At 71.2% G+C, this 57,671-nt stretch carries 47 protein-coding genes and 3 pseudogenes (1 of these 50 running past the window's edge); 30 read left to right on the top strand and 20 right to left on the bottom strand.

Annotation, left to right across the window (positions count from 1 at the left end):
- Positions 1-384: 384 nt before the first annotated feature.
- Positions 385-615, top strand: coding sequence for a DUF6296 family protein (locus tag ABZ714_RS22800; protein WP_358827139.1), 231 nt, complete (start codon positions 385-387; stop codon positions 613-615).
- 162 nt (positions 616-777) lie between these two features.
- Positions 778-1,503, top strand: a complete 726-nt coding sequence (locus tag ABZ714_RS22805; RefSeq protein ID WP_358827200.1) for a DUF2470 domain-containing protein — start codon at positions 778-780, stop codon at positions 1,501-1,503.
- 233 nt (positions 1,504-1,736) lie between these two features.
- Here the strand turns inward: ABZ714_RS22805 and ABZ714_RS22810 are convergent, their stop codons facing one another.
- Positions 1,737-2,180, bottom strand: a complete 444-nt coding sequence (locus ABZ714_RS22810) for an SPW repeat protein (protein WP_358827140.1) — start codon at positions 2,178-2,180, stop codon at positions 1,737-1,739.
- Positions 2,181-2,522: 342 nt separating this feature from the next.
- Here ABZ714_RS22810 and ABZ714_RS22815 point away from each other — a divergent pair, with 342 nt between their 5' ends.
- Positions 2,523-3,005, top strand: a complete 483-nt coding sequence (locus ABZ714_RS22815; protein WP_358827141.1) for a hypothetical protein — start codon at positions 2,523-2,525, stop codon at positions 3,003-3,005.
- A 75-nt stretch (positions 3,006-3,080) separates the two neighbouring features.
- On the opposite strand, the gene ABZ714_RS22820 is transcribed toward ABZ714_RS22815, so the two are convergent.
- The gene (locus ABZ714_RS22820; RefSeq protein ID WP_358827142.1) at positions 3,081-4,316 is read right to left on the bottom strand and encodes an MFS transporter; all 1,236 of its coding nucleotides are present in this window, start codon (positions 4,314-4,316) and stop codon (positions 3,081-3,083) included.
- A gap of 230 nt (positions 4,317-4,546) precedes the next feature.
- On the opposite strand from ABZ714_RS22820, the gene ABZ714_RS22825 reads away from it, so the two are divergent.
- On the top strand, positions 4,547-6,658 hold the full coding sequence (locus tag ABZ714_RS22825) for an NB-ARC domain-containing protein (RefSeq protein WP_358827143.1): 2,112 nt from the start codon (positions 4,547-4,549) through the stop codon (positions 6,656-6,658).
- Positions 6,659-6,766: 108 nt separating this feature from the next.
- Here the strand turns inward: ABZ714_RS22825 and ABZ714_RS22830 are convergent, their stop codons facing one another.
- The 3 genes from ABZ714_RS22830 to tdh all read right to left on the bottom strand — a co-directional run bounded on the left by ABZ714_RS22830 (position 6,767) and on the right by tdh (position 10,031).
- Complete coding sequence (locus tag ABZ714_RS22830) at positions 6,767-7,681, bottom strand: LysR family transcriptional regulator (protein WP_358827144.1); 915 nt, start codon at positions 7,679-7,681, stop codon at positions 6,767-6,769.
- 19 nt (positions 7,682-7,700) lie between these two features.
- Complete coding sequence (locus ABZ714_RS22835) at positions 7,701-8,906, bottom strand: glycine C-acetyltransferase (protein ID WP_358827145.1); 1,206 nt, start codon at positions 8,904-8,906, stop codon at positions 7,701-7,703.
- Positions 8,907-9,002: 96 nt separating this feature from the next.
- A complete protein-coding gene (tdh, locus tag ABZ714_RS22840; RefSeq protein ID WP_358827146.1) occupies positions 9,003-10,031 on the bottom strand; it encodes an L-threonine 3-dehydrogenase in 1,029 nt (342 codons plus the stop codon).
- Positions 10,032-10,349: 318 nt separating this feature from the next.
- On the opposite strand from tdh, the gene ABZ714_RS22845 reads away from it, so the two are divergent.
- On the top strand, positions 10,350-10,655 hold the full coding sequence (locus ABZ714_RS22845; protein ID WP_358827147.1) for a hypothetical protein: 306 nt from the start codon (positions 10,350-10,352) through the stop codon (positions 10,653-10,655).
- Here the strand turns inward: ABZ714_RS22845 and ABZ714_RS22850 are convergent.
- The 4 genes from ABZ714_RS22850 to ABZ714_RS22865 all read right to left on the bottom strand — a co-directional run bounded on the left by ABZ714_RS22850 (position 10,646) and on the right by ABZ714_RS22865 (position 14,854).
- Entirely contained in the window at positions 10,646-11,941 is a 1,296-nt protein-coding gene (locus ABZ714_RS22850; RefSeq protein ID WP_358827148.1) for a DUF6397 family protein, read from the bottom strand. The two genes, ABZ714_RS22845 and ABZ714_RS22850, sit on opposite strands and share 10 nt — an antisense overlap.
- A gap of 159 nt (positions 11,942-12,100) precedes the next feature.
- A complete protein-coding gene (locus ABZ714_RS22855) occupies positions 12,101-12,514 on the bottom strand; it encodes a roadblock/LC7 domain-containing protein (protein WP_358827149.1) in 414 nt (137 codons plus the stop codon).
- A gap of 953 nt (positions 12,515-13,467) precedes the next feature.
- Positions 13,468-13,650: a hypothetical protein gene (locus ABZ714_RS22860; RefSeq protein ID WP_358827150.1), complete on the bottom strand. Its 183-nt coding sequence runs from the start codon at positions 13,648-13,650 to the stop codon at positions 13,468-13,470.
- 70 nt (positions 13,651-13,720) lie between these two features.
- Positions 13,721-14,854, bottom strand: coding sequence for an acyl-CoA desaturase (locus ABZ714_RS22865; RefSeq protein ID WP_358827151.1), 1,134 nt, complete (start codon positions 14,852-14,854; stop codon positions 13,721-13,723).
- Positions 14,855-15,484: 630 nt separating this feature from the next.
- On the opposite strand from ABZ714_RS22865, the gene ABZ714_RS22870 reads away from it, so the two are divergent.
- The 5 genes from ABZ714_RS22870 (at position 15,485) to ABZ714_RS22890 (ending at position 24,226) form a co-directional block, all read left to right on the top strand.
- Complete coding sequence (locus ABZ714_RS22870) at positions 15,485-18,454, top strand: DEAD/DEAH box helicase (protein ID WP_358827152.1); 2,970 nt, start codon at positions 15,485-15,487, stop codon at positions 18,452-18,454.
- Between the two features lie 59 nt (positions 18,455-18,513).
- Complete coding sequence (locus tag ABZ714_RS22875; protein ID WP_358827201.1) at positions 18,514-19,851, top strand: SWF or SNF family helicase; 1,338 nt, start codon at positions 18,514-18,516, stop codon at positions 19,849-19,851.
- A 639-nt stretch (positions 19,852-20,490) separates the two neighbouring features.
- Entirely contained in the window at positions 20,491-21,090 is a 600-nt protein-coding gene (locus ABZ714_RS22880; protein WP_358827153.1) for a peptidoglycan recognition family protein, read from the top strand.
- Positions 21,091-21,330: 240 nt separating this feature from the next.
- Positions 21,331-22,584 (top strand): GAF domain-containing protein, encoded by a 1,254-nt coding sequence (locus ABZ714_RS22885; RefSeq protein WP_358827154.1) that lies wholly within the window; start codon positions 21,331-21,333, stop codon positions 22,582-22,584.
- Positions 22,585-22,702: 118 nt separating this feature from the next.
- Positions 22,703-24,226 carry an aldehyde dehydrogenase family protein gene (locus tag ABZ714_RS22890; protein ID WP_358827155.1) on the top strand — a complete coding sequence of 508 codons (1,524 nt, stop codon included), beginning with the start codon at positions 22,703-22,705 and terminating at the stop codon, positions 24,224-24,226.
- Between the two features lie 159 nt (positions 24,227-24,385).
- On the opposite strand, the gene ABZ714_RS22895 is transcribed toward ABZ714_RS22890, so the two are convergent.
- The 3 genes from ABZ714_RS22895 to ABZ714_RS22905 form a co-directional block, all read right to left on the bottom strand.
- Positions 24,386-25,780 (bottom strand): integrase, encoded by a 1,395-nt coding sequence (locus ABZ714_RS22895; protein ID WP_358827156.1) that lies wholly within the window; start codon positions 25,778-25,780, stop codon positions 24,386-24,388.
- The gene (locus tag ABZ714_RS22900; RefSeq protein ID WP_358827157.1) at positions 25,771-25,968 is read right to left on the bottom strand and encodes a DNA-binding protein; all 198 of its coding nucleotides are present in this window, start codon (positions 25,966-25,968) and stop codon (positions 25,771-25,773) included. Before ABZ714_RS22900 ends, ABZ714_RS22895 begins: the two co-directional genes overlap by 10 nt.
- Positions 25,969-26,860: 892 nt before the next feature.
- A complete protein-coding gene (locus ABZ714_RS22905) occupies positions 26,861-27,037 on the bottom strand; it encodes a hypothetical protein (RefSeq protein ID WP_358827158.1) in 177 nt (58 codons plus the stop codon).
- A 19-nt stretch (positions 27,038-27,056) separates the two neighbouring features.
- Here ABZ714_RS22905 and ABZ714_RS22910 point away from each other — a divergent pair, with 19 nt between their 5' ends.
- The 6 genes from ABZ714_RS22910 to istB all read left to right on the top strand — a co-directional run bounded on the left by ABZ714_RS22910 (position 27,057) and on the right by istB (position 31,922).
- Positions 27,057-27,236: a hypothetical protein gene (locus tag ABZ714_RS22910; RefSeq protein ID WP_358827159.1), complete on the top strand. Its 180-nt coding sequence runs from the start codon at positions 27,057-27,059 to the stop codon at positions 27,234-27,236.
- A 261-nt stretch (positions 27,237-27,497) separates the two neighbouring features.
- The gene (locus ABZ714_RS22915; RefSeq protein WP_358827160.1) at positions 27,498-27,800 is read left to right on the top strand and encodes a hypothetical protein; all 303 of its coding nucleotides are present in this window, start codon (positions 27,498-27,500) and stop codon (positions 27,798-27,800) included.
- Positions 27,801-28,581: 781 nt separating this feature from the next.
- Complete coding sequence (locus ABZ714_RS22920) at positions 28,582-28,722, top strand: hypothetical protein (RefSeq protein WP_358827161.1); 141 nt, start codon at positions 28,582-28,584, stop codon at positions 28,720-28,722.
- Between the two features lie 14 nt (positions 28,723-28,736).
- Positions 28,737-28,916 carry a hypothetical protein gene (locus tag ABZ714_RS22925; protein WP_358827162.1) on the top strand — a complete coding sequence of 60 codons (180 nt, stop codon included), beginning with the start codon at positions 28,737-28,739 and terminating at the stop codon, positions 28,914-28,916.
- A 583-nt stretch (positions 28,917-29,499) separates the two neighbouring features.
- Positions 29,500-31,128: an IS21 family transposase gene (gene istA / locus ABZ714_RS22930; protein ID WP_358827202.1), complete on the top strand. Its 1,629-nt coding sequence runs from the start codon at positions 29,500-29,502 to the stop codon at positions 31,126-31,128.
- The gene (gene istB / locus ABZ714_RS22935) at positions 31,125-31,922 is read left to right on the top strand and encodes an IS21-like element helper ATPase IstB (protein ID WP_193469777.1); all 798 of its coding nucleotides are present in this window, start codon (positions 31,125-31,127) and stop codon (positions 31,920-31,922) included. Before istA ends, istB begins: the two co-directional genes overlap by 4 nt.
- A 98-nt stretch (positions 31,923-32,020) precedes the next feature.
- Here istB and ABZ714_RS22940 read toward each other — a convergent pair whose 3' ends face one another.
- Complete coding sequence (locus ABZ714_RS22940) at positions 32,021-32,272, bottom strand: hypothetical protein (protein WP_193469778.1); 252 nt, start codon at positions 32,270-32,272, stop codon at positions 32,021-32,023.
- Positions 32,273-32,745: 473 nt separating this feature from the next.
- On the opposite strand from ABZ714_RS22940, the gene ABZ714_RS22945 reads away from it, so the two are divergent.
- Positions 32,746-33,207 (top strand): J domain-containing protein, encoded by a 462-nt coding sequence (locus ABZ714_RS22945; RefSeq protein ID WP_358827163.1) that lies wholly within the window; start codon positions 32,746-32,748, stop codon positions 33,205-33,207.
- A gap of 256 nt (positions 33,208-33,463) precedes the next feature.
- Here the strand turns inward: ABZ714_RS22945 and ABZ714_RS22950 are convergent, their stop codons facing one another.
- Positions 33,464-33,727, bottom strand: a complete 264-nt coding sequence (locus ABZ714_RS22950) for a hypothetical protein (RefSeq protein ID WP_358827164.1) — start codon at positions 33,725-33,727, stop codon at positions 33,464-33,466.
- 278 nt (positions 33,728-34,005) lie between these two features.
- On the opposite strand from ABZ714_RS22950, the gene ABZ714_RS22955 reads away from it, so the two are divergent.
- The 5 genes from ABZ714_RS22955 to ABZ714_RS22975 all read left to right on the top strand — a co-directional run bounded on the left by ABZ714_RS22955 (position 34,006) and on the right by ABZ714_RS22975 (position 38,967).
- Positions 34,006-34,935, top strand: a complete 930-nt coding sequence (locus ABZ714_RS22955; protein WP_358827165.1) for a hypothetical protein — start codon at positions 34,006-34,008, stop codon at positions 34,933-34,935.
- A gap of 328 nt (positions 34,936-35,263) precedes the next feature.
- Positions 35,264-35,644, top strand: a complete 381-nt coding sequence (locus tag ABZ714_RS22960) for a hypothetical protein (RefSeq protein WP_358827166.1) — start codon at positions 35,264-35,266, stop codon at positions 35,642-35,644.
- A 663-nt stretch (positions 35,645-36,307) separates the two neighbouring features.
- Complete coding sequence (locus ABZ714_RS22965) at positions 36,308-37,078, top strand: radical SAM protein (RefSeq protein WP_358827167.1); 771 nt, start codon at positions 36,308-36,310, stop codon at positions 37,076-37,078.
- Positions 37,075-38,373 (top strand): methyltransferase domain-containing protein, encoded by a 1,299-nt coding sequence (locus tag ABZ714_RS22970; protein WP_358827168.1) that lies wholly within the window; start codon positions 37,075-37,077, stop codon positions 38,371-38,373. Before ABZ714_RS22965 ends, ABZ714_RS22970 begins: the two co-directional genes overlap by 4 nt.
- A 30-nt stretch (positions 38,374-38,403) precedes the next feature.
- Positions 38,404-38,967, top strand: a complete 564-nt coding sequence (locus tag ABZ714_RS22975) for a hypothetical protein (protein WP_358827169.1) — start codon at positions 38,404-38,406, stop codon at positions 38,965-38,967.
- On the opposite strand, the gene ABZ714_RS22980 is transcribed toward ABZ714_RS22975, so the two are convergent.
- The 4 genes from ABZ714_RS22980 to ABZ714_RS22995 form a co-directional block, all read right to left on the bottom strand.
- A complete protein-coding gene (locus tag ABZ714_RS22980; protein ID WP_358827170.1) occupies positions 38,901-39,284 on the bottom strand; it encodes a hypothetical protein in 384 nt (127 codons plus the stop codon). The two genes, ABZ714_RS22975 and ABZ714_RS22980, sit on opposite strands and share 67 nt — an antisense overlap.
- 125 nt (positions 39,285-39,409) lie before the next feature.
- On the bottom strand, positions 39,410-39,814 hold the full coding sequence (locus ABZ714_RS22985) for a hypothetical protein (protein ID WP_358827171.1): 405 nt from the start codon (positions 39,812-39,814) through the stop codon (positions 39,410-39,412).
- A 460-nt stretch (positions 39,815-40,274) separates the two neighbouring features.
- Positions 40,275-40,706: a hypothetical protein gene (locus tag ABZ714_RS22990; RefSeq protein WP_358827172.1), complete on the bottom strand. Its 432-nt coding sequence runs from the start codon at positions 40,704-40,706 to the stop codon at positions 40,275-40,277.
- Positions 40,707-40,843: 137 nt separating this feature from the next.
- Positions 40,844-44,431 (bottom strand): hypothetical protein, encoded by a 3,588-nt coding sequence (locus tag ABZ714_RS22995; protein ID WP_358827173.1) that lies wholly within the window; start codon positions 44,429-44,431, stop codon positions 40,844-40,846.
- Between the two features lie 753 nt (positions 44,432-45,184).
- Between ABZ714_RS22995 and ABZ714_RS23000 the strand changes: the two genes are divergently transcribed.
- Entirely contained in the window at positions 45,185-45,838 is a 654-nt protein-coding gene (locus tag ABZ714_RS23000; RefSeq protein WP_358827174.1) for a DUF6461 domain-containing protein, read from the top strand.
- 13 nt (positions 45,839-45,851) lie between these two features.
- Here ABZ714_RS23000 and ABZ714_RS23005 read toward each other — a convergent pair.
- A pseudogene (locus ABZ714_RS23005) lies at positions 45,852-46,367 on the bottom strand (RNA-guided endonuclease TnpB family protein); the annotation flags it as partial.
- A 411-nt stretch (positions 46,368-46,778) separates the two neighbouring features.
- Between ABZ714_RS23005 and ABZ714_RS23010 the strand changes: the two are divergent.
- From ABZ714_RS23010 to ABZ714_RS23020, 3 genes and pseudogenes are all read left to right on the top strand, one after another.
- Positions 46,779-47,036 (top strand): annotated as a pseudogene (locus ABZ714_RS23010) (alpha/beta hydrolase); the annotation flags it as partial.
- A 100-nt stretch (positions 47,037-47,136) separates the two neighbouring features.
- Positions 47,137-47,547 (top strand): alpha/beta fold hydrolase, encoded by a 411-nt coding sequence (locus tag ABZ714_RS23015; protein WP_358827203.1) that lies wholly within the window; start codon positions 47,137-47,139, stop codon positions 47,545-47,547.
- 687 nt (positions 47,548-48,234) lie between these two features.
- Positions 48,235-49,809 carry a gamma-glutamyltransferase gene (locus ABZ714_RS23020; protein WP_358827175.1) on the top strand — a complete coding sequence of 525 codons (1,575 nt, stop codon included), beginning with the start codon at positions 48,235-48,237 and terminating at the stop codon, positions 49,807-49,809.
- 189 nt (positions 49,810-49,998) lie between these two features.
- Here ABZ714_RS23020 and ABZ714_RS23025 read toward each other — a convergent pair.
- Positions 49,999-50,881 (bottom strand): annotated as a pseudogene (locus ABZ714_RS23025) (DUF5655 domain-containing protein).
- Positions 50,882-52,026: 1,145 nt separating this feature from the next.
- Here ABZ714_RS23025 and ABZ714_RS23030 point away from each other — a divergent pair.
- The 4 genes from ABZ714_RS23030 to cas7e form a co-directional block, all read left to right on the top strand.
- Positions 52,027-54,750: a CRISPR-associated endonuclease Cas3'' gene (locus ABZ714_RS23030; RefSeq protein WP_358827176.1), complete on the top strand. Its 2,724-nt coding sequence runs from the start codon at positions 52,027-52,029 to the stop codon at positions 54,748-54,750.
- A 64-nt stretch (positions 54,751-54,814) separates the two neighbouring features.
- The gene (gene casA, locus ABZ714_RS23035; RefSeq protein ID WP_358827177.1) at positions 54,815-56,425 is read left to right on the top strand and encodes a type I-E CRISPR-associated protein Cse1/CasA; all 1,611 of its coding nucleotides are present in this window, start codon (positions 54,815-54,817) and stop codon (positions 56,423-56,425) included.
- A gap of 28 nt (positions 56,426-56,453) precedes the next feature.
- A complete protein-coding gene (casB, locus tag ABZ714_RS23040; RefSeq protein WP_358827178.1) occupies positions 56,454-57,119 on the top strand; it encodes a type I-E CRISPR-associated protein Cse2/CasB in 666 nt (221 codons plus the stop codon).
- Between the two features lie 26 nt (positions 57,120-57,145).
- Positions 57,146-57,671, top strand: partial view of a type I-E CRISPR-associated protein Cas7/Cse4/CasC gene (gene cas7e, locus ABZ714_RS23045; protein ID WP_358827179.1) — the beginning only. The gene runs 650 nt beyond the window's last position; the window shows 526 of its 1,176 coding nt (coding positions 1-526); its start codon is at positions 57,146-57,148; the stop codon falls past the right edge of the window.

The following is a 57,671-nucleotide window of genomic DNA, read 5'->3' on the forward strand; positions in this document are numbered from 1 at the left end:
TTGGGGGGGCGGGGGGGGGTGGGGGGTTGGTGGGCTCCCGGCTCTGCCCCCCGCTGGGGGGGGGGCTGGGGGCGGGTCGCGGTACCGCCCGGGCGGTACCGCGGGGCGAGGGCTCGGAAACCTGGTGAGGGTCCCCGTGGCTTCCGGCCCCGGCCGGGCTGGGCCGGACTGGGCTGGGCACGGGTGCGGGCGTGGGCACGGGCGCGGGCGCGGCGTGGGCGCATCGGCACACGCCGATCGCGCGCCGGAGTGCGATCAGGGCGTACGGCGGTGGCTCGCTCCGCCCGCGCGCGCCGGGCGCTGGGTGCGCCGGGGGCCTCGCCGCGCGACCATGGAGGCGGGCGACCCTGTTCAGGAGTGCCGATGAAGCCCATGGAACAAGCAATGGAACAAGCAGAGGTCTACGAACTCGTCTTCCGCGCGTCCGCGGTCGAGGACGATGTCGTCGTGGTGCACCGGACGGAGCGCGCGGGAGCGGGCGGCCATCCGGTGTACGAGGACGAGAGCGGCATCGTCCGGGCCGAGATCAGCGCCAAAGGCGAGGTGAGGATGCTGGCCAGCGGGGGCCATCAAGCGCCCGGGATGCCGGTGACCATCCGCCCGCTCGCCGCCTGAGGTCGGCCGCGCGGGGCCCGCTCCGGGGTCTCGGCCGGACCGGTACCGGCGGTGGAGCGCACTCCCCCGGCGCACGGCGCGATGTCCCCGGGGTTGGCGACACACCCCCTCGGGGCTTAGGTTAGGCAAACCTAAGTTCCCCTGATGGTGTGGAGTATCCGCATGCGCTGGTTCAACGCCCCTCTCGCCGAGCCCACGAGTGCGGAGCGGATCAGAACGATCCTGACCGCCGCGGACTCGATGACGGTGGTGACGGACGAGGGGCGTACCGAGGTGTCCCGGCTGGGCGGCACCGGCGGTACGGAGCACATCCATCTCCACCCCGCGCCCGCCGACGGCGGTCCGGCGGGCCCCGGATCGGTACCGGCGACGCTGGAGTTCACCGATATCGCGCCGACTCCGGTGCGGGACCGGGTCAGGGCCCGGGTCCTGCTGGCCGGACGGCTGCTGCCGCCCGGGGAGCACCGGGGGTCGGACGGGAGCCGCTGTATGGAGTTCGGCCGGGCCGTGCTGGACCGGGCGGGCGAGCGGACCCCGGTGGGGCTGTGGGAGCTGATGGAGGCCGAGAGCGATCCGCTGGCGACCTGCGAGGCCGGGATGCTCACCCATATGACGGACGATCACGGCGATCTGGTCGAACTGCTGCTGCGCCTGGTGCGGCCGAGCCGTCCGGCCGCCGTGCGCCGGACCCTGCCACTGGCGATGGACCGGTACGGAATCACGCTCCGGCTGGAGTACGCCGAGGGGCACGAGGACGCCCGGCTGGCGTTTCCCACCCCGGTCAGGGATCCCGACCAGGCAGGGGAGCGCGTCCGGGCGCTGCTGGAGAGCGCGCGGGGCCGGTCGGCGCGCGGCCGGTCGCTCCGGGACTCCTTCCGCGACTCCTGACGGGGCCGCCGCGCGCTCCGCGGGGAGACCGGCGACGGCCCGGCGCGGGAGGCCGGACCGTCACGGGCCGGGTCCGCCACGGGGGCGGACCCGGCCAGGCCGGTGCGCGTCCGGTCCGTACCGCCGGGGTCCCGGCCCGCGGCTCCGGGGCGGACAGGGTGCTGTCGGGGACCTGTCGCCCGCTCCGGGCCCGCGCGGTATCGGGAACGGCGGCGGTACGGGGTCGTACGGGGTCAGCCGTGCCGCTCCCGGCCGCTTCTCATGGCGGCGGCCGTACAGGCCAGCCCGAGCAGGAAGGTCAGACCGCCGAGCACGGCATTGGTCCAGATGACCCCCTTGTCGGGGTTGCTGCCCACGATCCACGGCGCGATGATCATCCAGGCGCCCATCACGCACATGGCCCAGCTCAGGCCGTACATCCGCTGGGGCATGACGGTGAAGCCGAGGGCGAGCACCACGATCGCGATACCCATGATGAGGTTGTGGGTCGCGAGGGCGGGCTGACTGCCCGAGAAGTGGACTATCCACGGGGACACCGCGCACGCCAGGCCGACCAGGAACACCGGGCCGTCCACGAGCGCCACATCGCGCCCGCCGAGTACGCGGGCATAGCGGTCCCGCATCTCCGTGATGTCGGGATGACCCGCCAGATCTCCCCTGTGTGAGACGTCGGCCATACGACTCGCCTCCTTCGACGGTGCGTCCTGCGCGTCGGACCGAACTACGCGACACCGATGCCGCGCTCTTCCATTTTGCCCTTATATGTTCTTTATGGATAGCGGTCGGGCGGAACGATCCGAAACCGTGGACGCCGGGATTCCGCCGGGCCGGGGTGCCGGTGATTCACCCGGACGCCCTACCCGGGTGGCGCCGGAGCGCCGGGGTGAGTTCCCAGGTCAGGAGGTCGGGCCGGGCGCGAGGTCGCCCGGGTGGCGGAACCCGCACCGATTGCGGCGCGTCAACCGCCTTCACACGGTGAGTGCGAGAGTCCGTCTCACCCGCCTCCGGAAGGAATCCGTATGCGTCTCGCACCCTTGACGCGCGCGCTCGCGGCCCCCGCCCTGTGCGCCGCCCTCGTTCTCACGGCGGCCGGTGCCGCGTCGGCCGCCGACTCCCCGCCCCTCGCCCCGGCGCCCGTACCGGCGGCCGAGGCGGATCCGGCCACGACCGCGTTCGACGCGACGGTGGCGGAACTGCAGCAGTCCCTGACGGAGCTGGCGGCAGCGGCGGCCGGGGGCTCGGGCTCGACCGCCGCGGTGGAGCAGGCGGTGGCGGATCTCGTCGCGGCCCTGACCGCCGCGGGCTCGGGGACCACGCTCCCGGGAACGTCCCCGGCGACCGCACCCGCCACATCGACCCCGGCGACCACGCCGGCCGGGCCGGTGGTTCCCCAGGCGACCCTGCCGGACGTCGCCGTCCCCGACGTGGCCGTCCCGGCGGTACCGGTCCCGTCGGTGACCGTCCCGGCCGTCACGGTGCCGCCGGTGCCCGCGGCGCCCTGACCTGACCCCGGGCCCGCGACGGCGGAGGTACGGCGACACCCCCGGTGACGGGGCGTCGCCGTACCTCCGCCGTCGTCATATCCCGGGGCGGCCGTCCCCGGCGACGGCCGGGGCCTCGGCTCCGGCGGCGGCACCCCCGGCACCGGCCACGATCCGGCTCGGTGCGGCGGCGCGCGGTTCGAGACGGCGGGAGAGTACGGCGACGGCCAGCGCCGACGCGGCGAGCGCCGCGCCCACCCAGTTGGGCGCCGTGTAGCCGAACCCGGCCGCGATCACCAGACCGCCGAGCCAGGCCGCGATCGCGTTGCCCAGATTGAACGCCCCGATATTGACCGCCGAGGCGAGCGTGGGGGCGCCGGCCGCCTGGTCGAGGACCCGCTTCTGCAGCGGCGGTACGGTGGCGAAGCCGAACGCGCCGATCAGCGCCACGGCCACCGCCGCGACGGCCCGGTACTGGGCGGCCACCGCGAACAGGGCCAGCACCAGGGCGAGGCCGCCCAGCGACCCGTAGAGGACCGGCATCAGGGCCCGGTCGGCGAGGCGTCCGCCGACGAGGTTCCCGATCACCATGCCCGTCCCGAACAGCACCAGCAGCCAGGTCACCGAGGCGTCCCCGAATCCGGTGACCTCCGTGGCCATCGGCGCGATGTAGGTGATCGAGGCGAACACCCCGCCGAAGCCGAGCACCGTCATCGCCATGGCCAGCAGTACCTGGACGTTGCGGAAGGCGGCGAGTTCGTCGCGCAGCCGTACGCCCTCCGGCCGGGGGACGTCCGGCACCAGCCGCACCACGCCCAGCAGTCCGATCACCCCCACGGCGGCGACCAGCACGAAGGTGAGCCGCCAGCTCACGGCCTGGCCGACATAGGTCCCGAGCGGTACCCCGACGACATTGGCGGCCGTCAGTCCGGTGAACATCAGGGCGATCGCCCCGGCCTTGCGCCGGGGGTCCACGAGGTCGGCCGCGACGACCGCCCCGATCCCGAAGAAGGCCCCGTGGGCGAGGGATGCCACGACCCGGCCCGTGAGCATCACCCAGAAGGCGGGCGCGAGGGCGGAGAGCAGATTACCCGCGACGAACAGCCCCATCAGCACGGCGAGCACCGTACGGCGCGGGACGCGGGCGCCGAGGGCGGTCATCAGCGGCGCCCCGATGACCACTCCGAGGGCGTAGCCGGTGACGAGCCATCCGGCGAGCGGGATGGAGACCCCGTACGCCCCGGCGACCTCGGGCAGCAACCCCATGATCACGAACTCGGTGGTGCCGATGCCGAAGGCCCCGACGGCCAGGGCGAGAAGGGCGAGTGGCACAGCGGTCCTCCAGAGATTGCTTCCGCATCTTGTCCGCGTAAACAATAATTGCAGACGCGGCATACTTGCAAGCGCGTGCTGCTGGCGCCCTCCGGCTGACGCGGACGCGGCCGGAAGGCCGTCGGCCTCCGGCCGTCCGGCGGCGATTTCCCGCCGCATTCGGCCCGCCACGGCGATTCCCCGATTCGGTGGCTGGGCCACGAGGCCGGAAGGTGCGCAACAATGGGCGCGTGTTGGGCAACCTTCCCGAGGAATCGACCAGTTTCGTCGGACGGAACTGGGAACTGTTCCGGCTGGACCGGGCGTTGAGGAAGCACCGCATCGTCACCCTCGTCGGACCCGGCGGCGTCGGTAAATCACGGCTGGCGCTGCGCGCCGCCCATCAGGTCGCCGAGGGATTTCCCGACGGCGTCGCCTGGGCCGAACTCTCCCCGCTCTACGGCGACCGGCTGCTGCTCGCCACGGTCTCCGACGCCTGTGATCTGGCGGACCACACGCCCCGGATGCCGGTGGACGCCCTCTGCGAATGGCTCGCGCAGAAACGGCTGCTGCTGGTACTCGACTCCTGTGAGCATCTGGTCGACCCCTGCCGGGTCCTGGTCGGGGATCTGCTGACCGCGGTTCCCGGGCTGACGGTGCTCGCCACCAGCCGTCAGCCGCTGGGCCTGGACGACGAGCGGCTGATCGACGTCGAACCGCTGCCGCTGGAGGGCCCCGACGCGCTGGAGCTGTTCACCCAGCGCGTGCTGGCGGCGGGCGGCTTCATCCCTCCCCCGGGGGATCCCGGTGGCGCGGGGGGCCCGGGGCGTGCCGGTCACGATCCGGGCGGGTTCGCCGGGCTGGACGGGGCGACGGCCGCCCGGTGGATCTGCCGTCGGCTGGACGGTATCCCGCTCGCCCTGGAGCTGGCCGCCGCTCATGCCGCACGAGCCGGTGTCGCGGAGGTCGCCGAGCGGCTGACCTCGCGGTTCGACGTTCTGGAGGCGGAGGACGACAGCTCCGTACGGCCGGAACGGCACCGGACGATGCGTACCACGATCGGGTGGAGTCATGAACTGTGCGCCCCACTCGAACGGTTGCTCTGGGCCCGGCTCACGGTCTTCCGGGGGGACTTCGACGAGACTTCGGCGCTGGCCGTCTGCGGCGGCGGACCACTGAACGCGTCGACACTGGGTCCGCTGCTGGAGCGGCTGGTCGCCATCTCCGTCCTGCGGGTCGTCAAGACACCGGACGGCGACGGCATCCGCTACCGGATGCTGGACACCATCCGGGAGTACGGGGCCCTGTGGCTGCGCGCCCTGGAGGAGGACACCGTCCTGGCCCGGCGCCACGCCGAGCACTTCTTACGCTTCGCCGAGGACGCGGACCGCGAGTGGCTGGGCCCGGAGCAGGCGCGGTGGTACCGCCGGATCAGCGCCGTGCACAACGAACTGTGCTCGGCGCTCGACCATTTCCTGACCCACTCCCCCGAACTGGCCCTGCGGCTGGCCGGGTACGTGGGCTTCTTCTGGAGCTGCTGCGGCCATCTGCACGAGGCCCGGGACTATCTCCAGCAGACCCTCGACGCCCACCCCGAGCCGGGGCTCGACCGCACCCGGGGGCTATGGGCCCTCGGGGTGACCGTCACTCTTCAGGGCGACTACACCTACGCCCGTGCGGTGAGCGACTCGTGCACCCTGTCGGCGGCGGCCGACCGGAACGCGGAGGGCGTGCTGGCAGCGGCGTATCTGTCGGGGCTGATCGATCTGCTGACCGGGAGCCCGCTGGACGCCGAGGCCACGGCGGTGCAGACGCTCCGCGCGGCGGGCGGGGAGCCCTTCGAATCGGCGTCCCGGCTGCGCTGCCATCTCGTCCATGTCTTCGCGCTCACCGGTCTCGAGCGCCATGACGAGGCCCGGGAGCTGGCGCTGCGGCTGCGGGCGGGCTGTGTGGACCGGGGCGAGTCGTGGACCCGCGCCTATCTCGACTACCAGCTCAGTCTGATCGCGCTCTTCGCCGGGGACGCGCGGGCGGCGGCGACCCATGCCAGGAACATGCTGGAGGGGAAGCACGGGATAGGGGACAACTTCGGTATCGCCCTGGGGCTCGACGCGCTGGCGGCGGCGATCGCGGCGGCGGGCGACGGGGAACGGGTCGGCCAGGTGTACGGCACCGGGCAGGCGTTCTGGAGTACGGTCGGCCATCCGCAGCGCGGCACACCCGAGCTGCGGGCGGTCCGGGAGGCGTGCGAGCGGCAGGCCCGGGAGGCCGCCGGGGACGCGGTGTACGAACGCGCCTACCGCGAGGGGGCCTCCTGCAGTCTGGACGCGGGCCTCAAGGCGGCGCTGGCGCCGTCGCGCTGACCCGGGCCGTCACTGCCGGGTCCTGCCGTCCCGGGCCCGGCGGACCGGATACGGCACGGGGGCGGTGGGTCCGGCGGTGGCCCGGGCCCGGGGCCGTTCGGTGCCGCGTCAGGAGGTGCCGAGGCCGGTCGCGGCGGTGCTCAGGGCGTCCAGGACCGGGCGGAACAGGGGGTGGTTCTCGGCTCCCCGGCGGACCGCCGCGAAGACCCGGCGGGTCGCGGCGGGCCCGGTGACGGGCCGGACCACCGCGCCCCGCAGTTCGGTACCGCGCAGTGCCGAGCGGGGTACGAGCGCCACGCCCGCCCCGGCGGCGGCCAGCGCCACATGGGCGTGGAAGTCGTCGGAGGAGTGGATCAGCCGGGGAGTGAACCCGGCCCGTTCACCGGCGCCGATCACCATGTCGTGGCAGGGATTGCCGGGGTGGGGGCCGATCCAGTCGCTGTCGGCGAGCGCGGCGAGTTCGATCCGGGCCAGTTCGCCCAGCGGATGGCCGGCCGGGAGTACGGCGTCGAACGGCTCCGCGTGCAGCGGTACCCGGAAGAGCCGGGGATCGTCGGGGCCCGGCGCCCCCCGGTACTCCACGGCGACCGCGATATCGGCCTCGCCGTCGAGGACCAGGGGCAGGCTCTCGTCGCCCTCGGCGTCCCGGACCCGGATCCGGATCCCGGGGTGCCCGTCGGCCAGGGCCCGCAGGGCGGGGGCGACGAGTTCGGTGATGCCGGTCGCGAAGGCGGCCACGGTGACGGCGCCGGTGGTGCCGTCCGCGTACGCCGCCAGCTCCGACTCGGCGCGCTCCAGCCGGGCCAGCATCGCATGGGTGTGGGTGAGCAGGATCTCCCCGGCCGGGGTGAGCCTGACCCCCTTGCCACCACGGATCAGCAAGGTGTGTCCGGTCTCCTGCTCCAGGGCGCTGAGCTGCTGGGAGACCGCGGAGGGGGTCAGATAGAGGGCAGCGGCCGCGGCGGTCACCGTGCGGTGGTCCGCCACGGCCCGCAGGATGCGCAGCCGTCGGGGGTCGATCACTCCGCCATCCTGCCAGCCCTCAGCCGGTGGTCAGCGCCTCGCGGGCGGAGACGAAGGCGGCGACGGCCCGCCGGACGTCGTCGGTGGTGTGTGCGGCGGAGAGCTGGACCCTGATCCGCGCCTGGCCCATCGGCACCACCGGGTAGGAGAAGCCGATGGCGTAGACGCCCCGGTCCAGGAGGAGATCGGCCATCCGGCCCGCCTCGGCGGCGTCGCCGATCATCACGGGGACGATGGGGTGGTCGCCGGGGAGGATGGTGAATCCCGCGTCGGTCATCTCACGGCGGAACAGCGCCGTATTGTCGGCGAGCCGTCGGCGCAGGTCACCGGCGGTCTCCAGCAGATCGAGCACGGTCAGGGACGCGGCGGCGATCACCGGGGCGAGGGAGTTGGAGAAGAGGTAGGGGCGGGAGCGCTGGCGCAGCAGGGCGACGATCTCGGCCCGGGCGGCGACATAGCCGCCGGAGGCGCCGCCGAGGGCCTTGCCGAGGGTGCCGGTGATGATGTCGACCCGGTCCATGACCCCGGCGAGTTCCGGGGTGCCGCGCCCGCCGGGGCCGACGAAGCCGACGGCGTGGGAGTCGTCGACCATCACCATGGCGTCGTAGCGGTCGGCGAGGTCGCAGATTTCGGCGAGGGGAGCGAGATGGCCGTCCATGGAGAAGACGCCGTCGGTGACGATCAGCCGCCGGCGGGCGTCCTGGGTCTCCTTGAGCCGCTGCTCCAGCTCGGCCAGGTCGCGGTTGGCGTAGCGGTGTCGGGACGCCTTGCAGAGGCGGATGCCGTCGATGATGGAGGCATGGTTGAGGGCGTCGGAGATCACCGCGTCCTCGGAGCCGAGGAGGGTCTCGAAGACGCCGCCGTTGGCGTCGAAGCAGGAGGAGTAGAGGATGGTGTCCTCCTGGCCCAGAAAGGCGGCGAGGCGTTCCTCCAGCCGCTTGTGGACGTCCTGGGTGCCGCAGATGAAGCGGACCGACGCCATGCCGTAGCCCCAGCGGTCCAGGGCGTCCTTGGCGGCGGTGACGACCTCGGGGTGGTCGGCGAGTCCGAGGTAGTTGTTGGCGCAGAAATTCAGCACCTCGCGGGTGCCGTCGCCGCCGGGGCCGGTGGTGACGCCGACGGTGGCGCCCTGGGGGGTGTCGATGACCCGCTCGGGCTTGTGGAGTCCGGCGTCGCGGATCCCGTCGAGGGTCGTACGGAGGTCGTCGCGGACGGAGCTGAACATCAGGGGTCTCCCTAGGAGGACGGGATCACGTGGTCACGTGGTGCGCCCCGGACCGGTCCGGGTCGGCGGACGCTCCGGGAACGGCGGGCGGGCCGGTCAGGCGGTCCAGTCGAGGATGATCTTTCCGCTGCGGGCGGTGGCGGCCTCGTCGAAGGCGGCTTCGAAGTCCTGGTAGCCGTAGCTGCCGGTGATCACCGGGCCGAGGTCGAGTCCGGCTTCGAGCAGTACGGTCATGGCGTACCAGGTCTCGAACATCTCCCGGCCGTAGATCCCCTTGATGGTGATCATCGAGGTGACGATCTTCGACCAGTCGACGGCGAACTCCTCGGCGGGCAGGCCGAGCAGGGCGATCCGGCCGCCGTGGGTCATATTGTCGACCATGTCGCGGAGGGCCTCGGGGCGGCCGGACATCTCCAGGCCGATGTCGAAGCCCTCCTTCAGCCCGAGTCGGCGCTGGGCCTCGGCGACGGAGTGCTCGGAGACATTGAGCGCCAGATGCGCCCCGGCCTTGCGGGCGATCTCCAGCCGGGCGTCGCTGATGTCGGTGATCGCGACATGGCGGGCGCCGGCGTGCCGGGCGACGGCCGCGGCCATGATCCCGATCGGTCCGGCACCGGTGATCAGAACGTCCTCGCCCACCAGGGGGAACGAGAGCGCGGTGTGCACCGCGTTCCCGAAGGGGTCGAAGATGGCGGCGACGTCGAGGTCCACGGGGGTGCGATGGACCCATACGTTTCCGGCCGGGAGCACCACGTACTCCGCGAAGGCGCCGTCCCGTCCGACGCCGAGACCGATGGTGCTGCGGCACAGATGGCGGCGACCGGCCAGACAGTTGCGGCACTTTCCGCAGACCAGATGGCCTTCCCCGCTCACCAGGTCGCCGACGGCGATATCCGCGACGTCGGGGCCGACGGCGGCGACCTCGCCGACGAACTCGTGGCCGAGGATCCTCGGGGTGGCGACGGCCCCGCGGGCCCAGTTGTCCCAGTTGCGGATATGCAGATCGGTACCGCAGATACCGGTACGGAGCACCTTGATCAGTACGTCGCCGTGCCCCGGTTCCGGTTCGGGGACGTCGACGAGCCAGAGTCCGGGCTCCGCGTGCTGTTTGACAAGGGCCTTCATCGGGCGGCTCCAGCGATGGGGGACGGGGCGCGGCTCTGGTCAGTGCCAGGCTGCGGCAGCCTGGACGGACACCGCAAACCGTGACAGGTCCGGTCAGAGGTGTGGGCGCGCGGGACGACGGGACCAATCTGCCCAGCCGGGCCCGCGACGTCCATCGAGGATTTCTTAACCGGGCCCTCAGGTGCGCTACACGGAGGGTGTCCGTTCGGTCGCCGGGGGCGCCGGACACCGTCGCCGGTTGGTGTCCGAGCGCGCTGTTCCGGCCGCCGGGGGCACGCAACGGTCGCGTATTCGTCGCGGTGGTGCGAGTCTGGAAGGATGAGCTGGGCATCGTGGACGACGACCGGAGTGTATTCCGGGCGCGGAGGAGTGCTCACCGACGAAGTCGGCGTTTTGACCGGGGATCTCACTGTGCACACCACCTGGGCCGGTGGTGAGGCGCGCGTCGCCGTGCAGTACAGCGGCGCGTCCGACTGGTTCACCCTGTCGGGCAGCCCCACGCCCTGTGTGTCCGAGGACGCGAGCCGTGCGCTGCACCAGGCGGTGGTGCAGGCCGTACAGGAGGGGGGCGGGGCCACCGTGCAGTCGGCGGCCCTCGGTCCACGCGGCGCCGCTCAGCACTGATCCGCTCCACCCTCGCCCCGGCGGGCCCTCGGGCCCGGCGCCGGGCGCTTGCGGCTGCCCGGCCGCAGGGCGGCGAGCAGCCTGCGGCCCCGGGACAGGGGCCGTACGGGCGCCGGCCGGGGCTGGGGCCGGGTCCGCGGGCCCGACGGGGTGGGTCGGTCCGTTGGCTCCGGCCTGATGGTCACGGACGGTTTCGCCGTACCCGAAGGCGGTGCCCAGCCCGCCGGGGAAGGTACGCAGCCGGTCCACGAGGTCCGGTCGCTCATGGACGGTGCCGGGAGGCCGGAACCGGAGCCGGGGTCGCGCCTCCGGGTTCCGGGCGGGCCGCCGGGCCGGGACGTCCGGGTGGTCGGACGGGGTGCGGGCCGGGCCCTTCTGGCCTCGGCCAGCTCCTGGCCCAGCAGGGCGCGATACCAGGCGATCTCATCGGGCCCGTCGGCCCTGGTCAGCCGCTCCGTGACGGCCAGGGCGGCGGGCGACGTGGGGCGGTATCCCGCGATTTCGGGCCGCAGGGTGCCGAGGTGGGACCGCTCATAAGGGTCCGGCACCAGATCGGCGACACCGAAGGGATCGAGGAACGCGGCGGCGACCGCGGCCCGCTCCCAGGGGTCGGCGGCGATCCGCAGCAGCAGTCCGAGCCGTTTGCCGCGCCAGTTCGCGGGGCGCCGGTCCTCGCCCCGCTCCAGCCGTGCCCGGAGCGCCGGTTCGGCGCGTCCGGTGAGCAGTCCGGGCTCGGCCAGGGCGAATGCCTCCACTTCGGTGGCGAGATAGTGCCAGACCACCGAGCGGTACCGGTTGAGGTAGAAGCGGACGGGGACGAGATGGCCCGTCCGGGCGAGCCGGGTGAACCGCTCGGGGCTGATGGAGATCAGTTCGGCGCCCGTGGTCGTGTCGACGGTGCGGACCCGCCGTCGCACCTCGTTCGCCAGGTCCCCCGCGCCGAGCCGGGCGATCTCCTCCCGGCTGATCCTCAGCGGGCCGCCGGGCACGTCCCGGGTGGCGCGGACGGAGCCCAGCTGGACGGCGAGTTCGCACTCGGCCGGCCGCAGCCCGAGCGCACGGCCCGCGCCGCCTGGGGTGAGTCCGGGCCCGCCGGGCCGGGCTTCCGGTCCGGCCGCGGCGCGTCCGGTCGCCGTGAGCGCTCCGCCGGGCTGCCCCGCGATGACGGGCGTCCCGTGTTCCGTCGTCCGCTCCGGCCGATGCCGCGTCCCGTCCGCCGCTCCGGCGGCCGTACGCCCGCCGTCTCCGGTCCGGTGCCCGGGCGCGGCAGGGTGCTGTCCGGTCATGGTGATCCTCTCCCCCGTGTGAGTACGAATACGGTGAGTGACGACCGTAACTCCGTATCGCATCGCTCGCGGGAGCCTGTGGACAACTCCGGGCGGTCCGCCGCCGGCCTGGCGCCGACGTGTCCGCGGGCCGGTCCTTCCGTCCCTGCCGACGAGCTGTCAGCGCACGTCGGAAGGGGTCGCCCCGGGCTGCCGGGCGGCCACGCTCAGATGTTCGCCCACCCGGTTCACCATCAGGGTCATCTCATACGCGACCTGTCCGATGTCGGCGTCGGCGTCGCTGAACACACAGAGGCAACTGCCGTCGCCCGCCGCGGTGACGAACAGGATGGCGTGGTCGAACTCGACCATCGTCTGACGGGCCCGGCCGGCCCGGAAATGCCGGCCCGAGCCCCGGGCGAGCGAGTGCAGACCGGAGGAGACCGCGGCGAGATGCTCCGCGTCCTCGCGGGCGAGACCCGTACTCGCCCCCGTCACCAGACCATCGTTGGACAGCACCAGGGCGTGTCTGATGTGTTCGACGCGCTGCGTCAGATCGTCGAGCAGCCAGTCGAGTCCCTTGTCCAGCGGCATGGTTGTTCCCCTCCCGTGCGCGCGTTTCCCCGTGTCGAACGCCAGCTTTTCGCACACCAGAGCGCAGAGCAAGGTGTTGCCGTGTCACCGAATCGAAGTGTCGCGCCCCGTGTATCCGTCCGGCATATTCCACGCGGCGGACGGGACACCTCCGAACGGACTTCCCGGCCTCGCACCAGCAGGGAAACCGCGACGCTCGCGGCACCTCAACCGGAAGCCGCTGGAATATCCTCCGACGGGCGCCGGGGAAAATCACCCTCGCCCCGGGCGCGCCGCCGGGCCGGGAGGCGTGAATTGCGGCCGGGAAGACGGCGGCCCCGTACCCTGGCCGATTTCCCGGCTTCACCCGGCCGGTGGCGGTGGATCCTCCGGCCCCGGGGTCGCTCCTGCTCAGCGGGGGGTGTCGGGCGCGTCTCCGAGGCCGCGCCGGCGAGGCGGCTCCGGCGAATTCACCGGGCGCGCCGGACAACGGTGTCATCGTTCCGCCGCGTGACCGCGATCACGGCGCTTTCCGGGCGGGGCGACCACATTTTCCGGCCATCGCGGCGGAACGCTCGTACCGGGAAATCCGGAGCGCGACGACGGGGCGCAGATGGGATGTACACCGGGATTTCTCCGGATGTCTTCTCGGGGACACCTCCCGTTACCCCGCCCGGCGGAACACCTCAAGGCACCGCGATGGGATTGCGTTTTCCCCCGGCCCCGGCACAGGGGGGCCCGCGACGGCACCGGTACACCCATTCCCGGCGCGGTACGCCTCGGCGGGCGCGGCGACCGGTGTACGGCGGGCGGCGAGACGGCGGGCAGCCGGCCGCCACCGACGGACGGACGGACGGCACATCGGCAGGTGCCGGGCGTCGAGCCTCGGGCATTGGGCGGCGGACAGTGAGCGGGCGGTGGCACGCGGGCATGCCCGGGCCCCCGGTCGCGACGACCGGGGGCCCGGGACCGCGTCAGCGGTTGAGTTCCTTGCGGCTCATCCTCCGCAGCCTGCGGCGCTGGCCGGGATCCAGAGCCAGATAGGCGGCGGCGGGTACGCCCAGGACCACCAGCAGGGCCCACCAGAATCCGATGAAGGGGATCAGCAGCAGGCCGACGGCTACGCCGCCTACGACGATCTTCGTACGTGTCGACATCTCGGCGCCTCCTCGCGCGGCCTCGGCCGCTCCTGTCCGGTGGAACGTGCGGACTCGTGCCGCAGTTCCACTATCCGTCCGTCCGCAGCGGTTCGCCGACCTCGTGCATATGGGAGAGCGCCCGGCGGTACGACTCGATCAGCCCGGTCTCCGTGTACGGCAGGGAGAGCGTCCGGCAGTGGGCCCGTACCAGCGGCTGGGCCAGCCGCAGGTGCGGCCTGGGCATGCTCGGGAAGAGATGGTGCTCGATCTGGTAGTTCAAGCCGCCCAGCAGCCAGTCGGTGACCGCTCCGCCCCGGACGTTGCGGGAGGTGAGCACCTGGCGGCGCAGATGCCCAAGACCCCGGCCGCTCTCCTCGCCGACCATCTCCATGCCCTTGTGGTTGGGGGCGAAGGCCATCCCGAGATGGAGTCCGAGCACCATCTGGTGGACCAGGGCGAAGACGACGGCCTGTCCCACCGGCATGGTCGTCAACAGCAGGGTGAGATACAGCACCACGTGGAGAAGGAGCAGGGCGCCCTCGGTCCACCGGGCACGGGCCGACCGGAACAGTCCGTTCCGCCCGAAGACCCCGCGGAAGCCGGAGATCTTGAGGGCGACCGCCTCCAGGGTGGTCAGCGGGAAGAAGAGCCATGCCTGGTGCCGGGTGAGCCAGCCCCGGAAGCCGCCGCGGTCCACGGCCTGCTCCTGGGTGAAGACGAGGACGTCGGCGGCGACGTCGGGATCCTTGTCGATGTGATTGGGGTTGGCGTGGTGGCGGTTGTGCTTGTCGTTCCACCACTCCTGACTCACCCCGAGCAGCACATTGGCGTGCAGCAACTGGATCAGCCGGCCGGTCCCACGGTCGGCGGTGATCTGCGAGTGGCCCGCGTCATGGGCGACGAAAGCGGCACGGGCGCAGAGCAGGGAGAGCGCCGGGGCGAGCAGCAGCACCCACCAGGAGCCGCCGGTCAGCGCCATCCCGGTGATCACGGCGGCGATACCGAGCAGGTTGACCGCGATTCCGCGGACGTACCAGCCCGTCCGGTACTCCAGGAGCCCCTGCTCCCGCACCGTGCGGAGGAGCGGGGCGAAATCGCTGCCGGAGCCGGAGGGGCGGCGGGGGCCGCCGCAGCCCGGCTCCGTACCGCCCGGGCCGCCGCCGGGCGGGGCGGGCAGGTCCGGGGGCGGCGGCGGGGTGGCGGCGACGGTGGCCTGGGACATGGGGCTCTCCGGTCTCGAAGGGTCGGCGGGATCGGCAGGGGGCGGCGACGGCAGGCGGTGGTCCGCGATGGGGCGCCCGGGGTCGCGGGAGCCCCTGCCGCCGCCTCGGGTGACAGGCCGGTGCCGAGGTGACGGGCGTCGTCGGCGTGACGGATGCCGTGGGCGTGACGGATGTCGGGGGGGGCGTGACGGACAGGAAGGCCGTGAAGGCGGGGACGGACGAGGCGACGGGGCAACCGGCCCCGGCCCGTGAGGGCGCCGCGCAGGGCCCGGTACAGGTCGGGGAAGGGGATCGGGCCGCTCGGCGCCGACACAGGAAACGTAGGCCCCGGGACGGGCCGGGAACCATGACGCCAGCCCCCGGCCTCCTCCGGGGGAACCCCCACCGCGGGGGTGTAGCCAGCGCCACCCCCGCCGGAGGCCGGCCGCCCCCGGCGCCGATGTCCGCCGGCGGCACCCCGGCGACTCCGCTCTCCGGCCGGGTAGACCGTCGTCGGCTCCGCCGCCCGCACCACCCCTCCACTCAAGTGACGGATATCACGACGATCAATCCCCCAGCCGGGGTGATGCCGAAGTACAATCAACGACTCCATCCCCCGGTAGTCAAATTTGAGGAATCCGGATATCACTGTGCACAGACCCTCCGCGGCATCACCCTCACCGGCCGACGGATCCCGCCTGACGCCCGCCGCACCCTCCGCCCGGCCCTCGTCCTCGCCTTCGGGGCTCGCGGTCGACCCCGCCCACTGCCGTGTCACCTTCCTCCCCGGTGATCCCGCGCGTACGGGGCGATTCGCGTTCTGGCGGCCGGACGGCACCCCGCCGTCCCATTCCGCCGGAACCGTCGAGCCGGTCACCGTCGTGACGGACGACATCCGGCCGTGCGCCGTCGACGCCGTGACGCTCTCCGTCCGGGACGCCCTGCCGGTGCTGACCCGGGCCAGGACGGACCCTGACGCGTCGCCCTCGGCGGCGTTCTGGGGCGCCGCGACCGTCCTGGCGCTCCAGTTCACGGCCCGGGGGCTGCTGCTGCCCGGTCTGAGCCCCGCCGACCACGACGCCTGGCGGGCCGGCCCGCTGACCCCGGCCGACGCCGAGGCCGTCCGGGTACTCGCCGCCTCGATGCCCCCGGCCGCGCACGCGATCCCGTTCATTCCCGGCGGCGACGACGGCTCCGGACCCCTGCTGCTGCCCGAACCGGAGCGGCTGGTGCGGTCGTTCGCGGACGCGGTCGCGGACTCCCTGACCCGTACCCCCGCCGCGGCCGCGGCGCTCGGCGGACCCGCCTTCGCGGCTGACGAGCCCCGGAAGATGCCGGGGGCCCGGGCCTGGGCCGCGGACATCGCGGCCGGTCACGACGCGGGCGTACGGCTGTCGTTGCGGGTGGAGACGGTCACCGCCGACGGCGGGGACCCGGAGGCGGAACCGGGCTTCCGGGCCGTACTCCAGATCCACAGCGTCGCCGATCCGGCCGTGGTGCTCGACGCCGCCGACGTCTGGGCGGGCGGCGGCGACACGTCCTTCGGTCCGCGCGCCCGGATGGACGCCCTGCTGGCCCTGCGCCGGGCCGCCCGCTCCTGGGCGCCGCTGACCCCGCTGCTGCACGCGGCGGTACCGGACGCGATCGACCTCGCCGACGAGGAGATCGCCGAATTGCTCGGCGACGCCGCGCGGGCCCTGGCGGCCGGTGGCGTCCAGGTCCACTGGCCCCGGCGGATGGCGCGTCGTCTGGTCGCGCGCGCCGTCGTCGGCCCCCCGGACGGCGACGAGGGCGACGGCGGCGCACGCGGCGGGCCCCGGGGCGACGACGAGTCCGGTCTGCCGTCGTTCCTCTCCGCCGACGCCCTGCTCTCCTTCGACTGGCGGTTCGCCGTCGGCGGGCAGGCGCTCACCCGTGCGGAGCTGGACAGGCTCGCGCAGGCGGGCCGCCCCCTGGTCCGGCTGCGGGACCAGTGGGTCCTGGTCGACCCGGAGGAGGTGCGCCGGGCCCGGCGCAGCCAGGACCGCAAGGTGACACCGGTGGACGCCCTGGCGGCCGTGCTCACCGGCTCGGCCGAGGTGGACGGCCGCCGGGTGGACGTCGACGCGTCGGGGTGGGTGGCCCGGCTGCGCGACCGGCTGGCCGACCCGGAGGGCGGGGAGCCGGAGATCGCGGCGCCCGCCGCACTCGCGGCGACGCTCCGCGACTACCAGCTGCGCGGGCTGAACTGGCTGCACCGGATGACGTCCCTCGGTCTCGGCGGCTGTCTCGCCGACGACATGGGGCTCGGCAAGACCATCACCCTGATCTCCCTCCATCTCCACCGGCAGACCGATCCGTCGGCCGCCGGTCCCACCCTGGTGATCTGTCCGACGTCCCTGATGGGCAACTGGCAGCGGGAGGTCGAGAGGTTCGCCCCGGGGACCCCGGTCCGCCGGTTCCACGGCGCGGTCCGCGATCTCGACGGCCTCACCGGTGACGGCGACGGCGACGGGGCGGGTTTCGTACTGACGACCTACGGCACGATGCGCCTGGACGCCGAACGGCTGGCGTCGGTCCCCTGGGGCATGGTCGTGGCCGACGAGGCCCAGCACGTCAAGAACCCGTACTCGGCGACCGCGCGGAGCCTGCGGACGATCGGCGCGAAGGCCAGGGTGGCCCTCACCGGCACCCCCGTCGAGAACAACCTCTCCGAGCTGTGGGCGATCCTCGACTGGACGACCCCGGGGCTGCTGGGCCGGCTCGGCGGGTTCCGGACCCGCTACGCGCGGGCCGCCGAGGGCGGCGACCCGGTCGCGGCGGCCCGGCTCGCGGCCCTGGTCCGGCCGTTTCTGCTGCGCCGCCGCAAGTCGGATCCGGGGATCGCGCCGGAGCTGCCGCCGAAGACCGAGACCGACCGGGCGGTGTCGCTGACGCCGGAACAGGCCGGTCTTTACGAGGCCGTGGTGCGCGAGACGCTGGCCGCGATCGCCGGCGCGGACGGCATGGAGCGGCGCGGTCTGGTGGTCAAGCTGCTGACCGCCCTGAAGCAGATCTGCAACCATCCGGCGCAGTATCTGCGGGAGGAACGGCCGGTGGTACCGGGCCGTTCGGGGAAGCTCGAACTGCTGGACGAGCTGCTGGACACCATCCTCGCCGAGGAGGCGGGCGTCCTGGTCTTCACCCAGTACGTGGCCATGGCCCGGCTGCTGGCAGGCCATCTGACGGCCCGTGGCATCCCGGTGCAGCTGCTGCACGGCGGTACGCCGGTACCGGAACGGGAGGCGATGGTCGCCCGGTTCCAGAACGGGGAGGTCCCGGTGTTCCTGCTGTCGCTGAAGGCCGCGGGCACCGGACTGAACCTGACCCGGGCCGAGCATGTGGTGCACTACGACCGCTGGTGGAATCCGGCGGTCGAGGCCCAGGCCACGGACCGGGCCTACCGGATCGGCCAGACCCGGCCGGTGCAGGTCCACCGGCTGATCGCGGAGGGCACCATCGAGGACCGGATCGCGGACATGCTGGTCCGCAAGCGGGAGCTGGCGGACTCGGTGCTCGGGGCGGGGGAGGCCGCGCTGACCGAACTCACCGACGCCGAACTGGCGGATCTGGTGGAGCTGCGAGGAGGGGCCGACCGCTGATGTCACCCATGGACGACACCTGTGCCGACGACGCCGACGAGCCCGACGAAATGGCGGAGATGACGGAGACCGAGTCGTACGACGACGGAAGCGGGGCGGCGCCCGGGGCGGAACGTACCTTCGCGGCGCTGCCGCCGGTGCGCGGCCGGGGCTTCGCCGAAAGCTGGTGGGGACGGTCCTGGATCGGGGCTCTGGAGGCCACGGCCCTCGACTCGGAGCAGCTGAAGAAGGGCCGGAGGTACGCCCGGGGCGGGGCGGTGGGCGCCGTATCGGTGCGCCCGGGGCGGATCACCGCGGTGGTACGGGACCGGGACGGCACCCGGCACCGGGTGGACGTACTGCTCCAGGAGCTGGGCGACGGCGACTGGGACCGGTTCCTGGACACCGCGGTGGACCGGGCGGGCCATATCGCCGCCCTGCTGGACCGGGAGATGCCGCCGCATCTGGTGGAGGACGCGGCGACGGCGGGGGTGGAGCTGCTGCCGGGGACGGGCGATCTGGAGCCGGAGTGCGACTGCGGCTCGTGGGATCTCTGTCCGCACGCCGCCGCCCTCTGCTACACGGTGGCGCGGCTGCTGGACCAGGATCCCTTTGTGCTGTTGCTGATGCGGGGGCGGGCCGAGCGGCGGCTGCTGGACGAACTCCAGACCCGGAGTACGGCCCGGGCCGCGTCCGGCGCCGCGGGTGGCGGGCCCGACGCCGGGCCGGCCGTGGCGGGGGTGCCCGCGGCGGAGGCGTTCGCGGCCGGGGACATCCTGCCGCCGCTGCCCGCCGCGCCGTCGGTGCCGGACGAGCCCGGACTGCCGCCGTCCCTGGACACGGAGACGGATCCGGTGCCCGGGGTCGACCCGGACGGGCTGGAGTTCCTCGCCTCGGACGCGGCCGTACGGGCGCACCGGCTGCTGGTGGAGGCGCTGGCCGAGGGGCACGCGGACCGGCCCGTGGAGCCGGAGCCGTCGTTCGACGAGGACGCGGTACGGCTGGCGGCCGCCGTTGGGGGGCCGGGTCCGGGCTCGGTGGTCTCGGGCCGGCTGGCCGCCGCGACCGGGCGCACCCGGGCCGAACTGGACCTGGCGGTACGGGCGTGGCGGACGGGCGGCCCGGTGGCGCTGGCCGTCCTGGGCGACGGCTGGTCCCCGGACGCCGTTGAGCTGGCGCGGGCGTCGGCGGCCCTGGACGGTTCCTGGGAGTCGGCGGCGGACCGTCCTCAGCTGCGGTCGGCGGGTCCGGGCCGGTGGACGGTCGTGGGCGCCGACGCGCAGTTGCGGTACGGCCCCGACGGGCGGTGGTGGCCGTACCGGAAGGAGCGGGCGCGCTGGGTTCCGGCGGGTCCGGCGGAGCGCGACCCGGAGGCGGCGCTCGCGGCGGCCGGAGCTCCGGCCGGGGACGGCGACTGAGCGCACCGGCCCGGTGAATGCCGGGGACTCGGGGGTCGCGTGGGCGGGCGGCCGTACGCGGTTCCCGGTCCCGGGCCTCCGGGGTGCCGAGGTGCCGGGCTGACTTCACGGCGCTCGGCAGCCCGCGCGCGGGCGTCTGACGGCGGGCACCGCGCCGGGGCGCGCCGGGGCGCGCCGTGACGCCGTCTCCGCGCGCGGGCGGCTCGGGGCACGCCGGAGGGAGCACGCCGGCCAACTGCCGCCCCCGGCGTGCGTGGGCGGCGCGCACGGCTCCCCCACGCCCCCGGGGGCACGGCGCGATCCGCCGGGGCAACGACCTGGTCGGCACGCCAACTCCCCTGTGGACAGAGGTCGTTGTGCCGTACAAGGTGGCACCGGCCGTCTTCCGCGCGGCCCCCGCCGGACGTACGGTGGATCCGCTCGGGCCGGACCGGCCGGGACCGGCCCAGTGCCTCCCGCCGGACCGGCCCGGGACCAGACCGCTCATCGGCCCGTCGGGTGAGAGGCACGTTCCGCCGTGTTCGTGACGGATGACACCCGATGGTGTCGGCCTGCGGGCGAACCGGCCGACGACACGAGATCCTCGGGGCGGCCCCGCGCCGTTCGGCGGCCACCCGCTTCCGCCCCTCAGGAGAGCCCATGGACCGTCGAGACCTGCTCCGGTCGGCCGCCGCGCTGACGGCCGCCGCCGCCGGCGCGCTGCCGTCGGCGGGTACCGCCCGCGCGGCGTCCGATCTCACCCGTATCGCCGCCGCGGACCAGCCCGGCGCGGTGTGGCGCCCCGCCGCGTCCGCCAACTTCACGGTGTCGAGCCGCCCGTCGTCGTACCGGATCGACCGGGTGGTCGTCCATGTCGCGCAGGAGACCTTCGAGGACACGGTACGGATCTTCCAGGACCCTGCCCGGCGGGTGTCGGCGCACTACGTGGTCGGATCGGCGGACGGCCGGATCGCCCAGTGCGTCCGGGAGCGGGACATCGGCTGGCACGCGGGCAGCTGGTCGTACAACACCCGCAGTATCGGGATCGAGCACGAGGGCTGGGTCGACTGGCCGGTCTGGTTCACCCATGCCCTGTACGAGCGGTCGGCGGCGCTGACCGCCGCGATCTGCGACCGCCACGGCATCCCCAAGGACCGGGAGCACATCATCGGCCACCACGAGGTGCCCGGGGCCACCCATACGGATCCGGGGCCGCACTGGGACTGGGTGCGGTACATCCGGCTGGTGAACTTCGCCTGACCGGCCGTCCGCCCCGCACCACCCCACGCCATTCGGTTCGCACGCGCGAACGAATCATCACTCACGCGAGTGGTATCTCTTCGGCCGCGATCCGGTGTCGCGCCCGTGGCCTCCGGGTACGTCCCACGGCACCGGGCCGCGCCGAGCGGTGACGGCCCGTGAACGGATCGTTGCTGAGGGCGTGTCAGTGGCTTGTCGCACCCGCGCGGCTCGGTCACGATGGGTGTCTGGGAGGCCGAGTTGAGCGATTCATGGGTGGCCCTGGAACCCGGCACCGATCCTGGGGAGCGGATCGCCGAACTGCGCAGGGCGTACGACGCGTATCTGTCGGCGGGCCGGGTCGAGCGCCCGGTCCGACCCGAGGTGGCCGATTCCTGGCGGCGTTCCGCCCGGGCCCGGGTGAGCCCGGAGGGCATGGTGGGCGTCGAGCTGGCCGACGACGAGCTGATCGCCTATCGGGAGGGCCATCCCCTGGCCCGGGTGATGCCGCTGGTCCGCGAGCTCACCGAGCCCTACGCCAGGGACGGCGACCATCTGGTGGCGGTCTGCGACGCGGGCGGCCGGCTGCTCTGGGTGGACGGTCCTTCCGCCACCCGGGACCGGGCCGGGGCCATGGACTTCGTCCCCGGCGCCCGCTGGGCGGAGGCGGTGGCCGGGACGAACGCGCCGGGCACCGCGATCACGGTCGACCGGCCGGTGCAGGTCTTCGCGGCCGAGCACTTCTGCCGCCGCGTCCAGCAGTGGACCTGTGCCGCGGCGCCGGTCCACGACCCGGCGACCGGACGGGTGCTGGGGGCCGTCGACATCACCGGCGGCGACCGGCTGGCCCATCCGCACAGCCTGGCGTTCGTCACGGCGGTCGCCCGAGCCGCCGAAACTCAGCTGGCGCTGCTCGCCCCGCCCCCGGCGGCCGGGATCGTCCAGTTGTCGGCGCTCGGCCACGACGAGGCGCTGCTGGTGGCGGAGGGGCGCAAGATCCGGCTGAGCCGACGGCACAGCGAGATCGTCGTCCTGCTCGCCTCCCGCCCCGACGGCATCGGCGGGGACGAGCTGCTGACGGAGTTGTACGAGGACGAGTCGGTGACGCCCGTGACGCTCCGGGCCGAACTCTCCCGGCTGCGCGGGATCCTGGGGCCCGAGCTGCTGCGCTCGCGCCCGTACCGGCTCGCGGCCCGGGTCGACTCCGACTTCGGGACCGTGGCCCGGCGGCTGGCGTCGGGCGCGGTCTCCGGTGCCCTCAGCGCGTACACCGGACCGCTGCTGCCGTCCTCCCAGGCGCCCGCGGTGGTCCGGACCCGCCGCCGGCTGGCGGACCAGCTGCGGGCGGCGCTGATCGCCCGGTCGGACCCGGGGCTGCTCGGGGACTGGGCGTACAGCCACTGGGGCGAGGACGATCTGACGGTCTGGCAGGCGCTGGCGTCGGCGCTCGAAGGCCCCCGGCGGGCCGCGGCCCTCGCCCGGGTCCGGGAGATCGACCGGTGGCAGCGGGCGTGATCCGGGGGCGTACGGCGGCGGTCGGGCGCGCCCCCGCAACGGCCTCGCAACCCCACCGCCGTTAGCCTCCCGGGGAACGCCGTCCAGCGGCGGGCGGCACCTCCCCGGGAGGCTGGGAATGCCCCGATACGCGAACCCCGGCAGCGAAGGCTCGGACGTCTCCTTACAGGCACGGTACGACCACTGGATCGGCGGGGAGTACGTCGCCCCCGCCCAGGGCGGCTACTTCGAGAATCCGAGCCCCGTCGACGGGCGCCCCTACACCGAGGTGGCGCGTGGCACGGCCCAGGACGTCGAGCGGGCCCTCGACGCCGCCCACGCGGCGGCGCCCGCCTGGGGCGCGCGCCCGGCGGCCGAACGGGCGCGGATCCTGCTGCGGATCGCCGACCGGATGGAGGAGCGGCTGGAGGCGCTGGCGGTCGCCGAGAGCTGGGACAACGGCAAGCCGGTACGCGAGACCCTGGCGGCCGACATCCCGCTGGCCATCGACCACTTCCGCTACTTCGCGGGCGCGCTCCGGGCCCAGGAGGGTTCACTCAGCCAGATCGACGACGACACGGTCGCGTACCACTTCCACGAACCGCTGGGCGTGGTGGCGCAGATCATCCCCTGGAACTTCCCGCTGCTGATGGCGGCCTGGAAGCTGGCCCCGGCGCTGGCGGCGGGCAACGCGGTCGTCCTCAAACCCGCCGAGCAGACGCCCGTGTCGATCCACTTCTGGATGAGCCTGATCGCCGATCTGCTGCCGCCGGGTGTGGTGAACATCGTCAACGGCTTCGGCGAGGAGGCGGGCAAGCCGCTGGCCTCCAGCCCCCGGGTCGCCAAGATCGCCTTCACCGGGGAGACCAGCACGGGACGGCTGATCCTGCGGTACGCGGCCGAGCATCTGCGGCCGGTCACCCTGGAACTGGGCGGCAAGTCCCCCAATATCTTCTTCGACGACATCTGGGCCGTGGACGACGACCTCCGCGACAAGGCCCTGGAGGGCTTCACCATGTTCGCCCTCAACCAGGGCGAAGTCTGTACCTGCCCGTCCCGCGCCCTGGTCCAGCGGGGCCACTACGCGGACTTCCTCGACGCGGGCGTCGCCCGTACCGAGAAGATCACCACCGGCCACCCCCTCGACACCGCCACCATGATCGGCGCCCAGGCGTCCGAGGAGCAGCTCCGCAAGATCGTCTCCTATCTGGAGATCGGCCGTCAGGAGGGCGCCAAGGTCCTCACCGGCGGCGAGCCCGTGACGTACGACGGCGAACTCGCGGGCGGCTACTACGTCCAGCCGACCATCTTCGAGGGCGACAACCGGATGCGGATCTTCCAGGAGGAGATCTTCGGCCCGGTCGTCGCCGTCGCCTCCTTCTCGGACTTCGAGTCGGCGATCCGTACCGCCAACGACACGCTGTACGGCCTCGGCGCCGGAGTGTGGACCCGCGACATCAACACCGCCTACCGCGCGGGCCGGGCGATCCAGGCGGGCCGGGTCTGGACCAACTGCTACCACGCCTACCCGGCGCACGCGGCCTTCGGCGGCTACAAGCAGTCGGGCTACGGACGCGAGACGCACCGGATGATGCTGGAGCACTACCAGCAGACGAAGAACTTGCTTGTGTCGTATTCGCCGAAATCGCTGGGCTTCTTCTAGACGTCAAGAAGGGGCGCTCGACCAGGGTTTTTCCCCGGCAGGCGTCCTTCGTGACGCACTTCTACGCGGCGAGTCGGAATCCGGCGCTGCTCCCGGTTTCTCCCACCTGTATCCCACCTCTGACCAGCTGTTCCGGGGCCGTTCCGGGCCAGTGGCCAGTTAACCGGCCCTCATCGGCCTCCGAGGTGCCCTCCCAGCGCCGCATGGAGTCCTCGATGAGCCGGTTGGCGTGGTCGCGCGTCTCGGCCAGGAAAATTTAGCGTAGTGACGGAAGAGGACCTGGATACTCTGGCCGGCGCGGCGTGCGCATTCGGCGGGGTCGACGCCGGAGGCGAGCCAGAAGGAGATTCCGGCGTGCCGGAGGTCGTAAGGTCGTTTGGCGATTTCGAGGGCATGTTCGTCGAGGGTGAGGGTGGCTTCGCGGGCCCGGTTCCAGGTGATGCCGTAGGCGGAGGCGTCGATGTAGTTGCCTTTGGCGTTGCGGAAAATGCGGCCGTCGGGTGCGACGCCGAACTGTTCGATGTGTTCGCGCAGGATGCGGACGAGTACGGGTGGGATGGGCACGGGCCGGGTGGCTTTGGCGGCGCGTCGTTTGAGGGGGTGAATTTCGTGGACGGAGCCGTTGTCGGTCCGTTCCCTTCCGGCGGTGACGACGCCGCCTTTGAGGTTGAGCAGGCCCCATCCGGTTGGAGGTAGACGGCACTGGACTTTGCCGAGATGGATGACTTCGGCGGGGCGCATGGCTGCGTGGTACATGCAGGCGAAGAAGGCGTACAGGTGGGGTCCGCGACCGGGCAGGTGTCTGACGGCTTCCAGCAGCCGGGCGACTTGGGCGGGGTTGGGGACGCAGTCCGGGTCGACCTCGTCTGCCGCTTCCGGTGCTGTCCAGCGGAGCCCGTGGAGTGGGTTGTGGGTGAAGTACCCGCGTTCGACGGCCACGCCGAAGGCCTCGTTCACCGCAGCCTTCTTGCGCTTCACGGTCTTGGCCGCGGCTGCCGTTCCGTCGAGTTTGCGGCACAGGGCGTCAAGCGCGCGGCGAAGGGTGTCGGGGTCTTCCAATTCGCTCACGGGCAGGGAGTTCCGCTCCAGCCAGGTCAGGGCCTCCTGCCACTCCTCTGCGGGCTCGGTCTTCCAGGCGTTTTTGTTGAAGGCCCATGAGTACAAGGCTCGTCTCAGGACGCGTGGGTGGTGGTAGACGGCTCCGGGCTCGACCAGGGCGGGGGTGATCGTGGCGAAGGCATCGGCGAGGGTGCGGCGGGTGTTGCCCGGGGTGCGGTCCCAGCGCAGTTCGATGTATTCCCGTGCGAGGGCGTACCAGGTGGTGCGCTGTTTCAGTGCGCGGAGTTCGGAGGCGGGCAGGCCGGAGCGGAGGTCGAACGGTTCACCGTCCCTGGCCGCGGTCATCAGTTTGGCGCGGCGGCTCTCCGCTAGTCCCTTCGTCCTGAAGGACTCGGACTTCTCCCGGCCGCTGACCGTCCAGCGGACCTCGAACCCTCTTTCACGGTTGGGCCTCTCGCGTATTTCCCAGAAACGGACCTTGTAGCTCATCGCCATTGAGGCGTTTCCCTTTCGCACGCAGCCCACCACGCGTCGAGATCGGCGCGGCGGCAGCGCAGTTCGCCGTTCGGAAGTTTTATCATTCGGGGTGCATCGCCACGGGCTCGGAGGCGGTAGAAGGCCGACGGGCTCATGCGGATCTCGGCGAGTACATCGGCGAGTTTGAGTGCGGGGGGACGGGCCATGGGTACCTTCCGGAGACATAGGTGGTGCGCGCAATCGGTCAGCGGCAGGATCCCGCTGCGCCTCACCGCGAAGCGAGACAAGGAGGTGCCGGAGCTGCTGATGCGGCACTCACACGAAGCGGGCATACGTTCGTGGGGCTCCACCGCCAAGCACAGCCCGCGCGAACTCCACCAATGGTCCGGAGGACTCCCGGTTTAGCGAACCGGTGATCGTCGGCTATATACAGCGCTGCTTCATCGATGGCGCGTCGTTCGGCCTGGCCGTAGGGACCGCTGATAGGAAGATTTTGCGCACGAGGGACACTCCAAAAATGGGTAACCGAGCTCTGGAAGGTCAGCCAGAACGAGCTTCTGACGATCTGCTGTTCCTTGAGCGACGGGAAGCCGACAAGGAGACTGCTGCCAACAAACGTTCTCCGGGGGGACATAGATTGACTTGCCCTGGGGAGATCTTCAAGTCCCTTCGGGGACTTTCACTGTCTGCCGTAAGCGAATGCGAGAACGACTCGGCTGAATTCGGTCGCTTTATTCCGGTGCTCGCCCGGCGGCCGGGGTACTGGCTACGCGAGTTCAGCAGCGGCACCTGGACTGGAGGCCGCGGGACGCGGTCATGGGAGCTCGACTGCTACGCGGTCCACCCCTACGCACGGGCCCGAGCATCGACGAACTGCTGGTCAAAGTCAGACAGCGCCGCACCAAGCTGGACCACTACAAGCCCTACAGCTACAACCGCTTCACCCAGGGCTGCCACAACGCCAGCCAACTGTTCCGCGAAGTTCGCGACCAGGGCTTTCGGGGCAAGCGAACTGCGGTGGGACGCTATGTCCGCCTCCTGAAGGAAGGCGCGGTGACCACACCTCCGCCACCGGCACTGCCCAAGCCCCGTCGGGCCCTACGCTGGATCATGACCCGCCCCGAACGACTCCGCTCCGACGAAGCCGTCGGCCTGAAGGAGATCCGAGCCGCCTGCCCAGAACTCGACGCGGCCGTCCAGCATGTCCGATCGTTCGCGAGCCTCATGCGCGACCACCGGGGAGAAGACCTCGCCGGTCTGGATCGCACGGGTCAAACAGCACGACCTCCCCCGCTTGACCCAGTTCGCCGACGGGCTTTTACACGACTTCAACGCGGTCACCGCCGGACTGTTCACATCATGGAGTTCGGGGCAGGTAGAAGGACAGGTCACGCGGGTCAGACTTCTCAAACGCGCCGACTACGGCAGGGCCGAGCTCGGTCTCCTCCGCACCCACATCCTCCTGCGGAACTGACCCACCCTCGTCACAAAATCGGCGACAGACCCGGTGAAGGTACAGGCTTCTTGATGCGCTGTGTGCCAACCCCCGGCACGCCACTGGTCCGGCGTTCGATCAGTCAGTGGGGAGGCTGGTGCGGCGGGCGATGTTCCGCGCGGCCTTGCCCGTGCAGGTGTGCGGCGTGGCGCCACAGGAGGACGGCGTAGCGGCGGCGGGCGTTTTGAGCTGTCCTTCCTTGGACTCGACGTTGGCAATCAGGACGAGGTCCAGCGGGGAATGGCGGCCCTCCGTCCCGAGCCGACCGCGAGCACCGGCGCCCAGCCCGTCGCGCCCCTCACGGACGCGACCCGGATGCTGCCCTCCGTGGGCTACACCATCGTCCCCACCACATGGGCCGACCCGGCCAGGCTCACCGGCTGGACTCAGGTCGCTCACACCTGCTGGAGCCTCCTGCCACCCCACCGCATCCCCGGCACGCTGACCGGCCCGGACACCTTCGACGGGCAGAAGAACACGCTGAACGTATGGTCGCCTGACGCGGCCAACCGGCCCGTCGGCGGCCCTGCGACCCCGGCATGACCGCCCTGATCCGCCACCTCCGGGAGACCACCGCTGAGGTTGACCCGACTTCCGGACCAGTCCTGGAAGGGTGGGCCTTCCCCTCCAGCCATCATGACGACCCGGGCGTCGGGGTGCTGGTCCAGGAGCTGGGTGAGGGTAGTGATCCCGCGGCCCTGGCAGGCCGGCTTCCCAAGGAGGACCTGGGCAGTCGGCTGGTGGGTGAGGACCGCGCGCAGGACGGGAAGGCGGGTGACGGTTGGGCAGCAGGCGGTCCCACAGGTCGACGCCTGCCGCGGTCCCGGGTGGCAGGGCGGCGGCCTCGGCGGGAAAGGTCCGCCGGAAGGTGGAAAGTCCTTGTGCTTGAGGTCGCTGGTCCGGTAAGTCACCGGATCCCGCCCGGCCCCGGGGTCAGCGGTCCGGAGAGGCAAATGCCGCCTCGTCCGGCGTCGCGAGCCCATCGGCTGGCGGCCGTGAGGATCGCCACTGCGGTATGTGCGCTTCCGGTCGGGGTGCGGACCTCCCAGAGCCGGGGTAGTCCGGCGGCCGGGGCTGGCCGTCGGGTCGAGGGGTTGTCAGAGGCCGCCTGTACGGTCACACCGTGCCGAACTCCTTCACCACACTGTGGACCAATGACCTGTGCCGGGAGCTTGAGAAAACCCGATACTCCGGGCGGCGTCCGACGATCTTGTTAGGCGGTCCGCATTCTTCGCTGCCGAGCTTCGTGCGGGCGGGCGTTAAGCCGGGAGACCGCATATACCCGGTGCGCGCCCTGCGCACGCGTCTGCATGTGCTGGGAGCCATGGAGGTGGCTCGGATCCTCCCGTACGAGGACGCAGGAGCGCTGCTGCACGACGACGACTACGTCAAACTGCTGGACTGGAAGGTTCTGAAGACCGGATGTGTGAGCGAAGTCCTGCTCGGGCTGCCGGGCTCCCCCTAGGATTCAACACGCTCGTGCCGCCCGAACTGCTGGAACGGCTGACATTCGCCTCCCGCCGGGGCACACGAACCCTGAAGCACATCGTGGACGGAAGACTCCTGCGCTCCGTCAGCCTGCAGGGCGTCTACCGGCTCGCGTCCGAGTCCGCCGCGGAACTGCACCAGCTGGTCGGCGCCTCGTCCCCTGGCCGCTGAGGGCCAAGTTCCACTGCCCGAGGCCGGATGCCGGGCGGGAGGGTGGCTTTATCGAGCAGTAGCGACGTCGCTTGTCGGAGGGACGGGCACCTTCCCGGCAGGGCTCAAGCACGCGGACGTCGTTTCCGCCTTGGACAGGGCCGGCTGTTCCTGGAAGGCGCATGCTCCGCTGACCTTCGGCAACCAGTGCTCGCTCACGGCGATCGCGTCAGGAGCGAACTTCACCTTCGAGATCCCCGAGGGCGAGGAACCCGTGCTGAACGTCATGGGCCTGCCCGGCGACGGACACGACTGCTCCGCACGGACCGCAGGCCAAGATCACTGACGCGAAGCGCCGTCAAAACTCGTGAAGACTTTTCCTCCCAGAGATCGCTAACCGCTGCTCAAACTGGTCGACAAACGCTGTCACTGAAGGTGAACGAAGCCAGGTGGCTTTATCGAGCAGTAGCGACGTCGCTTGTCGATGGGTTTGGGAGGCGCCCTGTTTCACGGATGGGTGATGTCGACGAGTTCGGGAGGCACTGGGGTTCTTGCCAGGGCAGCATCGGGATGCTCCTGGTGAAAGGTGCTGGTCATGCCGCGGATGTCGAAGGTCGAGCTGTACGCGGCGATCCGGCGTGACCACCGTGGCGGCATGTCGATGCGGGAGCTTGAGCGCAAGCATGGTGTGACGTGGCGGACGGTGCGGAAGGCGTTGGATTCGTCCTGGCCGGAGCCGCGCAAGAAGCTGCCGCCGAGGGCGACTGGAGTGGACCGCTACAAGTCGGTGATCGACGAGATCCTGCGGGCGGACCTGGACGCGCCGCGCAAGCAGCGGCACACGGTCACCCGGATCTTCCACCGGCTCGTCGAGGAACACGGCGCCGACGTCTCCTACGGGATGGTCCGCTACTACATCGCGGCCCGGAAGCCCGAGATCCTGGTCGAGTCGGGCAAGGCCCCGCTGCAGGCGTTCGTCCCGCAGACGCACCAGCCCGGGCATGAGGCGGAGGTCGACTTCGGCGACGTCACGATCCGCCTCGCCGGCGAGCTGGTGACCTGCTACCTGTTCTCCTTCCGCCTGTCGTACTCCGGCAAGGCCGTCCACCGCGTGTTCGCGTCCTGCGGGCAGGAGGCGTTCTTCGAAGGCCACGTCCACGCGCTGCGGACGCTGGGCGGGGTCCCGCGAACCAAGGTCCGCTACGAAAACCTCAAGGCGGCCGTTGCCCGCGTGCTCGGGCTGAGCCGGGCGAGGGTGGAAGCTGACCGGTGGATCGCGTTCAAGTCGCACTACGGCATCGAGAGCTTCTACTGCCGCCCGGGCATCGTGGGCGCCCACGAGAAGGGCGGCGTCGAGGGCCAGATCGGCTACTTCCGCCGCAACCACTTCGTTCCGGTTCCCGAGGTGTCCTCGCTCGCCGAGCTGAACGAGATGGTCGAGCGGTGGGACCGGCAGGACGACGCCCGCCGGATCGGCTCCAGGTCCCGGACCATCGCCGAGGACTTCGCGCTCGAACGACCGCTGCTGATGCCGTTGCCGGAGGAGCCGTTCGAGACCGGGCGGCTGTTCACCCCGCGGGTCGACCGCTACGGTCAGATCCCGGTCCGCACGAACCGCTATTCGGTCCCCATCCGGCTGATCGGCAAGAGGGTGCGGGTCATCCTTCACGCCTCTCACCTGGTGGTTTACGACCAGAACGTGGAGGTGGCCCGGCACGAGCGGCTGATCGCCAAAGGCGCCGTCCGCCTGGACCTGGACCACTACCTGGAGGTCCTGGTCCGCAAACCGGGCGCCTTCCCCGGCTCGACCGCTCTCGAACAGGCCCGCTCGGCCGGCAAGTTCACCCCGGTCCATGACGCCTGGTGGACGCAGGCCATGAAGATCCACGGCGAGCGGGACGGCACCCGCGCGCTGATCGAGGTGCTGCTGCTCGGACGCCACATGACGCACGAACACGTCGTCGCCGGCCTGGCCGCAGCCCTGCGGGCCGGGGCGATGACCGCGGACGCGGTCGCACTGGAGGCCCGCAAGGCCGCCCAGGCCGAGACCGAGCCCGCACCGGATGCCCAGGCCCTCGGCCAGGCGCCGGCGACGGTGACGTCCCTGCACGAGTGGCGTCTGGCGCATCTTCCGCCGGACACCAGGCCGCTGCCCTCGGTGTCTCACTACGACCAGTTGCTCCGACGCCGCCGCACCAGCGGCAGCGGCCACCGTGAGGGAGAAGCGCAGTGACCATGCCCCGACAGCGAGGCTTGACCGAGCAGGCCGCCGACGCCGCGATCGACTCCGCCTGTCGCTTGCTGCGGCTGCCGTCGATCCGCAACGAGTTCTCCGACATTGCCGACCGGGCGATGAAGGACCAGATGACCTACCGCGGCTTCCTCGCCGAACTGCTGATGGCCGAGTGCGACGACCGGGCCCGCCGCAGGTCGGAGCGGCGGATCAAGGCGGCCGGCTTCCCCCGGGAGAAGTCCCTGCGGTCCTTCGACTTCGACGCCAACCCGAACATCGACCCGGCCACCATCCACACCCTCGCCAGCTGCGAATGGATCAAGAAGAGCCAGCCGCTCTGCCTCATCGGAGACTCCGGCACCGGCAAGTCCCACATGCTGATCGCCCTGGGCACCGAGGCCGCGATGAAGGGCTACCGCGTCCGCTACACCCTCGCCACCAAGCTCGTGAACGAGCTGGTCGAGGCGGCCGACGAGAAGCAGCTGAACAAGACGATCGCCCGCTACGGCCGCGTCGATCTCCTCTGCATCGACGAACTCGGCTACATGGAACTCGACCGCCACGGCGCCGAACTCCTCTTCCAGGTCCTGACCGAACGCGAAGAGAAGAACAGCGTCGCCATCGCCTCCAACGAGTCGTTCGGCGGCTGGACCAAGACCTTCACCGACCCCCGCCTCTGCGCGGCCATCGTCGACCGGCTGACGTTCAACGGCACCATCATCGAGACCGGCACCGACTCTTACCGCCTCGCCAGCACCCGGGCCCGAGCTGAGGAGCCGGCCAAGGCCGGCTGACGTCTGCCACTGCCTGTCTCGACGGCCTGCCGCCCTGATGGGCGGCAGGCCGACCCGCATTCGCGGGCAGTGCTGCCCTGTCGCGGGATTCGATCGGCTCAGTCTTCAGCGCTGTCGTCATCGACGGGACGCAGGCGGCGTCGGGCTTCCTCGAGCCGCTCGTCGTAGTCGGGGAAGAACAGAACGGGGAGCATCTTGTCGAGCTGGCCAGCGATTCTATGGATCGGGGCCCATGCGGCTGGATCGTCGACCGTGTTGCTGAGGTCGGTCATCTGCAGCCGCTCCAGCCAGTCCGACAGGATCGTCGCTTCGTCGCGGGTGAGCTTGATCGTGATCTCTGGGTCTTCCATCCCGGCCCCACCCCTTTGAACAGGCGACTCAACGTTCGACGGCACAACCTACCGATCGCCAGGTTCATGAGACCGACCAGCCTTCACCTCAGCGGGACACGTGCCGTCATCTCTCGTCGACATTCCCGAGCCGGTTGATCACCAACTGCCTCCGCACCCCATCGACAAACGCTGTTCCTAGAGATGAACGAAGCCACGCCGGGCTGCATGAAAACTCCCAGCAGTACGAGTTCATCAGGACCTTTGAGGGAATCCGGCTCCGGAGCACTCCCTGCAGCCGTAGCAGCGTAATACGAATTATTCCGCCAGCCACACCCTCCCAACAACCGAACAAATCACCCTCCGTTCGCGGCAGGGCAGGGGCGCCTGTGCGGCTCCTGCATTCGGGCACGTGTTACGAATCAGGGGATCGCCTGACGCGCCCGGCAGCCGTCTGATACATGTGGGCAATACCGAGCAAAGGAGTCAAGCGCATGGCACGGCGGGTGCGTTCGGTGCAGGAGCAGCAGGGCGTGGCATCAGTGCGTCTCGACTGTGCGCGGTGCGGGCTGAGCTGGAGCCGCCCACGGCTACCGGGGCGGGTTCCCCGTTTCTGCTCGGATTCCTGCAAGCAGGCCGACTGGCGCGACCGGGTGGGGCACGAGGAGTACAACCGCCGCCGCAGAGAAGCCGAAACCCGGCGGATCCGGGCCGCACGGATCCGGATCTTCCACGCGGAGTTCGACAGCATCAGCGCTTCCAGCCCTCTCCCCTTCGGCCGGGCCCTGCCACTGCTGCGCGAACTCGCCGGAGTCACCGCCTGGGACTCGACGCCTGTGCCCCGGCTCTACAGAACGGCAGCACTGTCCTGGCACCCCGACAAACCCGGCGGAGACCACAAAGTGTTCCAACTCCTCCAAGAGGCACACCGGCTCGCCAAACTGCTCGATACCTAGGCCGGGCCGGTTCCCGGTCACCAACCCGCCGGCACCACAAGCGGCCGAGACCGTGCGCACATACTTCCGCGCGCGCCAGGGGGTTCGCGCCGGACGACCTGCGAGCGGCCCTGGACTACCTCGCGGACGAGACGGGGGAGATCACCCTGCACCGGGGGATGCCCGTGCACGCCCGCTTCCGGATTTCCATCGACTGGGACACGGTCGCCGAGGGCCGTATCTGCGTGGTCCGCGGCGACTGAAGCGCCGCCGTCGGTCACACGGAGAACGGGCCGCCGCGCTGGGACAGGACGGTGGGCCGGCCGGTCTCCTCCAGGATCGCGCTCCGCCAGGCCCTCCGGCCGCAGTAGTACTCCGGGTCCAGGCCCTGGGGGTTGGCCTGCCACTCCGCCAGGTGCTGCACCACCGCGCCCGGCACGACGGCCTCCCGCCCGGCGACGCCCGCAGCGGGCCCGGCGTGGCGGAGCGTCCCGATGACGGCGCGGGCGGCGTAGTACGACAGCGCTGGTTCTGCGCCCACCGGCTCCCTCGGCCCGGGCACGTGCTCACCCTCCCGGACGAACTGGCTCTGAGTGTTCCGGCTGGCCCCTGTGCACGGTGGTCGGCCCCGTGTAAGCAGCTGGACCGCCCGGGTTCCGGCGGGTCACCGGGCAGGTCATGATCAGGTGTCCGGTGGTTCGAAGGTGGGGGTGTGCTGTGGAGGATTGGCGGAGCGATCCGGCGTTTGTGATGTGCCGGGAAGTCGCGGGCGGGGCTGACTTGGCATCGTTCGCGGGCGGCCCGTTCGACGTGCGAGCAGTGGTGGCCAGCATCCTGGCCGAGCCCCGGCGCGACCTGCCCCTCGACGCCGTCCCGTGGGGCAATTTCCCCCACGGCCCCGATGCCCGAGAGGCTGTTGCCGCCCTCCGGGCCGACGGCAAACCGGGCATGGATGCGACGGGGGTGCTGTGGGGTCTGTGCGCCAACGACAGCCGGGCGGCCGCCGCCCTCGCCGTACCGTTCCTGATCCCCCTCGCCACCGACGCCCACCACCCACACCGTGCCACCGCCCTCAAAGCTCTTTCCGGCCCGGCCCGCGCCCGGCACTTCGGCGTCGCCTCCCGCGAGGAACTCCTCCTTCACCGCACAGATCCCGTACGTCACGCCCCCGACGGAGACGACGACTACGGCTACGAAGTAACCGCCTACCCGGCCGGCTGGTCAGTGGCCGCCGCCCGGGCCGCGATCACCACGGACACACCCACACTGCTGCCGCTCCTCGGCGACCTCGACCCTGCCGTCCGCCTTGACACCGCCTACGTCCTGGCGACCGCCTCCGACCCGGGCCGCATCGTCCGGACCGCCCTGGCCACCGGGTTCGCGGCGGAGCGTAACGCCATGGTCCGCGCCGCCTTCGTCCTGGCCACCGCCGAGATCACCCGGGCCCACGCGCATTCGCCAACCGCGGCCTGGCTGCGAGAGCGCTGGCACGACCGGACGGAGGCCCCCGAAGTCCGCCTGGCAGCAGCGATCGGATGGCTCTGCCTCACCGACGACCCCGCCCCCGAGGAACTCCACCGGACCGTCGACGCCCTCGCCGACGACGAACGCGCACACGCCATGGAGGCCCTGCCGTGGATGAGCGCCGCCTCCGGAACCAACGAACCGGGACTCCTGCGCTGCAAGCGCTGCATGCTCCAACCGGAAGAACCCGACCCGGAAACGGCCTTCTGGGACTCCCTGCGATGAGCAACCGGGCTGCTGCTGCGCACGGTCACATCCGCCCCGGCGCGAGGGGGAGGACCGCAACTGCGGTTGCAGATCGTCACCGCCAACCCGGCTCCGGCCCTCCTCGCCCCGGCGGCACACCGCAGCACCTGGTCATCGGCGCCGTGGCCCCCGTGCACACCACCGCCCTCAAGGCCACAGACCGTGTCCTGCGAGCCATTCTGGACGAGCTCACCGCCGGCTGAACCCCGGACGCAACGTGCCAGGTGCCGGGGCAGACCGCCGAAGTACTGGTACCGGGCGCGGCCCCCCGCCAAGATCAAAATACAGCGAATGCGACTATTAGGGCATGGATGCCCTTGAATGGAAGAAGACCGTGACCGGGCCGGGCGCGTGTCCCGGCTGGTGCGTCTCGGCGCACACGGAGGACCCCGGGCACGAAGCGGTCGTCCACACCTCCCGGCCCGCCACCGTGCCCCTCCCGCCGCTCGTCAGCGGCGGAAAGCTGACCTTGACGTTCACCACGGTGGCCCACGAGGACTTCCATCACCCCGAGCGGGGCCGCACCCCGGTCCGCGTCGACGCCTCCCTGGAGACCGAGCGGGGGATGCCGGTCCACGACTACATCCCCGTCCCCGGCACCCCCGAGCTCGACGCGCTCATCACCGGGCTGCGGGACGCCGCCGACGCCCTCCAGGAGTGGCGCCCGCGGCTGCCCGAGGCGGGCTGAACCGGCCCCGTGACCGGGAGGGTCATCCCGCGGGGATGGTCTTCGCCGGGGCGGGACGTCCTGCAAGCCCTCGGACTGCCAGCCCGCCAGCTCCGACTCCTGCGCGCCCGGCAAGAACGAACCCTGCGGGTGAGCGACGGCATCGCGGGGCCGGGTGCGACGTCCAGTATCCGGCCCCGGCGCAGACTCCCGCGTCGCCCAGGTCACCTGGTGTGTCCGCCTGTTCGCCTGTCGTCGCGCCGCAGGATGGGGAAAGCTGTGGGGCTGTGCTGCGTCGTGCGTTCACTCTGGGGTCGCTGGCCGGTCTGACGACCGCCGTGACCGGCCTTTCCCCTGATGCCCGTGCTCAGATCGGACGCGCCCCCGACCGCGGCGTGGACCGGGCCGCGGTGAACGAGCTGCGGGCGATCGGGGCCGCCTACCGGCGCTCCTACCGTTCGTTCCCCGCATCCAGCCTGCTGACAGTGGCCCACCACCAGGTACAGCTGGTGCTCTCCCTGCGGCCCCGGGACCAGCCCCCGGACGTGCGGGTGGGCATGCCGGTGTCGGTGCGGGGCGCCACCGCCCCGGCCCCGCCCGGGAACCGGACCCTCCACCACACCGCCGTAGCAAGTCCTCCCAAAAACAGTCCGGTTGCACGGCCCGGCCTCTACCCTCGGGAGCATGACGACCGCTCCGGAAACCACCCCGCCCCGGTTACGGTTTCTGTCCCTCGAACTGACCTCCCGCTGTCAGCTCAGCTGCTCCCACTGCTACGCGCAGGCCGGCCCGGACCGCGGGCACGGATCGCTCACCGTCGCCGACTGGCGCCGGATCATCTCCGAGGCCGCCGACCTCGGCACGCAGACCGTCCAGCCGATCGGCGGCGAACCCCTGCTCCACCCGCACTTCCCCGATCTCGCCCGGCACGCCCTCGACCTGGGCCTACGGGTCCGCGCCTATTCGAATCTCTACCGAGTGCGTGCTGACCTCTGGACGCTGTTCGAGCACCCCCGCCTCGAACTCGCCACCTCGTACTACAGCGACGACCCGGTCCAGCACGACGCCATCACCGGCCGGCCCGGATCCCACGCCGCGACGCGCCGGCATATCGCCGAGGCGGTGCGCCGCGGTGTGCGGGTGACCGTGGGCATCGTCGCCCTGGACGACGGGCAGCGCGTCGAGCAGGCGCGGGCCGAGATGGAGGCGCTCGGTGTCCACGGGGTCCGCGTCGACCGGGTGCGGGCCGTCGGGAACGCCGCCCTCGCCGGGGTGGCGCCGTCGATGTCCGCCCTGTGCGGGCGGTGCGGGGACGGGAAGGCGGCCGTCCTCCCCGACGGGGCCGTCGTGCCGTGCGAACTCGGGCGTTTCCTCAAGGCGGGCAGTGTCGCCGACGGTACGAGCACCACCCAGGCCGACCCGCCCGCGCCCGCCCGAAGGGAACCCCGCTCATGAACCCAACGCCCCCCGACCACGGCTGGCAGGACCACGCCGCCTTGATGGCCGACCGGACCGTACGGCCCGAATCCCGCTGGCACGGGCCCCTGGCGACCACACCCCGGCACCGCTTCGTGCCGCGGTGGTGGGCGGGGGACGATCACGACGGGGAATGGGTCTACCGGCTCCACGACGGGCCCGGTGACCCCGGCGCGTGGATGAACACCGCCTACGACCCGAGCCTCAGCGTGGTCACCCGCGTCGGCCCGCACCACGCCGACCACGCCGCCCCCGGCGCCACGGTTGCGGAGACCTGGCCGACCTCGTCGGCCACCCTGCCCAAGCTGGTCGTCCAGATGTACCGGGAGGCGTTCACGGTCGTCCAGATGTACCGGGAGGCGTTCATCGCCGACGACTCCCGGCTCCTGGTGACCTGCGGCAGCGGATACGGCACCGCCCTCGCCTGCGCGCGCCTCGGCGACCGGCAGGTCACCTCCATCGACATCGACGGGCACCTGGTCGAAGCGGCCCGGGAGCGCCTGGCCCAGGCCGGGCACCGACCGGAAATGGAGGTCTGCGACCTGACGGGCGCGTTGCCCGGCGACTACGACCGCATCATCTCCACCGTCGCCGTACCGGGCATCCCCGCCTCATGGCTCAAGGCCCTCACCCCCGGCGGCCGGCTCGTCACCACCCTGTCCGGAACCGGCCTGGTCATCGTCGCGGACAAGACCCCCGACGGCGGCGCCCGCGGCCAGGTCGCCCCCGAGACGGCCATGTTCATGAACACCCGCCACGGCGACGACTGCCCCCCGCCGCACCCGCACACCACCAGCCTGTGGGCCACCGCGCGGACCGCCGAGGGCGACGTCACCACGGGCCGCTACCCGGTGATGCGGGTGACCGGCGCCTGGGACGTGCGCTCCACCCTCCACCTCATCGCCCCCGGCATCGAACACGCCATGGACACGGCCGACAACGGCGCCCGCACCGCCTACATGATCCATGAGGACGGCTCCTGGGCCCGTGCCCGGGCATCCGGCAAGGGGGAACTGCCCATCGTCCACCAGGGCGGCCCCCGCCGCCTGTGGGATCTCCTGGACAAGATCCGCACCTGGCTCGTCACCGACGGCGACCTGCCCGTCGTCCGGGCCGCCGTGCGCATCGCGCACGTCGAACGCCAGCAGATGACCAACCGTCACCCCCAGTACCCGCGCCGCCGAAGACACCCACAGGGTGGCCGACGCCGTCCTCGCCCCCGCCCGCCCCCGGGGACTGGACCCCCTGACCGCCCCTCGGTCTCCGCGGCCTGACCGGTACGGCGGTCCACTGTCACGTCCCCGATGGGTGTGGGTGAACGCGGGCGGGGGCGGGCTTGCCCCCGCCCCGGCAGCTCCGTCGTCCGGCGCCGTGCGCTCGCGGACGTCACCACCGCGGACGGGATGCGGATGTCCGGCGCCGCCGCCCGCCGGCTCGTCGACTCGGTGCCCCGCAGCAGCCGCGACGCCCGCGCCAGCCGCTGGCGCGTCTTCACCACCTGGTGCGGCGAGCACGGCTGGGACACCACCGAGCCCGGCGCGGTCCTCTCCCACCTCTCCGACCTCGCCGACCTCGGCCACCCCACCGGCACCCTGCGCGGCCTGCGGCAGATCGGCACGAGCCCGCTCACCGGCGCCGAGATCAGGGCCTGCCAGCGGCTCATCACCCACCGAGCCGACGAGGAGGCCGACGATCCCACAGTCGAGCTTTGGACGGGAAGGGCCCCGCGCCAAGCTTCGAAGGCTCGGGGCGGGGCCCTGTTGGACCTCGGGCTGCTGGCGCTCCCGGGGCGGCCGAGCGGTCATGCTCGGTCGTATCGCCAGTCCGTGCAGTCCAGAGTGGAGCCGTTGACCAGGCAGGACATGTAGCGGACTTGACTGCCCTCGGCGATCTCGTAGTTCCGCTTCTCCGGCGGCCCCGCGTAGCCGTTGCGGTTGTAGACCACCCATTCACCTGGGCGGTACCAGCCCTCGCCGGGAACGTAGTACTCGATCATTCCGGCCGTGGCTTTGCCGTCAGCCCGATAGTCGCGCACGTAGAAGATGTCGCCGTGTGATACGAACCGGGCGCCGGCTGCGGGAGACGACGCGCAGCCGCTGGGCCAGCACGCTTGCCCGTCGGCGGCTGCGGGTGCCGCGGTGATGAAGCCTCCGGCGATCAGTGCAGCCGTGCCGATGGCCAGCACCGCTGCCCGCCTCCGGTGTCCCGTGAGGTGCCTGGGGTGTGTGGTTCGTTGCACATCAAACTCCTTGATGGAGGGTCGTGGTGGGGCATTTGAGGGTGGAAGGGTTCCTTGTGGGCCTGGTCGTTCTACCTGCCGGCCCAGGCTTCGACCTTCGTCTTCTTTCCGCTCTTGAGGATGAGCTTGACGGTTTCCCCATTGCGGTACGCCACGACGGGTGTGTGGCGTCGGGCACCGGTGCACGAGTGCTTCTTCGAGCGCTTCGTGCCGGTGTCCAGGTTGAAGACGGTCAGCGTGGCCTGGCCGCCTCCCCGGCAGCTGAAGACGCCTCGGGCCATGCGCGATCCGTTGGGCAGCTTGTAGCCCTGCGAGGTCCACTTCTTGCCGTGCGAAGTGAGGTAGTCCTGGGAGATGGTGGTCTCCCAGCGCTTGCTCCATGTGTCCGCGTGAGCGCCGGGTGCGGCGACGGTGAGTCCGGTGCCGAGGAGAACGGCGGCCGTCGAGCGCGTGAGGGTCGTGCGGATCCGTTTCATTGGGAGTGTGTCCTTCGTGTCGTGGCGTGATTGCGTGATCGGTGTAGCCGGGTCCGCGACCGTGCTGTGGTGCGCACGACGGGGGTTGCCCCGCGGCCGTGCCGGCGTCCGGTCGTCGGCCGGACCTCTCAGAGCGGCTTCCGCCGCCCTTGTTGCGCAGCCCGGTTGGGTGCACTGCAACAAAATGGTTCCCCCCGTCGGCGGCTGCCGTCCTGGTGTCGCCGGTGGGCCGGGAACGTCCTGTGCCGGGGAGCCCGGACGTCCCGGTGGCGCAGGCGCCGGGGCACATGTATGGCCTGAACGTTCGCTTCTGTGGGCGCTGGTGGGCCGCCGCGGTGAGGAGGAGTGGGTCGTGAGCCGGCTGGTGGTGTGAGGTGCGGCGATGAGCCGCCCCTGCCCGGGGGAGCGGCTGAGGCAGGGGCGGTGATCGCCCCGCGCTGTCCGGTGTCCGGGACAGGGCTCAGCAGCGGATGTCGGTGATCTTGACCGTGAAGCCGTCGTAGACCTTGTGCCAGCCGGGTCCCTCGGTCCGGTCGTAGCCGACCGTGACCCTGCAGTTGCGGCTCACCCAGAATCCGTCGACGTCGCGGACCTTGACATGGCGCCCGTTCTGCCCGGGCTTGAGCGTGCGCCAGCTGGACGACTTGTGCCGCTTTCCCCAGTCGTTGGTGATGCGGAGGGTGTGCCGGTTGTCGCGGTTGTAGACATTTCCGCAGATCCGGCCCAGGAAGCAGTCCCCGAGGACAGCGACCGGTTCGGCGTGGGCGGTCCTTGCGCTCAGCGCGGTCCCTTCCAGGGCGGTTGTCCCCAGCGGCGTCGTGCCCAGGGCGGGGAGGGCCAGGGCCAGCATGGTGCCGGCCAGGGCCGTGCGGACAGTTCGTCGTACCTGCATCGGGGTTCCTTCCGTTCGACCCGGGCGGCCTCGGCGCGGTCAACCCGGAGTTCGGTGGGGACGAATCCCACGATGGCAAGCCGCTCGAATGTCGCCCACCCCGGATCACGCTCTGCGACAATTGACGAGTTACCAGGTCAGGAGCATGTTCGCTGGTAGGGCGAACCGGGGGCGAAGCGCTGCCACTCGCTGCGGGTGAGACTGCGGCCGACGGTGGCGCACACCTCCCTGACGGTCCGCCGGGGGTCGGTGTTCCACAGCAGAACGGTGCCGTCGGCGCCGCTGGTGGCCAGGGTGCTGCCGTCCCGGCTGACGGAGACCGTCCGGACCTGACGGGTGTGTCCCGTGAGGATGGCCAGGGGCTGGTGGTCACGGAGGGACCAGAGGGTCACGGAAGTATCGCCGTTGGCGATGGCCAGGGTGGTGCCGTCGGGGTGGAACGCCACCGACATGGCCGAGGAGTCACCGGTGACGGTGGCCTTGCGCCGGCCGGTGACGGGGTCCCAGAGGATGACTGTGCGGTCCAGACCCCCCGTCGCGAGGGTGCGCCCGTCGGGGCTGAAGGCAAGGGCGCGCAGGGAGCCTGTGTGGCCGGTGAGGGTGAGGCGCCGGGTGTGCCGGACGGCGTCCCACAGCGCGATGGATCCGTCGTGACCGGCCGAGGCCAGGGTGCGGCCGTCGGGGCTGAAGGAGACGGCGTTGACACCCCACTTCGGCTCCCCGGACGACTGTCCTGTGCGCGGGGCCGGACCCTTGGCCCGCGCGGGACCGGCGGCCGGGGTGTGGACGAGGACGGCGCGCCGGGATGCTGGGCGGCGCGTGTCCCACAGCACGACGGTATCGTCCGCGCTGCCGGTGGCCAGCGTGCGCCCGTCCGGACTGAAGGCGGCATCCGTGACCCGGTCGCCGTACCCGGTGAGGTCTCGGGCCGGTCGCGCGGGCACACCGACCGGCCACAGACCCACCGTGTAGTCGTCCCCGGCCTTCGGCGGGTGAACGGCCGGTCCGGTGGCCGCGGCCAAAGTGCCTCCGTCCGGGCTGAACTGTACGGAGTTCACATCGCCCGCGCCGGGCCGGAGCGTTGCGGTCCTGGTGGCCCGCAACCGGTCCCACAGGATGGCCGTGCCGTCGCTGCTTGCGCTGGCCAGCGTCCGGCCGTCGGGTGAGAAGGCCACACGGTTGACGCGGTCCCCGTGGCCCGTGAGCGGGATCCGCGACGGGTCCCAGAGCGTCACCAGCCCGTTCTCACCGCCGGAGACCAGCCGGGAGGGTGTCTCGTGCGTGAAGGCCAGGCTGTAGACGTTGGTGCCGTGACCGGTGAGGGTGGCGGTGCGCCGCCCGCTCGCCGCGTCCCACAGCACGACGGTGCGGTCGAGTCCGGCGGTGGCCAGGGTAGTGCCGTCGGGGCTGAAGGCGACCGCCCGTACCGGCCCGATATGGCCCCGCAGCGTTGCCCTCGGCGTCCGCAGCCCAGCCTCCCACAGCACTACCCGATGGGTGTCGTCGCCGGTGGCGAGAGTGCGGCCGTCCGGACTGAACGCCGCCGCGTTCATCTGAGTGGTCCCGGCGCTGACCGTCCGGGAGACACCAGTGGCGGTGTCCCACCACACCACCGCACCGCCGGTGCCCACGGCGACGACCGTCCGTCCGCCTGGCTGGAACGCCACCTCGTTGAAGCGGGTCCCCGGCACGGTCAGCGTCCGCAGAGGCGTTCGGCGCGCCCGGTGCCAGAGCACCACCCTGCCGTCCGCAGCCGCGGATACCAGAGTCCTGCCGCCGGGCCCGAAGTCCAGGCTTCTTACCAGCTCGGCATGGCCCGACAGAACGGCTGACGGCCGCACCGCCCCCCGCTCCCAGAGCACCACCTTCCGGTCGTCCCCGGCGGTCGCCAGCACCTGCCCGTCAGGGGAGAACGCCACCGCCCTCAGCCAGGTCCGGTGACCGCTCAGCTCGACGGTACGCACCATACGGCGCATATCCCACAGCAGGAGCCGACGGTCCCGGCTGACCGACGCCAGCGTGCCCTTGGCGACGGCGACCTCGGAGACCGCGTCCCGGTGTCCGGCCAGCTCCGCCCGGTGGTACTGATGGCCCGACATCAAAAGCAGCGCGCCCCGGGCCTCGGCGGTGCGGGCGGTGCGGTAGGCCGCGACGCTGAGGAGCTTCGCCACCACCGGCCGGGAACCCACCAGCTCCACCGACTGCGCGGCCAGTTGCCGCGACAACGTCAGCTGCCGCTGCAACAAAGCGTCATGCCGCTGCTCCAGGGCGATCACGCTCACCCCCACTGTCAGACACAGCAGCAGAGCCAGACCCGTCGACAGCAGCCGCAACCGCCGGGTACGCCGGATCACCGCCGTGTGCTCAGCGTCCTCCAGCGCCACACTGGCGTCCAGGAAGTCCCGCTCACTCACCGTGAGCCCGGCCCGGCTCGCGCCCCGTCCGGCCCAGTCCCGTACCGCCGACAGCCGGCTCCCGCGATAGAGCGCGCCCTCGTCCCGGCCCAGTTCTTCCCAGGCAAGCGCGGCCTGGGTGAGCCGACGCTGCACCGTCAGCCGGTGCCGCTCCTCATCGATCCACCGGCGCAGCCGGGGCCAGGAGGTGATGAGGGCCTCGTGGGCGAGGTCAACGGTGTCGCCGTCCAGGGTAAGCAGCCGGGCCCGGACAAACATCTCGACCACATCGTCGACCACATCACCCTCGTTCGCCCGCCCCGTCTCGCCGTGGGCGGCGGACAGAAAGTCGAGTTCCGCCCGGTCGACTGGGCGACGGGTGTCCTGGGCGCCTTCCCCGGGGGTGATCAGGCGCAGAAGGACCAGGCGGGCGGCCTCGGTCTGCGCGGGGGTGAGACCGGAGCATACCGCCTCGGCACTCTGGGCGATGGAGCCCCGGATGCCGCCGGCCGCCTCATACGCCTCCAGGGTGAGGGTGCGACCCTGGCGGCGGCGCCAGGTCTCCAACAGCGCGTGCGAGAGCAGCGGCAGCCCGCCAGGCTCCTCCGCCACCTCACTCAGGAGGCGCGCGGTCAGGGAGCGTTCCACCACCAGCCGGTGTACGGCGGCGGGTTTGATGATGGCCTGCCGCAGCTCCGGTTCAGTCATCGGGCCTACAGGCAGGCTCGCATGCGCCACCGTACGGGACAGTTCGCCCAGTTCAAGGAAGCGGCCGTAGAAGTCCGCCCGGACGCCCAGGACCACCCGCAGTCGACTGCCGGGGCGGGCTGACGCGAGCAGGAGTTCGATGAAGGCGCTGCGCTCGCGTGGATCGCGGCAGAGGGTGAACACCTCTTCGAACTGATCGACCACGACCACGGTGTCTCCGTCGCCGTCCCCGGGACACAGGGCCTTTCCGTAGGTGGCTGCCGGGGTTTCTCCGGGGGTGAGGATCCGGACAGCCGTGAGAGGCGTGGCGTCGGGTCGCGGACGCTGGAGTCGGGGGATCAGCCCGGCGCGCAGGAGGGAGGACTTACCGCTTCCCGACGGACCGAAGAGGGCGGTGAGACGGTGTTCGGCCACCAGGTCTGCCAGGGCGTCCGCGAGGGAGTCCCTTCCGAAGAACAGGGCCTGGTCATCGGTCTCGAACCGGGACAGTCCGCGATAGGGAGAGACCGGGCCCTCTTCGTCGGCCGTGGTGGGCCGTGCCGCCGCATCCAGCCGGGCGCGCTCCCACCGCTCCCGCCACGCGGCTAGATCCCCGCCGCAGGCGCTGACGTATGCCAGCGTCAACCGTAACGACGGCAGTCGCTCTCCGGCCGCGGCCCGTGCCAGGGCCGCCATCGAAAACTCGGAACGCCGGGACATCGCCCGGTATGTGGGTGCGCCCGCGCTCCGCCTAAGCAACCTGAGCTCATGGGCGAGCCGTTCCACCGGACCGGCCCCCGGATCAACGGGTTTCTCCAGACGGCCCACTCCACACCCCTCAGCCCGTCCCACTGCATCCAGCCCACCACACCGAGTGACCGGCAAGGGAGTCGCTGCCCAGCCAATCATGACCCGGGCCCAACCGGGCGGGCAGCGACATCAAGGCCCTCACCGTCCGCGACCGCAATCACTGGGCACCGTGTGCACCCCCGAGCCCGACGCACTCGTTACCGGACTGCGGCACGCCGCCGACACCCTCCAGGAGTGGCGCCCGCGGCTGCCCGCGGCAGGCTGAGCCGAACCGGCCGCCGGTGACCGCCCGCGCCCGGCTCCGGGACCGGTCGAGGGCGGCGGCCCCGGCCGGTGCCGCCGCACGGGTGCCGGTCGGTGCAGGTGTGCGTCACCCTCCGAGGCGGCGGGCCGGAGCAGTGCCGTGTCCCGTGCCGGCCGCCGGGAGCGGTGCCCGTCGGATACGCGGTCCGTACGGTGCTCCGATGGCGACGGCGGGGCGTACGCGCCGTGCTGCCCGGGGTGCGCGGCGGCCGGGGCGGGGACACGGGCCCCGGACTTCCGCCCCGGCCGGCGGGTGGTGTCGGTGGCGGCTGGGAGGATGCGGTTATGACGATTTCACCGGTTGCCGCCGATTACGCCTGGATACGCTCCTCCTCGTCCCTCTTCGGGTACGCCCTGGAGGCCGGGTACTCGCTGGTCCTGGTGCGCGGCGTCAGCCCGGCGGAGCTGCTGCGGATCACCGGCGCGGACCCGCAGGGAGTGCGCGAGGGGCTGGAAGAGCTGGTCGAGGAGCACACAGAGCTCGTGGAGGAGTACGACGGCTGGCCGGAGGCGTCCCTCCTCGGTGCGGTGTCCGTGCCGGGCGCCGGCGGGGAGTGGACGCTCGCCCTGGACCTCGGCGGTGACCTGGGCCTGCGCCCGCAGCTCATGGAGGATCTCTCCGCGACGACGCGCGCCGTCGCCGTCACCGGGAACAGCGGCAAGCCGATGACGCTGTTCACCTCGTACGCGGGCGGGCGGCTGGAGACCGGGTTCGAGCGCCCGGACCTCCGCGACGGCGCAGCGCCGGACGCCCTGAACGTCCTGCTGCTGGAGGTCGGACTGCTCGATGCGGAGGGCGGTCAGGTGCCGGGCGCCGACTGGGCGGCGGGGATGCTGGCCCTGGCCGGGGGTATCACCGGCGTTCAGGTCACCGCGGAGCTGCTGGCCCGGGCCTCGTACCGGGCCGGGCTGGTACCGGAGGGGACCTGCGCTCATTGACATCCTCGCCCACCTAAAGGAGGGCGATTCCCGCCTGGCTGCCGGACGCCCGGCTCGCCTTCGGGTGGGTTCCTGTTTCTTCACGCTGTGCCAGGATGAGTCCCGGTCTTACCCGCGCTCCGCAGGCTGGTACGGCCAGTCCGGCCGCCTTGGCGACGTTGACCGCCGCGTTGATGTCCCGGTCCAGATGGGCGCCGCAGGCCCTGCATGTCCACGTACGGACGTGCAGGGGCTTGGGGCCGTCCTTGACGCCGCACTGCGAGCACACCTGAGACGTCGGCTCGAAACGTCCGACGCGGATGAGAGTGCGGCCGTACTTCGCCGCCTTGTACTCCAGCATCGTCGTGAACGCCGACCATCCGGCGTCGTGCACGGACTTGGCCAGGCGGGTCCGGGCGAGTCCTTTGACCGCCAGGTCTTCCACTGCGATCGCTTGGTTCTCGCGGATCAGTCTGGTGGAGAGCAGGTGGTGGAACTCGCGCCGCGCATCGGCCGTCCGTGCGTGGGCACGCGCAACCTTGACCCGGGCCGGGCGCAGGGCGGCGGAACTGTTAGGGGTGGCCGAGGAACTGCTGTTGCCGCCCCCGCAATGCAGTGGGTCGCCGGGATCGGCCTGGTCGGCCTCCACACCGTCCTGAACGCCCCCGGCGACGGCAGCGAGAACAAACTCGGCGACCTGCGCGAACAACGCCCCGCATACAAGGAAGGGGACCGGGCCACGGTACTGACCGCCGCCCACCACCGAGGGACACCACCATCTCCTGCCGGATGCAACCGGGCCACCGCCGGAACGCGCCACCGAGGTATGGACCGGCGGGGGAGGGCGCGTGATACTCGGGCGGTGAACTCGATCTACCGCAGCCCCGGCGGCCGGGAGGAGATCCGCGCATGGTGCTCCGGCCAGCTGGACGGCTGGGCAGTTCCGCACGAGCGGAGCGAGATGACCGCGCACGGCGCGCGTACCCATATCGTCACCGGCGGGGACGGGCCCACGACCGTCGTACTCGTCCCGGGCACCAACTTCAACGCCGCCGCGTCCCTCCCGCTCGCCACTGCCCTGGTGACCGCCGGGCACCGGATCGCGGTGGTGGACGTCCCGGGCCAGCCCGGGCTCAGTTCCGGCGAACGCCCCCCGAAGGCTGCCGGACTCGCCTGGTACGGGATCTGGCTGGACCAGGTACTCGACCAGAGCGGGGGCGGGCCGGTCGTGGTCCTGGGCCACTCCTTCGGCGCCGCCATCGCCCTGACCGCGGCCTCCCCCCCACATCAGCCGTCTCGTCCTGGTCTCCCCCGCCGGACTGACCCGCCTCCGCGTCACCCCGCGCCTCGCCGCCACCGCCGCCGCCTGGGCCCTGCGCCCCACACCCGCCCGCAGCACCCGCCTCCTGCGCGCCATGCACACCCCCGGCCACGAACCGCGGCCGGAGCTGGCGATGTGGATGACCCTCGTCGCCCGCCACGCACGCTCCAGCGGCGCGCCCACCACCGCCACCCTTCCCGCCCGGCCCGTGCCCCGGCACGTCATCAGCGGCGAGCACGACACCTTCCTCCCGCCCCACCGGCTCCGGGACGCCGTCCGTACCCTCCCCAACATCCGGTTCGACGTCGTCCCCGCCGCCGGCCATCTGATCACCGACGAACACCCCGACCGCCTTGCCGCACTGACAGCCGGCCCGGACCAGCCCGGCCCCGGCGCGTACGAGGGATGAATCACCGGGGCGCTGCCCGAGTAGGGCTACGAGGTCGGCGCAGGCCACCCGGATCGTCCTTCCGGCGGCGGGGTAGGCGCGGGCTCGGGTTCGTCTCCGGCTGCCTGTTCTCTCGCCGGTTCATGACCCTGCCCGCCGTTCTCGCCGGTCCCGCCCGACGGGAATGGGGCCGGTGGGGTGAACCTGCCTGCCACCGGGCGCCGTGTCCACCGGCCAGGGCCTGCCCGGTGGACATTCAATGCGGGGGATGTGCGTGCGTTTCCCGACAGGTGGGCCGGGTGCGGCAAGCCCCGGCCGGTGGTTGCTCCGTGTGCCCGTGCGTGCACACGGCGAGGAGACCACACATTGCGTTTGCGCACGAGAACCGCGCTGGCGTTGGCGGGCAAGGCACTTGTCCTGGCCGCCTCCGCCGTGCCCGCGCCCGCCCTGTCCCACCGGCGAGCGCCGCGGCACCAACGGCCGCAGCTGCGGGCGGGCAGGTCGCCCTGCCCGCCGCCCGGGCGGCGCGGGCCCCGCTGACCTGCGCGGGAGACATCCTGCTCGCCGCCGGAAACCCCCACGACGCAGTCGTAGCCGCACCCCGACAGCCTGCTGTTCGCGGAAGCGCTGACACGGCGACGACCCGCCAGCCGCTGCTCCGGCCCCCGCGCCGGTGGGCGGCAGAGCGGGCTGGCACAGTGTTGTTCCGTGCCCGTGACGAACAGCAGCACCCACCAGCAGCCCCGCTACCTCGACGCCGTGGACGTGCCTGTCCTCTTCCGCGCCGGGCCCGGGGGCCGGACCAGGCAACAGTGGCGCCGTACGGACCACGCCGAGTGGCCCGGTACGGGCTTCCCGGCGACGGACGGCTGGTACCTGCCCACGACGACCTGGCGGGAGATCCTCAAGGCCGCGGTCAGTGTGGGCCGGGACTTCACTCCCTGGCTCGACAAACCGGAATACGCCGTCCGGGAGATAGCCGCCCGTATCTCCCCCCTCGGCGCCTATCTGGACCTCCACCCCGCGCCCGTCCTCCACACCCACGGCGCCGGACGGAGGCTGACCGCGAACATCGTCCTGGAGAAGTCGGAGGCCAGCGCCTTCGGAGCCTTCTCGTACCGGCTGGGCATGACCTTCGCTGAATGGGCCTGCCGCTCGCTCATGGGACTCGGTGAGACCTGGGACGTGGAGAGCGGCTGGCCGCAGGACATCACGGACCCCGCCCAGGGCAAGAAGGCCAAGGGCCAGAAGAACCCGCGTCCCGACCTGTGGGGCACACACACCGCCGAGGACCGCTACTGGCTCGTCGAGGCGAAGGGCGGCACGCTCACCCCCGACCGCCTCGACCACGGATGGGAGCAGGTGCAGGGAGGATGCTCGGTACTCCACCCGTACGGGGTCGATCACCGGGCGGTCCTGTGCGGGGCCAACATCCGCCGCGGTGTGAACGCGAAGAACGACGTCTTCGTCATCATCCGCCACGAACACCACCCCGGAACCCCACCCGCCGGACCCGGCACCGGCCCTGAGACCCCGGACTCGCCGGACGGCGATGGGCAGCCCACAGACCCCGACCCCGGCACCCCGGACTCACCAAACGACGGTCCGCAGTCTCCCGAAGACGTACTCGACGCGGACACCAGCGGCAGCAGTCTCCTCGCCGTCGCCCGCTCCCAGATGCTCCCCTACCTCGCACTGCGGTCCCTGCGTCAGTCCGCGCCGTCCCGGCTACGCCTCGTCCCCGTCGCCCGCAACCGGGCCGAGCGCCGCCGCACCACGGGCCGCCTCACCCTCATGGAAGACGACCACGCCACCCGGGAGCGCCGCGACGGCCTGCGCCGGACCGCCACCCGCGAGGACACCACGGTCCGCGAAGCAGGGCTGGAGAGCTTCCTCACCGGCCGCATCCCCGGAACGGAGATCACCCTCGGCATGTCCGGCCGCCTCTACAGCGCGTGCCATGAACTGTTCCGGGCCGACCGGGAGATCGCCGAACGGACCCCCGGCCTGCGCGCCGAGGACCGAGCGGCCCGCACCGCGCTGGACGAGGACGACCTCGACCAGCAGTCCCGCATGGTGCGGCGCGAGTACCGCGAACGCCAGGAAGAGGCCCGACCCCGCCTCCAGCGCCAGCTCCGCACCGCCTACCTCCGGGACCGCGAACTGCCCTGGTCACACCGCATGGCCACCCCGCCGGAGTTCACCCTCGACCCCGCCGCCCTCGAAGCCACCACCCCCGAGACCTACCTGGCCATCCGCCCCGCAGACCTCCCCCGTCAGTAGCCCGGAGACCGGGGCAAGTGGCGAGGACGGCGGAAGGTAGCAGGGGTTCCCCGGTTCGCGAAACCGGGGAACCCCTGGACCATTGACTACTCCACCGCCACCCACTGTCCGCACCGTCGAAAGGCCACCGGCACGATCACCAGCCACAGCCGCACATAGCCGCTGACACCATGCCTGGCCGACCCTCGGCTACGACCCGGTGTAGGCGAGGCGGAACAGGTCACCGGCCCGCTCCAGATCCCGCTCGGACCGGATCTGGACCTCCAGGTCCCCCGTACCGTAATAGCCCAAGCCCCGTCATATTCCGGGTGAACCCTGGAACGAGGTCGACCCCCTGTGGGCGGACCTTGAGATAGGCGAGGACCTTGGTCCGCTGCGGCGGGCAGACGCAGGCGAAGTTCCGCAGCCGCTGGTAGGCCCGGTACTGCTTGCGGTGCACCGTGACCACATCGGCTCCCAGGCCGAGCAGGACCTCGTCCACCGCCCCGGCCAGCTCCCGCAGCGCACCCGCCGGTGCGGCTGCGGACCGCCGGACGGTCCGCTGCCGCCGACGGGGCACCGCGGCGTGCCCGGCCACGGACGCGACGGTCTCCAGCCCGATGTGGTCATCGCCGTAGAACCGGTAGCGGACCAGATCGATACTGCGCCGGTGCTCCCGCACCGCGTGGACGTCGTAGCGGGTGAAATCGCCAGCCACGCAAATCACCTGCGGGCTGCTCCACAGGATCCGGCTCGCGGCATCGGCACCGAGGCGGTCGCGCACCAGGCGCTGGAACTCCGCCTTGTGGTCCATCAGCCACGCCAGGTAGTACAAGCCCTGGTGGATCACCCCCGCGTCCGTCGCCCGCTTGTACTCCACGATCACCGGCGCACCGTTCTCGTCCAGCCCCAGCGAGTCGATCCGCCCTCCGTGAACCGGCCCGGTGCTGTACTCACTCGCCAGGAACCTGACGCCCAGCATCGTCTCCATGTGCGCCTCGACGAGGCTCTGCACATCCGCCTCGATCTCAGCCAGACGTGGCACCACCTCTGTCAAGCCGCCCACCGTGTTGAACAGCTTCAGCCCCGACACCTCCCCTGATCGACTCACTGGTCGACAACACCGGGCAGGTGCGGATTTGTTTCCACGAGACGCGCGAGTGGCCGCACGGATGGCATGGGAGACCTTCTACACCCGGGCCAGGGACCAGTTGTCCCCCGATTCCTGAAGACCCGCTGTTCCCCCATGTGTCCCCCAGGCCAGGTGACGACGCGTCAGTCACGAATAGACCCGCAGGTCACAGCCACACAAGCGGCGACAGATCGAAAGTCTTCTAAGCACCTACCCTGTCGCGCCCCGCGCGGCTCGCCTCTCCTGAGACGATCTGCTTCGCCTCCCAACCATAGCGGCGACCGATATCTGTCCGGCTGGACCGTCCTACTCTCCAAGGAACGCCCGGCGTAGCGCCCCGCAGCGTGGCTGCCTTTCGAAAAGGGGCTCGGATGAGCTTAGATCGTCGAAACTGATCCGGGCCGCAGCAGCGGAGCGGGGCGGGAAAGCCTCCGCTTGCGTGAAGATCACCTCGCGTCGACCTCGGCGTTGACGATCGCGGACGGCTCACCTTCGCTCTCGCGGGGCCGACTCCACCACGGAGAAGGGCGTGGCCCCAACCTCCAGGCATTGGGGCGATTTGCTCAAGCGGAGAGGATTGCCGGACGCGAGGGAAGACGTAGCCGTGGTGGGAGCAGTCGGGACGTCGGCAGCCAGCGGAACATCCTCATCATGTAGGAGGTGACGGACCCCCTGGGATCCGTCACCGTTGGCTCAGAAGAGCCAGCTGACGAGTTCATTGGTCAGGGCACGGAGTACCGCGCTGACCACTACGCGCGCGACCTCAAGGAGGACCTCGCGTCGCAGGACGAACTTCCGCAGGAATCGGGACACTGTTTCTCCAGAGCGCGCGACACAGCCGAGGGGCGCCACGTCCCTCGGGAGGGTCGTGTGTGCGTCTCGATGTGCCATCGGCTGGAGAGCCAGTGGGACTCCGCGCACCTCCAGGGAGGCGTGCAGCAGTAAGTACTCTACGGGACGCCGACGTTGTGCACCCGCGGTTGACAGAGTGTCCCTGTGTCGATACTTCGCAGGGGTGCTGCAAGGCGACGAAGTGTTACAAGCCTGGCTGCTTCTGGCGTGTCCTTCGGGAGCACACCGGCATCGGACTCGCGATAAGGAGCACCATGTTTCTGGACTCCCGCCTCTGGGGCAAGGCGGCCGGACTGGGTAAGGACGCCCGCGGTGTAGCCCATACGCATCCTTTGGTTTGTCACCTGCTGGACACGGCTGCCGTCGCCGAGGCCGTCTGGGATGAGCTGCTGACCGTGCACCAACGGAGCGTGGTGGCAGCGGCGTTGGAGGTTTCGGATGAGCAGGCGCGGACGTTGTCGGCGTTCTGGGCGGGTTTGCATGACATCGGGAAGATCAGCGTGCCGTTCCAACTTCACCGGGATGGTCCGAAGTACGGGGGAAGGCTGCGGGCTCAGGAGCTGAGTGTTGATCCGGGATATGCATTCGTTGCCGGCGCCGAGGAGGACAGACAGTCGCACGAAGCGGCGGCGCACTGGTGGCTGGTGGGGATCTTCAAGGAGATCGGTTATCCGTCGTCGAAGCGGCGTCCGCAGTCCCAGCTCAGTCATGCGGTGGCCCAGTTGCTCGGTGGGCACGGTGGTCGTTTTCACCCGGTGGTGTACGACAAGGACTCGCGGTGCCCTGCGGCGCGTCATCCCGGTATGGGTGCGGGGAGTTGGGAGGTGCAGCGTCGGATCCACTTCGACGAGGTGCGCAGAGTGCTCGGGGTGAAGTCGGTTCCGCAAGGGCGGATGACGCCAGGAGCGGCTGTTGTCCTGATGGGGTTGGTGGCCTTGTCGGACTGGCTGGCCAGTGCTGAAGAGGGGATCCGGACCCGGCTCAGGGAAGACGGGTGGGCTGGGACTCCCGGCGACCTGGACTCATACTGGCGGATCGCCCGCGCGGCGGCTCCCCGTCTGTTGCGGCAGACGGATCTGCTCGGGACGGGTTTCGCCCGGCCGCCGGACTCTGCTGAGAGTGCGGGGGAGGCTGGTCTCGGGGGAAGCATGGTTCGTCAGGTGCCTGATCTGGTGGCCGCGCACGGGCCGGGCATGGTGGTCGTGACGGCTCCGCCGTCACAGGGCCGTACGGAAGCTGCTCTTCGTGCAGCAGCCGTCCTTGGGCATGCGGCGAATGCGCGGGGTCTCTTCTATGCGCTGCCGACCGGTTCAGCGGCCGACAGCCACATGGCGCAGGTGCATGCGTTCGCCGAGCAGGCGCTGACGGGCCCCTGGCGGTCGTTGCTGCTCCACAGCTCTTCTCGGTTGAAGCCGGCACAAGCCGCGGAGCAGTGGGCGCACGCCAATACGACCGGCGGGGTCAGCGCGGAGCCTGGTGAGGAGTGGGCCCCGACAGCGGACAGTTGGCTCAACTCCCATCACCGAGCCCTCTTGGCTGCGCTCGGTACGGGGACGGTGGACGAGCTTCTGCAGGCTGTCATGCCGGTGAAGTTCAATGTCATGAGGCTCTTTGCTCTTTCCGGCAAGGTCGTCGTGGTGGATGAAGCCCATGCTCGCGGTGCGTGGGGCCAGAAGCTGATGCTGCGGTTCCTCGAGTGGGCCGCTGCGTTGCGGATCCCCGTGGTCCTGGCCGCGACGGCTGCGGACAAGTCGGTGGACGCGATGCTGGCGGCCTACAGCCGGGGCACAGGAGGGGGTGGAGAGCCCGTGATGCAGCCCCGTCGGTCGCCGGGATGGTCGTTCGTGGATGCTCAGTCCGGAGGCGGGCACCTGCCCCGGCAACCTGCCAGGTCCGCTCGCGCCAGCACGCTCAGCATCACTGTCGTCGACGGTACGCCGTGTGGCGAGATTCAGGCGGCTCTTGCACCGTTGGCCGCAGCCGGCAGGGGAAGGGCCGTCGTCTACCGCTCGACGCCGGCGGAGGCCGTCCGCACGTTTCGTCTACTCACAAAGGATCTTCCCGGTCTGGATGTGACCCTGATCCATGAGCAGATGCGCAACAAGGACCGATGGCAGCGTCTCGCAGCCTGCCGGGAGGCCTTCGCTCCTGGCGGCGGAGTCTTCGGCCCCTCTGTGCTGGTGACGACGTCGATGCTGGAACATGTCCGGGGCCTGTACTTCGACCTCGTGATATCTGGACCGGCGCCGCTCGCGGACTTGTTGGCCCGTTCGGTGCAGAGCGTGGGTGATCGCTCGAGGCTGGTGGTGCTGCGAGCGGACAACGCGTCGGAACGGGACGATGCCGCGCTGTTGCGGCGGACTGACCTGCTCCTCGGGGCCGGCAGGACGGTTGCTCTGCCCGAAGAGCTTCCCTCGCTACTGGATGAGGTGTATGCCAAGGAGATCGTCGACGGGCTGGGGCGGCCTGCGGCGAGCGAGCTCCAGCAGCTCGACAACCGGCGCGTGGTTCGTGAACGCAGAGCGAGCGGTACTGCGCGTTGGCTGGAGGTGCCGGGACCGTGGGAGCTCGATGGCGACCTCGGCCTGCTGAGCCGCGATCACCCCGGCATGGAGCCCGAGCTGCTCTCCTCCGTGCTCGGCGAGGAGACGGTACATGTGGTGTGTCTGTATCCCGGGCGTGACCTGCGGGGGAATCTTGTGCATCTCCTGGAGGACGGGGTACTGGAGCGGAAACTTGAGCGCAGCGCCAAGGGGAGACCGGCACCGGGCCAGCTGGTCCCTTATCTAATCCCGGTACCGAAGCGACTCGTCGAGGCCGTGCAGGGTGATGCCAACTCTGCCTGGCGCGACATGGCGGCCCTCAAGAATGTCCTCCGGCTGAACCTGAGACGGGAAGACGGTGAGTGGGTGTACACCAGTCCTAGCCACCGCTTCTGCATGAGCGAACACGGCCTTATGATCGACCAGTTGCCGTAAAAGCCCACTCCGCCCCGTACGTCCGTCTAGCATTCAGTGGACGTCCGACCACGGGGGGAGGGGCGTGGCCACGCCTGCGTCCAATCTGATCGACCAGCCATGGATCCCGGTCGCATGGCTGGAGGGAAAGTCAGGCCCACCGCAAGTGGGCCTCAGGACTCTGTTCCTGCGTGCCGGAGAGATTCGCACGCTGCTGGTCCCGGAAGCTCCGGCTCACTCGGCGCTGTTGCGCTTGCTGTACGCGCTCACTGCCCGGATCACCGCTCTGGACGAATCCGGCCCCAGAAGCTGGGGCGATCGGCGTGGGGAGATCCTTGAGCACGGTCTTCCTGAGCAGAGCATCGAACTCCCCGACGGCCGCAAGGCCGGCATCGCGGGCTACTTCGACCAGTGGAGCGACCGTTTCGACCTGTTCGATCGCGATCGTCCCTGGCTTCAGGACCCTCGCCTCCCCGACCAGTGCGACAGGAACCGAACGGCCGGTATCCACAAGCTGGTCATGAGCCGGTCAGCGGGCAACAACCACTGCTGGTTCGGGCACTGGAGCCATGACAAGCTCGCGCTTCCCGACCTTTCGCAGTCGGCATTGTCGCTGCTGACCTGGCATTACTGGGGAGCCCCCGGCGGCCTCTCGAGGCGGGCAGTCGACCGTGTGAGCCACCACTACGCGAAGGCGTCACCACTGCGGGCCGCGTTGTCGTACCACCCGGAGTGCGACAACCTTTTCCTGACGCTGCTGGCGGGCCTGACCCCGCCGGACGGCGACGTCAGCCGGCAAACCGATCTGTGCCCGTGGGAGCGCGAGGACCTGCCGGACCCGCTCAAACCGATGCCCGAGCCACAGGGCCCCTGCTCGCGGCTCACCGCTTGCTCGCAGCACGCTCTCCATCTCGTCCCCTCCCGAGACGGCAAGCACACCGCCGACGCATACATCACCTGGGCCTACAACGCCGAGCGGATCCGGCCGGAAGACGACTACCTGATCTGGGACATCGGCAAGCATGGAGAGACCTTCCCCCGGCTCGCACGCTCCTCCCGTTCCCTCTGGCGGGACATCGACGCCCTCCTGCTCAAGCAGCTGGACGACGCAAGCCCCATCCAGCCGAGGGTGATGGACCACGCCTTTGACGTCAGCGAGTACATGCGAGTACGTGCGCTCGGCTTCGAACAGGACGCCAGCCAGGCGGCAAATCATCAATTCGTCGACTCCACGACTCCCGTGCTTCTGTCCCGAGTAGAGGAAGACGTGGTGAGCGCCGATCTGCCCGTACGCCAGCTCCGCGAAATCGGAGAGCTCTTCGGGAGCCGGCTGGAGCAGGCCACGAAAGAAGCATGGCTGAAGTACACGGATGACAAGAAGAACGACCCCGGCACCTGGCTGGACGCGGTAGCGGCACGGTACTGGCCCTCGGCGGAGGACGAGTTCTGGTCCAGGTTCCGGACGTTGACCCGTTCCGACGGCGCTGTGGACTCCGGGTTCGACTTCGAGGCCGCATGCCTGGCTTTCGCGCGGCATGCACTCGATGCGTACGACTCGGTGACCGACTCCGTGACACGAACTTCACGAGGCGCGAAGGCCGTCACGAAGGCGAAGACCATCATCCTCGCCGCGCTGAAAGACCCGCACAAGGCGATGGAGCAATCGAGAACAACAAGGGCGGCCAACAATTCGTGACCATCGCCCACCGATCCGAGGACAGACAGTGACCTTCCAAGCCCCTGAAGCGAGCAAGAGCCAGAGGAACCGCGCCTCGTATGCCGCTTTCGCCTCGAGTGTCGAACGCCTGTGCCGCGTGGACCCCGGAGCCCGTGCGGCCCTGCGCTCGGGCCTGCGCCGCGATCTGGACCACCCGCGCGCCCGCCCCATGCACCGGCTGCTGACACCGCGTCTGCCGGAAGAATGCGATGACAGAACAGCGCAGGCTCACTACACGGTCGCCTCGCTGATTGCGGCCCAGCCCCGACACGCCTTCACACCCGGCCAGGAAGACGAAGAAGACGCCGCAGCCGAACAAGGCCAGCAGGTTCTCCAGAAGAGCGGAGAATCGGACGAGGAGGCCGCCCCGTCAGAACTCACCCGGTACGGCTCCTCGTTCGGTGCCACTCTGGGACAGGCCGTCATCGCAAAGGGCACCTCCATGCGGATGAGCGCCGCTGAGAATCGCATCAACCTTCTGACGCGGCAGAGCCTGCGCGGCATCCATCTCCACCTCCCCGCCGCGGTGAACCAGGTGCGCTCCACCGATGCCCCCATCGATTGGGGACAGTTGCTGGCAGACCTCGTCAACTGGCCCTACCAGTCGGGGCGTATCACTCGCCGCTGGCTGCAGGACTTCTACCGGATCACCGCCCGCGCCGACCGGGACTGACCCCCCTCACCCACAGGAGATCCCTGATGGCCCTTGAGCCACGCTTCCTCGACATTCACGTCGTCCAGCCAGTTCCCTACGCGAACCTGAATCGGGACGACACCAACTCGGTGAAGACCATGCTCTACGGCGATGCCTTGCGTACCCGCATCTCCAGCCAGTCCTGGAAGCGGGCGATCCGTGAGCACTTCCAGAACGCGCTTGGCGACAACGCTCTGCGCACACGCCGCATCGGCGAACGGGTCGCCGAAGTGCTCCGCGGCCGCGGGTGGGACCAAGCGCTTGCCGATCGCGCCGGTGCGCACGTCGCGTCAGGAAGCAGCATCAAGTGGGAGGTGGCCAAGGGGAAAGACAAGCAGCCCATCACGAACAAGGTTTTGACCAACGCGCTCATCTACCTCCCCGAAGACGCTGTCGAGGAACTAGCGGACATCGCCGAAGCCCACAAGGACGCGATCACGACCGACTTCACCGGCAAAGGCACGAAAAGGCCCGAGAGCGCACTGAAAGGGAAGATCGACAAGATCCTTCGCAAGAGGAACGGCGTCATCA

This window comes from Streptomyces sp. NPDC006798 (assembly GCF_040635975.1).
Classification (GTDB): domain Bacteria; phylum Actinomycetota; class Actinomycetes; order Streptomycetales; family Streptomycetaceae; genus Streptomyces.

Coding starts and splice junctions, on each gene's coding strand:
- ABZ714_RS22800 (WP_358827139.1), top strand. CDS start 385: ATGGAACAAGCAGAGGTCTACGAACTCGTCTTCCGCGCGTCCGCGGTC.
- ABZ714_RS22805 (WP_358827200.1), top strand. CDS start 778: ATGCGCTGGTTCAACGCCCCTCTCGCCGAGCCCACGAGTGCGGAGCGG.
- ABZ714_RS22810 (WP_358827140.1), bottom strand. CDS start 2,180: ATGGCCGACGTCTCACACAGGGGAGATCTGGCGGGTCATCCCGACATC.
- ABZ714_RS22815 (WP_358827141.1), top strand. CDS start 2,523: ATGCGTCTCGCACCCTTGACGCGCGCGCTCGCGGCCCCCGCCCTGTGC.
- ABZ714_RS22835 (WP_358827145.1), bottom strand. CDS start 8,906: ATGTTCAGCTCCGTCCGCGACGACCTCCGTACGACCCTCGACGGGATC.
- tdh (WP_358827146.1), bottom strand. CDS start 10,031: ATGAAGGCCCTTGTCAAACAGCACGCGGAGCCCGGACTCTGGCTCGTC.
- ABZ714_RS22845 (WP_358827147.1), top strand. CDS start 10,350: ATGAGCTGGGCATCGTGGACGACGACCGGAGTGTATTCCGGGCGCGGA.
- ABZ714_RS22850 (WP_358827148.1), bottom strand. CDS start 11,941: ATGACCGGACAGCACCCTGCCGCGCCCGGGCACCGGACCGGAGACGGC.
- ABZ714_RS22855 (WP_358827149.1), bottom strand. CDS start 12,514: ATGCCGCTGGACAAGGGACTCGACTGGCTGCTCGACGATCTGACGCAG.
- ABZ714_RS22860 (WP_358827150.1), bottom strand. CDS start 13,650: ATGTCGACACGTACGAAGATCGTCGTAGGCGGCGTAGCCGTCGGCCTG.
- ABZ714_RS22865 (WP_358827151.1), bottom strand. CDS start 14,854: ATGTCCCAGGCCACCGTCGCCGCCACCCCGCCGCCGCCCCCGGACCTG.
- ABZ714_RS22875 (WP_358827201.1), top strand. CDS start 18,514: ATGACGGAGACCGAGTCGTACGACGACGGAAGCGGGGCGGCGCCCGGG.
- ABZ714_RS22880 (WP_358827153.1), top strand. CDS start 20,491: ATGGACCGTCGAGACCTGCTCCGGTCGGCCGCCGCGCTGACGGCCGCC.
- ABZ714_RS22890 (WP_358827155.1), top strand. CDS start 22,703: ATGCCCCGATACGCGAACCCCGGCAGCGAAGGCTCGGACGTCTCCTTA.
- ABZ714_RS22895 (WP_358827156.1), bottom strand. CDS start 25,780: ATGGCGATGAGCTACAAGGTCCGTTTCTGGGAAATACGCGAGAGGCCC.
- ABZ714_RS22900 (WP_358827157.1), bottom strand. CDS start 25,968: ATGGCCCGTCCCCCCGCACTCAAACTCGCCGATGTACTCGCCGAGATC.
- ABZ714_RS22915 (WP_358827160.1), top strand. CDS start 27,498: ATGGCGGCCCTCCGTCCCGAGCCGACCGCGAGCACCGGCGCCCAGCCC.
- ABZ714_RS22920 (WP_358827161.1), top strand. CDS start 28,582: ATGGAGGTGGCTCGGATCCTCCCGTACGAGGACGCAGGAGCGCTGCTG.
- istA (WP_358827202.1), top strand. CDS start 29,500: ATGTCGAAGGTCGAGCTGTACGCGGCGATCCGGCGTGACCACCGTGGC.
- ABZ714_RS22940 (WP_193469778.1), bottom strand. CDS start 32,272: ATGGAAGACCCAGAGATCACGATCAAGCTCACCCGCGACGAAGCGACG.
- ABZ714_RS22945 (WP_358827163.1), top strand. CDS start 32,746: ATGGCACGGCGGGTGCGTTCGGTGCAGGAGCAGCAGGGCGTGGCATCA.
- ABZ714_RS22960 (WP_358827166.1), top strand. CDS start 35,264: ATGGATGCCCTTGAATGGAAGAAGACCGTGACCGGGCCGGGCGCGTGT.
- ABZ714_RS22965 (WP_358827167.1), top strand. CDS start 36,308: ATGACGACCGCTCCGGAAACCACCCCGCCCCGGTTACGGTTTCTGTCC.
- ABZ714_RS22970 (WP_358827168.1), top strand. CDS start 37,075: ATGAACCCAACGCCCCCCGACCACGGCTGGCAGGACCACGCCGCCTTG.
- ABZ714_RS22975 (WP_358827169.1), top strand. CDS start 38,404: ATGGGTGTGGGTGAACGCGGGCGGGGGCGGGCTTGCCCCCGCCCCGGC.
- ABZ714_RS22985 (WP_358827171.1), bottom strand. CDS start 39,814: ATGAAACGGATCCGCACGACCCTCACGCGCTCGACGGCCGCCGTTCTC.
- ABZ714_RS22990 (WP_358827172.1), bottom strand. CDS start 40,706: ATGCAGGTACGACGAACTGTCCGCACGGCCCTGGCCGGCACCATGCTG.
- ABZ714_RS23000 (WP_358827174.1), top strand. CDS start 45,185: ATGACGATTTCACCGGTTGCCGCCGATTACGCCTGGATACGCTCCTCC.
- ABZ714_RS23030 (WP_358827176.1), top strand. CDS start 52,027: ATGTTTCTGGACTCCCGCCTCTGGGGCAAGGCGGCCGGACTGGGTAAG.